The sequence below is a fragment of the Arenimonas sp. genome (assembly GCF_036275555.1).
In the GTDB taxonomy this organism is placed as follows: domain Bacteria; phylum Pseudomonadota; class Gammaproteobacteria; order Xanthomonadales; family Xanthomonadaceae; genus Arenimonas.
In genome coordinates, this window is record NZ_DASUDO010000013.1 from 1 (window position 1) to 56,183 (window position 56,183).

A 56,183-nucleotide genomic window follows, 5' to 3' on the forward strand; every position below is an offset into this window, starting at 1 on the left:
GCGACGTAGCCGGCGTCCTCGTACAGCGCGAGGGTCAATTCAAGATCGCCGCGGCCGGTCTCCCAGATGGTGGTCAGGGAGTAGCGGTAGACGGCGATGCTTCGTCCGCTCGCCTCGGTGGCCTGCAGGGGACCGTCGAAACGGCCGGCGCCCGGCGTCGCGGCCTCGGGCGGGGGCAGGATGCGGCCCAGCGAGGACGCCGACTCCCAGCGCAGGCCCTCGCCCACCACGCCGGCGTACAGGCCGCTGCCCGGGCGGTCGAAGCGCGGATCCGGCGGCACCTGCGGCATCACGATGGCGCCGGAGCGCAGCACCTCGGCGCCGTTGAGGTAGGCCTTGGCGAAGTTCTCGAGGCGTTCGCGCTGGCTGGTCAGCGCGGCCTCCGAGAAGGCGCGGTCGAGCGCGTAGCCGGTCAGCCCGAGGAAGGCCACGAGCGCGAGGCCCGCGGCCAAGAGCTGGCGCGCCTGCAGCGAGAGGCGGCGGCGCACCATCGCCACGGGCGCTTACTCGTTGCGCGGGATCGCGAAGCGGTAGCCGCGGCCGCGCACGGTCTCGATCGGCTTCAGCTCGCCGTCCGGATCGAGCTTCTTGCGCAGGCGGCCGATGAAGACCTCGAGCACGTTGGAATCGCGGTCGAAGTCCTGCTGGTAGATGTGCTCGGTGAGGTCGGCCTTCGAGACCAGCTCGCCCGCATGCAACATCAGGTACTCGAGCACCTTGTACTCGTAGCTGGTCAAGTCGACCGACGCACCGCCGACCGTGACCGTCTGCGCCGACAGGTCGAGCTTGACCGGGCCGCACTCGAGCGAGGGCTTGCTCCACCCGGCGGCGCGGCGCAGCAGCGCGTTGATGCGTGCCAGCAGCTCCTCGACGTGGAAGGGCTTGACCAGGTAGTCGTCCGCGCCGGACTTCAGGCCCTCGACCTTGTCCTGCCACGAGGAGCGCGCGGTCAGGATCAGGATCGGGAACTTCTTGCCCTCGGAGCGCAGGGCCCGGACCAGGTCCATGCCCGACATCTTCGGCAGGCCGAGGTCGATGATGGCCATGTCGAAGGGCACTTCGCGGCCGTGGTACAGGCCTTCCTCGCCGTCGCCGGCGGTATCCACGGCGAAACCCTCGCGCTTGAGGCGCGCAGCCAGGGTCTCGCGCAGCGGGGCTTCATCCTCGACCAGCAGTACGCGCATGTCGTCTCCTTTCGACAGGGGCCGACCCTTGCGGGCAGGCAAAACAGGAACGGGATCGAATCAGTCGCGCTCGCGCGGCATCTCGTCGCCGGGCGGGGGCGGGGCAACGGGTTCGCTTCGGACCGGGGCACGCGGGCGGATCAGGCTGTCCCGGCGGCTTTCGCGCTCGCGGAGCTGGAACCGCGCCTCGCGCGGCGGCGCGCGCGGGGACATGTCCTGGTCCTGCAGCACGCGCACGCGGCCTTCCGGGGTGAGCACCTTGAGGCGATAGACCTGGCGGCCGCCGCGCTGCATCGGTTCGGCCTGGAGCACCCGGCCGCCGTCGCGCTCGACCTGGCGGACGCGGGCCCCGGCGTCGTCGCGCTGGCTCGGGCGCGGCGCCTGGTCCTGCGCCTGCACGGGCGCCATCGCCACGAAGGCGATCAGCAGCAGCACGGGGCGAAGGACGGTCGGCATCGTCGGGATACTAGCTCCAAGGGGGTCCGCTAGCCAGCCGGACCATGCGGCGAAGTCTGGGCGGGATGCGGTGAATCCATTCTGAACCCTAAGCCCTTCAAGTACTTGGCCGCGGGCGGGGTTCAGCACTCAGTAGATTTCCGCCACGCAGCAGCGCAGCGAGCCGCCGGCCTTCTCGATTTCATCCAGCGGCACGGCGCCGACCTCGAAGCCGGCGGCGGCCAGCACGGCGCGCTGGTCGTCGCGCAGCGCCGCGGCGCCGGCCGCGCTGAACCAGGCGCGCCCGGGCGCGAGGGCGATGCAGTTGCCGGCGAAGGCGGCCTTCTGCCCCGGATCCAGCACCACCACCGCCGGGGCGTACAGGCCCGCGATGGCGGCGGCCACGCCGGGGTCGGCGAAGCCTGCCGGGCAGACCACCAGGGCGCGGCCGGCCAGCACGCTCATCACCACGTTGGCGTGGTACTCGCCGGGCGCGAGGTCGAACAGCAAGGTCGCGCGCAGGCCGAGTGCGTCGTGCAGGGCCGCGGCGCCCGCTTCGTCGCAGCGCTCGCCGAGGCCGGCGAAGGCGATGCCGCGGGCGCGGTCGACCACCACCGAGCCGGTGAGTTCACAGACCCCGGGCCGGTCGCGCAGGTCGTGTTCCTCGCGCCCCATGGCGCGGAAGAAGCCACGGATGTCCATGCGCTCGGCCTCCCGCTGGCGCACCGGGTGGCGCATGCGCCCGACCATCAGCCGGCCCGGCGCGGTGGCGAAGACATTGTTCGGGAACAGGCCGTCGGGCGCCTCGGGATCGCCCGGGAAGGCGATGACCGGCAGGTCCTGCGCCAGCGCGCGCTGCAGGCCGCGGTGCTGGGCCAGCGCGCGCGCCGGGTCGACCGCCGCCGACAGATCCATGTAGGCGTTGTCGCTCGCCGACTGCTCGGCCAGCGCGAAGCCCTCGGGCGTCACCAGGAAGGCCGCCGACGCGCACCCCGGGCCAAAGTCCGGCGCCAGCGCGCGTGCGTGGGCCACGAAGGCGTCGGCGTCGCGCGTGATCATGCGGCGCGCCCCGCGCGCACGGTCATCGCCAGCGCCTGTTCGATCAGCTCCCAGCCCGCGCCCGGGCGCGGCGCGCCCTCGCTGATGACCTGCCGGAACGCGCGCCCGCCGGGCTGCCCGTGGAAGAGGCCGAGCAGGTGCCGGCTGACGTGCTTGAGCGCGACGCCGCGCGCGCGCTGCGATTCGATGTAGGGCCGCAGGGAGCGCAGCAGTTCGGCGCGGTCGCGCGGCGGCGCGCCCGGCGCGAACATCGCCTGGTCCATCAGGTGCAGGCGATAGGGCTCGTGGTAGGCGGCGCGGCCGATCATCACGCCGTCCACGTGGTCCAGCGCGGCCACCGCGTCCTCCACGGTGGCCAGGCCGCCATTGAGCAGGATGCGCAGCTTCGGCCGCTCGCGCTTGAGGCGGTGCACCCAGTCGTAGCGCAGCGGCGGGATCTCGCGGTTCTCCTTCGGGCTCAGGCCCTGCAGCCAGGCCTTGCGCGCATGCACCACGAACAGGCCGCATCCGGCCGCGGCGACGGTATCGACGAAGGCCAGGAAGACCTCGTAGTCCTCCATCTCGTCCACGCCCAGCCGGCACTTCACCGTCACCGGCACCGGCGAGGCGGCCGCCATCGCGGCGACGCACTTGGCCACCAGCCGCGGCTCGCGCATCAGGCAGGCGCCGAAGCGGCCGGCCTGCACGCGGTCGGAGGGGCAGCCCACGTTGAGGTTGATCTCGTCGTAGCCCCAGTCGGCGCCGATGCGGCTCGCCTCGGCCAGGTGCGCCGGGTCGCTGCCGCCCAGCTGCAGCGCCACCGGGTGCTCGATCGGGTCGAAGCCCAGCAGCCGGTCGCGGTCGCCGTGGATCACCGCCTGCGCGTGCACCATCTCGGTGTAAAGCCGGGCGTTGGGCGCCAGCAGGCGGTGGAAGACGCGGCAATGCCGGTCGGTCCAGTCCATCATCGGCGCCACCGTCAGGCGGGTGGCTTCGGGGGCGGGCAGCGGGATCATCGCGGCAGTTTACCGGCTCGCGGCGCCCCGCCGGTGCCGGGGATGACCTGCGTCAAAACGGACCGCGGTCCACGGCGGCACACTGGCGCCATCCCCCCTCAGGAGAAGCGCGATGAACCGGGTCCAGGGCAAGGTCTGCATCATCACGGGCGCCGCGCTCGGCATCGGCAAGGCCTGCGCCGAGCGGCTGGCCGGGGAAGGCGGCGCGGTCGCGCTGTTCGACCTGCACGACGCCGAGGGCGAGGCCATTGCGGCCGCCCTGCGCGCCAAGGGGGCCCGCGCCCGCTACTGGCACGTCGATGTCAGCGACGAAGCCGCGGTGAAGAAAGCGATCGACGCGGCTGCGGCGGAATTCGGCGGCGTGCACGTGCTGGTCAACAACGCCGGCATCTCGGGCTCGACCAAGCTCACGCACGAGATCACCGAGGCCGAGTGGGACAAGGTGCAGGCGGTGAACGTCAAGGGCGTGCTGTTCTGCTGCAAGCACGCGATCCCGCACATGAAGGCGGCCGGCGGCGGCAGCATCATCAACCTCTCCTCGATCTACGGCCTGGTCGGCGCGCCCGACGTGCCCGCCTACCACGCCTCCAAGGGCGCGGTGCGCCTGATGAGCAAGACCGACGCGCTCTGCTACGCCGCCGACAAGATCCGGGTGAACTCGGTGCACCCCGGCTACATCTGGACGCCAATGGTCGAGAACCACCTCAAGGCCAGCGGCGCCACCGACATCGCCGCCGCGCGCAAGGCGGTCGGCGAGCTGCATCCGCTCGGCCACATGGGCGACGTCGACGACATCGCCTGGGGCATCGTCTACCTGGCCTCCGACGAATCCAAGTTCGTCACCGGCGCGGAGCTGGCCATCGACGGCGGCTACACCGCGCGCTGATTCGTGATGCTGGCGCCGGCGCCACCGCGGAAGCGAAGGTCGTCTCGGTGCCGGCGCCACCGCGGAAGCGAAGGTCGCTTCCTGCTCAGTGAAGACTTTTATTTCGCAGGAAGCGACCTTCGCTTCCGCGGCGTCGCCGGTGCGTGACATCTGGTTTGGTGAACGAAGGGCCCGCAGCCGCGCGCTCCGATGCTTGCGCGTGCGGGATCTGGACCAGGGCGCGGCATCTTTCTCGCGGACCTTGCCTGATTAACCCGTTCGCGCCCTGAACTCCGCTGCGGCCCATCGCGCGCGTCCCTTCGGACGCGAGGTGTTGCGCCGGCGCGAGCCCGGAAGGTGGCCAGATTGGGAGACCTATCCGCCCGGCGGCGGGTGTGGGGCCTTGGCGGCTCTTGTCGGTCCACGCTTTTCCGACCGCTCCGTCGCCACGGCATGGGCACTCGATGGTTCTTGAGGAAAGCTGAGGGCTCAAGCGCTTCGTTGCTCGGGCCCAGCGAGAGCGCAATAAATTGCCGGGGCGCCATCGGAAAAGCATGGGCCGAGGCGCTACGCCTCGCACCCACCCCCGCCGCCGGGCGGATAGGTGCTTCGAACTGGCCACCTTCCAAGCTGGCCAGAAGGTGACATTCCGCGTCCGGAGGGACGCGCGCGATAGGCCGTCTGCAGCCACTTGAATTGCGCTGGTTAGCCAAGCCAGGTACGCGAGAAAGATGCCGCGCCTTGGTCGGTGATCTGCACGCGCAAGCATCGGAGCGCGTGGCCCCGGGCCTTCCGTTGGGCACCCACGCCGCCATGCACCGGTGGCGCCGGGAAAGCGAGGGTCGCTTTCTCCGACATAAAGGCTTCACGGAGGAGAAAGCGACCCTCGCTTTCCCGGTGACGCCGGCGCCATACCCTCGGTCCGAAAAAAAAGGGCAGCCAACGGGCTGCCCTTTTCGTCCGGATGCAGGGGGCGACTCAGCGGCCGCCCTTGTCCTTGCCTTTGCCCTTGCCCTGGCCGCCGCCGGGACCGCCGGCCGGGGCCGGGCGGCCACCGCCGTTGCCGGGGCCGGGCGCCGCCGACATGCGCGCGCTGCCGCCACCCTGCGCCTGCGGACGGCCACCGCCGTTGCCGCGCATCTTGCCGTGGCCCTGGCCCACGCGGCCCTTCAGCGAATGGAAGGCCGGCGAGCCCGGCTTGATGCCCAGGCGCTGCGCGATCGCACCCCAGCCCTGGCCGTGGTCGCGCTCGTAGATGTTGAGGATCTCGAGGCACGGGCGGCCGAGCTGGTAGGCCAGCGCGCAGGCGTAGTAGATGTCGCCGGGCGCCCAGCGGCGGTCGACGTAGTACTCGCGCACCAGGTAACGCGGCGCGCCGTAGCTGACCACCACGTCGTCGATGAACCCGTCCGTGTTGCCGCGCGCGAACACGTTGATGTCGCCCAGCTGGGCATCCACGGCCACGTCGCCCGTGCGCGGGCTGAAGCCGATGGCGAAGCTGTCCACGATGGCGTGGGCACCCGCCGAGAACACGAGGGAGAGCGTGAGCAGGCTGCCGGCGATCAGGGTCTTCATGGCGGGTTCCTTGGTGAGGGATGCTACGGGGCGCAGTGTGCCGCCAGGCGCTGAATGCCGCGTGAGCCTGGCGGCAATCCGGTCGCCCGGGGCGCCAGGTCAGCCGGGGCGGTCGAAGTGGCCGGCGAATAGTAGCGCACGCTCGCCCCGGGGCGTGGCGGCGCTGACCGCGACGCGCACCGGGCCGGGGCCCGGCGCCGGGCGGTGCCGGAACTCCCAGCCGGAACGCGCCAGGCGGGCATCGCCCAGCACCCGGGCGACGTCTTCACGCAGCCCCCCGGTGGCGCAGGCGAAGCGCTCGCCTTCCACGGTGATCTCGACGGCATCGAGCGCACCGTCGTCCAGCGATGCGGCCCAGCCGCGCAGGTGCAGTTCCCCGTCGGGCAGCCGGCGGCGCTCGTCGGCCCAGCCCCAGGGGCCGCGCCGGAACGCGCGCAGCGCGGCGTAGTCGCGGCCGGGCGCCTCCGCCACCAGGTACAGGTCCTGCTCGTGCGCCAGCCCGCGCGGGATGCGGTGGTGGCCGTGGCCTTCGCCGCACGTCCGCGCGATCACGTCGGCGACGTAGCCTTCGGAGACGTACATCGTGCCGTACAGCGCACTGTCGAGGTCGGCGTTCTCGCTTTCCGGATGGAACAGGAAACCGGACGCCGGCAAGGGCTGGCCACCCGGCACCATCCAGGCGTCATGCACGCTGAAGCAAAGCACGCCGCCGGGCGCCAGGCAGGCGTGCAGCCGGCGCAGCCAGGCCTCGAACAGCGACGGCGGCAGGTGCGAGAACAGCGACGCTACCCAGATGAAGTCGAAGCGGCGCCCCGGCTCGAACAGCGCCGGATCCGCCGGCGACGCGACGGTGGCGACGCCGAAGGCATCGCGCACGAACACCAGCGCCTCGGGCTGGATCTCGGCCGCCAGCAGCCGGTCCGCCGGGTGCGCCAGCGAGAGGAAGCGCAGCAGCCGGCCGTAGCCGCAGGCGAAATCGAGCACGTCAGCCTGCGCCGCGCGCTCGCCGAACAGCGCCGCCATCACCTGCCTTGCCGCGTGGTACTGCTGCAGGGCCACGTTGAAGTACTGGGCGAACGAGGCATTCGCCTCGCCGTGGTGGCGCAGCGAGTGCGCCAGCATCTGGTCGCCCGGATGGATGCGCAGGTTCACGCGGTCGGCCCCGACGCCCGGCGGCAGGAAGCCGCAGTGGCGCCAGACCGCTTCGCGCAGGGCCGGGTCGTCGCACAGGCGGTCGGCCTGCGCCCACAGGCCCGCCAGGTCGCTCACAGCCGCTGCAGCCGGTACAGCACGCCATCCACGGCCGGCCGGCCCTCGGCCTCGAGCATTTCCAGGGCCCCGTCGGGCTGCAGCCAGAACCAGCGGGCCGGGCCGTCCGGGTCCAGGCGATAAACCACCGCCGGCGCGCCGTTGATCTGCACGGTCTCCTCGCGCCATTCCCCTTCCTGCAGGAATTGCTGGTTGCCCTCGCCGCCCAGGTAGGTTTCCTCCAGCAGGTACCGCGCGCCGTCGGCGTCGGCCCGCAGCTGCAGGCGGGTCTGGATCCCGTCGCAGTCGGCGCAGGGCAGCACGCCCAACCAGCTGCGGTCGAAGGCCTCGGCCTCGTGCGCCGGCGCACTCTCGGCCTGGGCCGGCGCCGGCGGCGCGGGCGCCGCGTCCCCACCCTCGCGCCCGCACCCGGCCAGGGCCACCAGGCCCAGCAGGACGAACGCAGGCAAACCTCGGAATTTCGCAACCATCGGGGCCTCCGGACTACGGCCTCATCTTAGGTTCTTATCCGGACCGCGTGGTAGCCGCGCGCCGGATCGCGTCCGGCAACCCCGTTTGCCGACCCCGCGCGTTGAAGGCAGTGCCAACCCGCACCGGAGGTGTCCCATGATCCAGCGCAGCCTGCCCCAGCCCTCGCCTTTCGCCGACGTGGATGCCAAGCGCATCGCCGGCAACACGCTGGCCATCGCCCTCCACGCCGCGGTGTTCGCGGTGCTGCTGGTGCCGAGCACCTGGACGCCGCCGGCCAAGCCGACCCGGGTGGAGCGCATGACCGTGCTGCCGGAGTTCGTGCCGCCCGAGGAAATCAAGGTGATGCCGGCCCCGCCCGAGCAGCCGGTGATCGAACGCCCGCGCCCGACGCCGGTGACCAATCCGGTCCAGACCACGGTGCCCGTGATCGACTCCCCGCCGGTCATGGACGAGGGCAGCGAGCAAGCCGTCGCCGTGGACCCGGGCCCGCCGGTCGAGGACAGCTTCGAGCCCGGCCCGCCCCAGCTCGCCACGCTGGCTTACGACGTCTACCCGCCGCCGCGTTACCCGCGCCAGGCGCTGCGCAACGGCGACACCGGCACGGTGCTGCTGCGGGTACTGGTGGATGAGCAGGGCTGGCCGAAGGAAGTCGCGGTCGAGACCAGCAGCGGCCACCGCGAGCTCGACCGCGCGGCCCGCGAACAGGTGCTGTCGAAGTGGCGCTTCCATCCGGCCACCCGCCAGGGCCGCCCGATCGCGGCGTATGCGCTGGTGCCGATCGGCTTCAACCTGCCCTGAACCGCCGGCGGGAACGGGCGGGCCCTGAACGGCCCGCTCACACCGGTTCGACGGTTCGCCTTCACAATGGGTGAACCCCGAACCGGTGACCGCCATGAACAAGCCCCTGCTCGCCTGCGCCCTCCTCCTCGCCGCCGCGCCCGCCTTCGCCCAGCCGGCCGAGGGCCAGCGCCAGCCGCCGCCGCGCTGGACCTTCGGCGTGCTGGCCGCCGATCGCGACGCGCCCTACGTCGGCCTCGACGAAGGCCTGCTGGTGGTGCCGCTGGTCCGCTTCGAGGGCGAGCGCGGCTACCTGCGCGGCCTGCGCGGCGGCTGGCGACTGCGCGACACCGACACGCACGAGCTGGCGGTCTTCGCCCAGGCGCGCACCGACGGCTACGACCCGAAGGACTCGGCTTTTCTCGCCGGCATGGCCGAGCGCAAGTTCTCGCTCGACCTCGGCGTCGCCTCCGCCTGGACCATCAAGAAGGTCGGCGTGGTCGAGGCCGCGCTGTCGGCCGATGCGCTCGACCGCAGCGGCGGCTACGAGGCGGCGTTGTCCTGGAGCGGCCTGTTCCGCGCCGGCGGCTTCACCTTCGTGCCGGGTGCATCGGTGCGCTGGCAGTCGGACGACATGATCGACTACTACTACGGCGTGCGCGCCGGCGAAGCCCTGCCCGGCCGGCCGGCCTACCAGGGCGAGGCGGCGGTGATCCCGGACGTCTCGCTGCTGGTGCAGCGCAAGCTGGGCCCGCGCTGGACCCTGTTCGCGCGCGCCAGCCACCCGTGGCTGCCGTCGGAAGTGAGCAACAGCCCGATCGTCGGCGACGACAACCCGACCTCGGTGTTCATCGGCCTGGGCTGGTCGCCCGGGGAGTAAGCGCTCAGGCGTCGAGCACGACGCGGTTGCGGCCTTCGCGCTTGGCGCGGTAAAGCGCGGCATCGGCGCGCGCCACCAGGTGTGCCGGCTCCTCGTCGTGCGTGGCCTGGGCCGCGCCGATGCTCACCGTCACCGGCTCGTAAGGCCACGCGGTGCGCTCGAGGTCGCGGCGGATGCGCTCGGCCACCTTCACCGCCAGCGCGCCGCCGATGCCCGGCAGCAGCACCGCGAACTCCTCGCCGCCGAAACGCGCGGCCACGTCGCCCGGCCGCAGCGCGGCCTGCAGCGCCACGCCCACCAGCCGCAGCACGTCGTCGCCCGCCGGATGGCCGTGGCTGTCGTTGTAGCGCTTGAAGTGGTCGATATCGATCATCAGCAGCGCGAAGTCGCTGTCGCGCTCCCGGCGCTGCAGCAGCATGCCTTCGATCGCCTGCTGGAACGCGCGGCGGTTGCCGAGCCCGGTCAGGGCGTCGGTGTGGGCATCCTCGCGCAGGCCGCGCACCAGCTGCCGTTCGCCCTCGATGCGATCGAGCAGCGCGCCCACCGACCAGACCAGCCACGCGACCAGGCCACCCGAGGCCACGGCCAGCAGGGTCAGCGTCGCCTGCGGCGTCAGCACCTCGTTCGACTGCAGCCATTGCGCCCCGAACGCCAGCACGCTGGGGATCAGCAGCGAAGGCAGCAGCGCGCGCCGCGTGAGCACGCCGCCGAAACTCCCGGACGACAGCACGCGCATCATCCCCTCCTCCGGGCGCGCGGCCAGCCAGCCCAGCGCCAGCACCAGCAGCACCAGGGCCGTGTGGATGGCCACCGGGAAGAAGGGCGTGACCGAGGTGGGCGAGGCCATCTGGTAGCCGTACGTGGACATGGCGTACAGCGCGATCAGCACGACGCCCAGGGCGCAGGCCTGCGCCAGCCCCAGCCGCCGGGGCGAACAGTGGGCCAGGCCCGCGAGGCCCAGCAGCGCGAACGCGAGCGTGGTCAGTTCGGACATCCGGCCCGGGATGCGGCCGCGCTCGAGCGCCTCCGGGTCCTCGTGGAAAAGCGTGTCGATGCCGAGGTCGATGCCCCAGGCAAACTGCGCCATCGTCGCCAGGCCCAGCGCCAGCACCGACAGCGACAGCAGGCCCGAGGCCGGCCCGCCGCGCGTGCGCGGCCACTGGCAGGCCAGCAGCGCGAGGCCGCAGGTGCCCACGCCGATCGCGGTGTTGATCTTCATCGTGGCCTGGCCGGGCAAGACCGACTTCATGGCCTCGCTGTCCAGCCACCAGCCGAGCAGCACCATGGCCGAGACCGCCATCGAGAACAGCGCGGCGCCGATGGCCACGCGACGGAAGCCGGCCACCACCCGCGGGTTCGACGTGCGCCTCGCTGCCTGCTCCACGCCACCTCCCTCCGGGAACGCCCCGGAACCAGCCTAGCCCAGCGGCACCGCGCCGCCTAGCGGGCTCACAGCACGTCCGGCGGGGTGTCCAGCGCGCAGCGGTCGAGCGCGGCCAGCAGGGCCGCGTCGTGTTCGATGGTCGGCAGTTCGTGCACGAAGAACCAGCGGCAGGCCGCCAGCTTGCCGGCGTAGAAATCGCGGTCGGCGGCCGAGGCCGGCGCCGCCGCGCTGGCCACGCGCGCCTGCCGCAGCCAGATCCAGGCGATCGCCACGTGGCCCACCAGGCGCAGGTAGCGCGACGCGTTGGCCAGCGCCAGCCGGACCTCGCCACGCGCCATCGCCTGGCCCAGCACGCCCGTGGTGCGCGCCACCAGGCCGGCGGCGCGCACCAGCGCCAGCGCGTGCTCGGCCAGCGCCGGCACCTTGCCGGCCTCGGCGGCGGTGGCGGCGATTTCGCGCAGCAGCGCCTTGAGCGCCGCGCCGCCGTCCATCATCGCCTTGCGGCCCAGCAGGTCCAGCGCCTGGATGCCGTTGGCGCCCTCGTGGATGGGATTGAGGCGGTTGTCGCGCCAGCACTGCTCGACCGGATACTCGCGCGTGTAGCCGTAGCCGCCGAGCACCTGGATGGCGAGGTCGTTGGCCTCCAGGCAGGCGTCGGCGGACCAGGCCTTCACCACCGGCGTCAGCAGCTCCAGCAACCGGTGCGCCTCGGCGCGGCGCGCCGGGTCGGGATCCTGGTCGTGCGCATCGACGAGGGTCGCCGCGTGCATCGCCAGGCCGAGCGCGCCCTCCACGCGGGCCTTCTGCTGCAGCAGCATGCGCCGCACGTCGGCGTGTTCGATGAGCGCGACCGGCGGCGAGGCCGGGTCCTTCTGGTCGGGATGGCGGCCCTGCCGGCGTTCGCGCGCGTACTGCAGCGCGTAGCGGTAGCCGGCGCTGCCGAGCATGATCGCGCCGACGCCGACGCCGATGCGCGCCTCGTTCATCATGTGGAACATCTGCGCCAGGCCCTGGTGCGGCGCGCCGACGAGTTCGCCGAAGCAGTCGCCGCGCTCGCCGAACTTCAGGAAGGTGTTGACGATGCCACGCTGGCCGAGCTTGTGGTTCACGCCGGCCAGCTGCACGTCGTTGCGCGCGCCCAGCGTGCCGTCGTCGTTGACGCGGAACTTGGGCACGATGAACAGGCTGATGCCCTTCACCCCCGGCGGCGCATCCGGCAGGCGCGCCAGCACGAGGTGGATGATGTTGTCCGACAGGTCGTGCTCGCCGCCGCTGATCCACATCTTGGCGCCGCTGAGGCGATAGTGGCCGTCGCCCGCGGGCTCGGCGCGGGTGCGGATGTCGCCCAGCGAGGAGCCGGCCTGCGGCTCGCTCAGGCACATCGTGCCCAGGAAGCGGCCCTGCAGGATCGGCGTGCGGTAGCGCGCGCACTGCGCCGGCGTCGCGTGCGCCCGGAGCAGGTTGGCAACGCCGCGCGCCAGCAGCGCGTAGCCGGCGGTGGACACGTTGGCCGCCGCGAACATCGCATCGCAGGCCAGCGCCACCGTGTAGGGCAGCTGCATGCCGCCCTCCTCCGCGTCCGCCAGCAGCGCGCTGAAGCCGGCCTCGGCATAGGCGTCGAGCGCGTCCTTCACCGCCGGAAGTATTTTGACGCGGCCGTCGACGAAGTGGGGCTCGCTGAGGTCGGACGCGCGGTTGTGACTGGCGAACTTCGCCATCGCCAGTTCCGCGGCGGCATCCAGCGTGGCGTCGAAGGTTTCCCGCGAGTGATCAGCGAAGCGCGGGTGGCGGCACAGCGCGGAAACGCCCTCGACCTCGTGCAGCAGGAAGTCGAGGTCGCGGCGGTCGAAGGGAACGTGTGCGCTCATGCCATGGCCGCCTTCGCCCGCAGCCCAGCCACGGCCCGCGGGATGCCCGCCGGCGCGTCCGCGGTGGCGATGCGCTCGCGGTGCGCGGGCTCGAGCCCGTTCTCCAGTTCGTGCGCCCAGGTCACTTCGTAGGGCATGTGCACGCCCCAGCCGCCCAGCCGCACCACCGGCTCGATGTCCGAGCGCAGCGAGTTGCCGACCATCGCGAAGCGGTCGGGCGCGACGCCGAATTCGGCCAGCACGCGCGAGTAGGACCGCGCGTCTTTCTCGGAGACGATCTCGATGCGCCTGAACAGATCGGCCAGCCCCGAGGCCGCGACCTTGGCCTCCTGGTGGAACAGGTCGCCCTTGGTCACCAGCACCACCGGCAGCTCGCGCGCCACCGCCTCCACCGCCTCGCGGATGCCGGGCAGCAGCTCCACCGGATGCGTCATCACCTCCTTGCCGATGCCGACGATGCGGTGCAGGTCGGCGGCGCCGATGCGGCCGCCGGTGACTTCGAACGCCGCCTCGAGCATGGACAGCGTCATGCCCTTGGCGCCGTAACCGAACAGCTTGAGGTTGGCGCGCTCGGTGGCCAGCAGGCGGTCGTGCAGGCGGGCGTCGGCGAGGTCGACGTAGCGGCCGACGATGGCCTCGAAGGCTTCGTTGGCCGCGCGGTAGTAGAGCTCGCTGTGCCAGAGCGTGTCGTCGCCGTCGAAGCCGATCAGTTCGATCATGGGTGTGGACCATCGCAGGGAAGGGGGCAGTCTACCCGCCCGGCAGCGCGCCCCGCGATGCGTCATGATGGCGGCCGCCGCCCGCCGAGGAGCACGCCATGACCCCCGTCCTGAAACCCGTCTCGATCGCCCTGGCCTTGCTGGTGCTGGCCACCGGCGCCGTCCACACCGCGCAGGCCGAGGACTGGAAGGACCGGCTCAAGCGCAGCCTCAACCGCGGCGGCGCCGTCACCGAGCAGGAAGCCGCCGGCGGCATCCGCGAAGCCATGGCCCAGGGCGTGCAGCGCGCCGTGCTGCAGCTCGGGCAACAGGACGGTTTCTACGGCGACGAGGGCCTGCGCATCCGCGCCCCGGGGCAACTGCGCAAGCTCACCGACACCGCCCGCCAGCTCGGCGCCGGCAGGAAGGTGGACGAGTTCGAGCTCGCCATGAACCGCGCCGCCGAGAGGGCCGTGCCGCTCGCCGCCGACGTCTTCGCCGACGCGGTGCGCCAGATGACCGTGCGCGATGCGCTCGACATCGTCCGCGGCGAGCCCGATGCCGGCACCCGCTTCTTCCGCCGCGTCACCGAGGACCGGCTGCGGGCCGAGTTCCTGCCGATCGTCAGCAACGCCACCGCGCAGGCCGGCGTCACCCAGCGCTACAAGGCGCTGGTGGGCCGCAACAGCGGGCTGCTCGCCGCACTGGGCGGCAGCGAGGCAGTGGACCTGGACCGCTACGTCACCGACGAGGCGCTCGACGGCCTGTTCGCGGTGGTGGCCGAACAGGAGCGCGGGATCCGCGAGGACCCCGCGCAGCGTTCGACCGCGCTGCTGAAGAAGGTGTTCGGCGGCCGCTGAGCGCGGCTCAGCGCTCGGGCTCGGGCTGGAATTCGCTGCCGCCGATGATCACCTGGCCCGCGACCAGGGTGTAGCGTGCGTCATGCGGGCGGCCGAACACCGCCTGCGTCGCTTCCGCCAGCGTCGCGCCGGGTTCGGCGGCGAACCAGTAGCGCCCGCAGGCATCGCCCATCGCCGCCGAACGCTCCAGCCGCGAGGGGCCCAGGCCCTGGCCGGTGATGCGCTGCGGCAGGTCGCCGCTGGCGAAGATCGCGGTGACCCTGGTTTCCGGCGACACGCGCACGGCCCAGGCGCTGGCGTCGGGCGCGGTGAGCAGCAGGGCGACCTCGCCCGGCACCACCACCTCGACCCGGCGGATGGTTTCGCGACCGGGCTCGGCCAGCTCGCCCGGCTCGCCGCCGTCCACCACGAACAGCTTGCCCGGTACCGGCAGCGCCACGCCGGGCAGGCGGCAGCGGCTCCAGTCGAGGCCCGTGGTTTGGGCGGGCGTGACCACGATGTTCTCGTCGGCCGAGGGCGCCGGTGCCTCGTCGCTGCAGGCGGCGAGGCCGATCAGCAGGGCGAGTCCGGGGGCGGCGCGGAAAACAGGGGTCATGGCGTGGATCCAGGGGGCGGTGTCCGAAGCATAGCGGCCCCGCGCGGCGCTGCCACCTGTCAGGGATGCTCGGCCTCGGCGTGCACCCGCTCGCGCCGGATCAGGTAGATGCCGCTGGCGACGATGATGCCGGCGCCGGCGAAGGTCCAGCCGTCCGGCAGCGCCTGCCAGATCAGCCAGTCCAGGCCGAGCCCCCAGGCCAGCGCGCTGTATTCAAACGGCGCCACCACCGAGGCCTCGCCGCTGCGGAAGGCCTCGGTGATCGCGACCTGGCCCAGGAAGCCGCTCAGCCCGACGCCGGCGATCACCCAGGCGTCGCTGGCCTGCAGCGGCCGCCAGTCCGGCCAGGCCAGGGCGGCGGCGCCCGCGCCGGTCATCAGCAGCATCCAGAACACCATGCTCTGGCCGCTGTCGGTGCGATGCAGGACGCGCACCAGGATCGACGACAGCGAATACGCGCTGGCCGACACCAGCACCGCCAGCCCCGCCAGCGTCATCACGCCCTCGCCGGTCGGCCGCAGCACCACCAGCACGCCGAGCAGCCCGACGAAGATCGCGGTCCAGCGCCGCGGCCCGACCTTCTCGCCCAGCAGCGGCACCGACAGCGCGGTGATCATCAGCGGCGCGACGAAGAACAGCGTGTAGGCGCCGGTCAGCGGCATGCGCTTGAGCGCGTAGGCGAACGCCGCCAGCATCACGATCGACAGCACGCCGCGCAGCAGGTGCAGCGGCCAGCGGATCCGCAGCAGGGCCAGCGCGCCGCCGGTGGCGATCACCCACGCCATCACCAGCGGCAGCGAGGACAGGCCGCGGATCGCCGCCACCTGCATCGGCGGATAGTGCGCCGCGAGGTGCTTGAGGCCGCCGTCCATCAGCGAGAACAGGCCGACGGCCAGCAGCATCGCGAGGATGCCGCGCAGGTTGGTCTTGGATTCCATGCCGCCATTGTGCGGCATGGCGGGCGCGGATCAGGTGCCGGTGGCGTCCGACACCGGGCCGTCCGGATCGCGGCAGGTGCGGATCACCCAGCTGCGGATGCGCTCGCGCTGCGACTGCGTCAGCTCCAGCCAGGGCATGCCTTGCGTGGCCTCCTGGAACTCGTGGGCCAGGGTGCATTCGCTCTTGGTGGGGGGGCGCTCGGCCGGCTCGGCGGTGGCCTCGCGGCGTGCCTGTTCCTCGCGCTCCAGCCGTTCGGCCAGGCGCTCGAGGTTGGCCAGGCGGGCGGCTTCGGCCGCACGGGCGGCCTCGGCTTCGGTCGCGGCGGCCTGTGCCGCTTGCTGCTCGGGCGTAGGTTCGGGATCGGGCGCGGTGTCGCGCTTCCACACCTGGGTCATGCCCTTCGGGCAGGGTTCGGACTGGATGCTGACCGCGCCCTTCTCGCCGGTGCACTTGTACAGCGACTCCGCCTGGGCCGCGGGCGCCAGCAGCAGGGCGAGCAGGACGAATCGGGAAAGCGGCATGGCGGACTCCTTGGCGTCGGCCCGCACAGGGTAGCGCGACCCGACCCGACGCGAGCCTGAACGGGGGCGCGGCCGCGGCCGGCGCCCCCGCGGCCGGCCTCAGGGCGCCGGGGGCGGCGTGGCCGCGCCGTTGCGCAGGTGCTTGTCGAGGAAGGCCAGGATGCGGCCGTAGCCCTCGATCTGGTTCTTCTTCTTGCTGAAGCCGTGGCCCTCGTCGTCGAACACGACGTACTCGACCGGCACGCCGTTCTTCTCGACCGCGGCGACGATGTCGTCGGACTCGGGCTTGATCACGCGCGGGTCGTTCGCGCCCTGCAGCACCATCAGCGGCACGTTGATCTTGTCGGCATGGAACAGCGGCGAGGTTTCCATCAGGAACTCGCGCTGGGTCTCGGGGTTGCCCACTTCCTGGTACAGCGCCTCGCGGAAGGACTCCCAGTAAGGCGGGATCGACTCCAGCGTGCGGATCCAGTTCGAGACGCCGAAGATGTTCACGCCCACCTTGAACTCGCCCGGCTGGAAGGCCAGCGCCGACAGCACCATGTAGCCGCCGTAGCTGCCGCCGATGATGCCGATCTTCTCGTCGTCCACGTAGTCGAGCGACTGCAGGTACTTCTTGGCCTCGACCGTGTCCCACAGCGGCTCGCGGCCGTGCTTGCCGTCGTCGGCGGCGAAGAAGGTCTTGCCGTAGCCCGAGCTGCCGCGGTTGTTGATGCCCAGCACCACGTAGCCGTGGTTGGCCAGGTACTGGATCACCGCCGAATGCGCGCGCGTGGTCTGGCCGCCCGGGCCGCCGTGCACCCACACCAGGGCCGGCGCCGGGGCGTCGGGCGTGGCCTGGTGCGGCTTCCAGAGGATATTGGGGATCTCCATGCCGTCGAAGCTCTTGAAGCGCACGACGGTGGAATCGACCAGGTCGGCCGGGTCGATCGCCGGGTTCAGCGAGGTGGTGAGCTGCCTCGGCTCGCCGCCGAACTCAAGCACGTAGAGGTCGTTGGGCTGGCGGTCGCCGTTGAGGTAGAAGGCCATCTTCGTTTCGGAATCGGCGATGCGCAGGCCGCGGATCTCGCCGGCCGGCAGCGCCGGCAGCGGCTGCTCGGCGCCGGTGGCGGCGTCGTGCAGCTTCACCCGGGTGCTGCCGTCGACATTGGTGGCCACGGCCAGGTATTTGCCGTTCTTCGAGAAGTAGGCGGCGACGATGTCCCAGTCGGCCGACTGCACCGGCTCGTGCGCCCAGGTGGCGAGGTTCACGCGCCGCAGCTGCGCGAACTCGCCCTGGTCGTTAGCGGTGTAGTACAGCCACTGGCCGTCGGGGCTGAAGTCCTGGGCGCTGAACGCGGCCTGGCCCTCGTGCTCGGAGACCTTGGTGGACTGGCCGGTGGCCAGCTCGACCACGAACAGGTCGCTGTCGTTGGTGGTGTTGGACTGCGACAGGGCCAGCCACTTTCCGTCGACGGAGACGATCGCCGGCTCGAGGCCGGTGGTGTTCTCGTAGACGCGGGTGCGCTCGTAGCTGGCGCTGTCGTAGCGGTAGACGTCGAAGTAGCGCGGGTCGCGTTCGTTGCTGATGACGTGGAAGGCGCTGCCGTCGGCGGTGAAGCCGAGGAAGTCGGCCTTGAGGTCCTCGCCCGGGGTCAGGTCGCGTTCGCTGCCGTCGGCTTCGATCACGTACAGGTGGTTGAGCTCGTTGCCGCCCTGGTCGCGGGTGACGAGCACGCGGTCGTCGGCCGGGAAGTAGGACACGGCGTAGCTGTTGTCGGTGTCGGAGCGCGTCACGTCGGTCCACTCGCCGCCGGCCACCGGCATCGAGTAGGCGTTCCAGACGCCGCGGCGGTTGGACGAGAACAGGATGCGGGATTCATCGGCGTTGAAGGAGGCGCCGGCGACGCCCGTGGAGGCCACGAAGTCCTCGATCGCGTACTGCTTGGCCGGGCGCGCGATCGTTTCGGCAGCGGCGGCGGGCGTAGCGGCCTCGCCTTCGGCCGGGGCCGGCGCCGGCTGGCAGGCCCCCAGCGACAGGGCCAGGGCGATGGCGAGCGGAAGCGCGGTGCGGCGGGCAAGCGACATGGCGGGACTCCAGGGGACGGTGGGCCGACTCTACGCCCGCCGCCGCCGACTTCCCAATCAGCCGAAGGTCATGCCCCGCCCGGCCCCCGGAACACCAGCGCCGGCCGCGCCGCGCGACGGGCCGCCGCACGGGCGAGGATGTCCTCGCGCTCGCCGGCCTCGGCGGCGCCCCAGCGCAGGATCTCGTCCACGTGCCGCCCGCAGCCGATGCACACGTCGGCATCGTCCAGGCAGCAGTTGCGGACGCAGGGCGATTCGGGCAGCGGTGAGTTCTTGTCCACGCAACCAGCTTACGCCCAACGGAAAAACGGATCCAAAAAAGGGGTCAGAGTAAATATTTGTTTGAAACAAATATTTACTCTGACCCCTTTTTTTGGTCGCGTCAGTGGTAGTCGTGCGACGAGACCTGCAGCGCGCCCATCAGGTGGCTGAAATCGTGCAGGCGGCCGGCGATCAGGTGGCTGACGCCGTCCACCTTTTCCCAGCGGCCATCCACCGCCAGCAGCCGCGCATTGGCCAGCTCGCGGCGCTGGCGTTCGCCGAGGTCCTGCCAGATGACCACGCTGACGCTGCCGTCCTCATCCTCGAGCGTGACGAAGGTGACGCCCTTGGCCGTGCCCGGCCGCTGGCGCAGCGTCACCAGGCCGGCGTGCCGGATGTGCGCGCCGTGCGGCAGCGTGGCCAGTTCGCGCGAGGGCCGGCAGCGCTGCGCGCGCAGCTGTTTCCTCAGCAGCCGCAGCGGGTGCGGGCCGAGCGTGGTGCCGGTGCTGGCGTAGTCGGCCAGCACGCGCTCGCCGGGCGTGGGCGGCGGCAGCGCCACGCGCGCTTCCGGCGAGGCGGCCATGCCTTCGAACAGCGGCAGGCTGGCCTCGACGCCGCTGGCGGCCCAGCGCGCGCGGTTGCGGTGGCCGGCCAGGCCGCGCAGCGCGTCGGCCTCGGCCAGCCGGTCGAGCGCGCGGCGGTCGAGGCCGGCGCGGTGTGCGAGGTCGTCGAGGTGGCGGAAGGGGGCGCGGGCGCGGGCGATCATCAACCGCTCGGCGGCGGCTTGCGGGAAGCCGAGGATCTGGTTGAAGCCGAGGCGTATGGCGGGCTGGGGAGAGATCGGGACTGAAGTCCCTCCCACAGGAGCGGCCTTTGTGGGAGGGACTTCAGTCCCGATGCTTTCCAGCGTGCACTCCCAATCGCTGTAGCGCACGTCCACCGGCAGCACCCGCACCCCCTGCCGCCGCACGTCCTGCAGCAGCTGGTTCGGCGTGTAGAAGCCCATGTGCGTCGGCGTGTTGATGAGCGCGCAGGTGAAGGCCGCCGGCTCGTGGCACTTCAGCCAGCAGCTCACGTAGGCCACCAGCGCGTAGCTGGCCGCGTGCGATTCGGGGAAGCCGTAGCTGCCGAAGCCCTTGACCTGCTCGAAGATGCGCTCGGCGAAATCGTCGTCGTAGCCGCGCTCGCGCATGCCGGCCAGCAGGCGCTCGCGGTGCGGCTCCAGGCCGCCGTGGCGTTTCCAGGCGGCCATCGAGCGGCGCAGCTGGTCGGCCTCGCCCGGCGTGTAGCCGGCGGCGACGATGGCGATCTGCATCACCTGTTCCTGGAACAGCGGGATGCCGAGCGTGCGGCGCAGCACTTTCTCCAGCGCGGGCGACGGATACACCACCGGCTCGCGGCCCTGCCGGCGCTGCAGGTAGGGATGCACCATCTTTCCCTCGATCGGGCCGGGGCGGACGATGGCCACCTGCACGACCAGGTCGTAGTAACAGGCGGGCTTCAGGCGCGGCAGCATCGCCATCTGCGCGCGGCTTTCGATCTGGAACACGCCGACGGTGTCGGCGCGCTGGATCATGGCGTACACCGCCGGGTCTTCGGCCGGGATGCCTTGCACGGTGAGGTCGCGCCGGCCGCTGGCGCGCAGCAGCTGCAGGCAGCGGGCGATGGCGCCGAGCATGCCGATGCCGAGCACGTCCACCTTCATCAGGCCCAGCGTGTCGAGGTCGTCCTTGTCCCACTGGATGACGGTGCGGTCGGGCATCGCGGCGTTTTCTACCGGCACCAGGGTGTGCAGCGGCGCGTCGCTGATGACGAAGCCGCCGGGATGCTGCGAGAGATGCCGCGGGAAGTTGAGCAGCTGGCCGGTGAGCGCCAGCACGCGCTTGACGGTCGGGTTGTCCGGGTCGAAGCCGGCCTCGCGCAGGCGGTCTTCGGCCGGCAGCGCGCTGTCCCAGCGGCCCAGCGTGCGCGCCAGCCGGTCGACCTGGTCGGGCGAGAGGCCGAGCGCCTTGGCGACGTCGCGGATCGTGCTGCGGCCCGAGTACGTGGTGGCCACGGCGGTGAGCGCGGCGCGTTCGCGGCCGTAGCGTTCGTAGACGTACTGGATGACTTCCTCGCGCCGGGTCGAGTCGAAGTCCACGTCGATGTCGGGCGGCTCCTTGCGCTCGCGCGAGATGAAGCGCTCCATCAGCATGCCGATGCGCGCGGGGTCGACCTCGGTGATGCCCAGCACGTAGCAGACCACCGAGTTCGCGGCCGAGCCGCGGCCCTGGCAGAGGATGCCGCGGCTGCGGGCGAAGCGGACGATGTCGTGCACGGTGAGGAAATACGATTCGTACTGCAGGTCGGCGATCAGCGTGAGCTCGTCGTCGATCTTGCGCTGCACGTCGTCCGGCACGCCGGCGGGCCAGCGCCAGCGCGCGCCTTCGTCGCTGAGCTGGCGCAGCCAGGTGGCGGGGGTGTGGCCTTCGGGCACCACTTCGCGCGGGTACTCGTAGCGCAGCTGGTCGAGGGTGAAGGTGCAGCGGTCGGCGATGCGCAGCGTTTCCGCCAGCAGGTCGGGCGGATAGGCCTGGGCCAGCACGTCCAGGCGGCGCAGGTGGCGCTCGCCGTTCGGGAACAGGCGCGCGCCGGCCTCGCGCACGGTGGTGCGGTGGCGGATGGCGGTGACGGTGTCCTGCAGCGCGCGGCGGCCGCGGGCGTGCATGTGCACGTCGCCGGCGGCCACCAGCGGCAGGCCCAGCGTGGCGCCGAGTGCGCGCAGCTGCTGCAGGCGCGCGGCGTCGTCGGGGCCGCGGTGCAGCTCGACCGCCAGCCAGGCGCGGCCCGGGAACGTCGCTTCGACCCAGGCGCCATGCGCGGCCTCGGGCGCGGCATCGGGAATCCACAGCGCCAGCATGCCCGCGGTGTCGCCCGCGAGGTCGGCCATCGTGAGCCGGTACCCGCCCTTGCGCATGCGGCGGCGGCCGAGCGTGATCCAGCCGCACAGGCGCTGGTAGCCGGCCAGGGTTTCCGCCAGCAGCACCAGCTTCGGCCCGCGCTCAAGCTGCAGCTCGGTGCCCGTGATCATCGCGATGCCGGCGTCGCGCGCCGCTTCGAACGCCCGCACCACCCCCGCCATCGACGCCTCGTCGGTGATCGCCAGCGCCCGGTACCCCAAGGCCTTCGCCCGCCCGAACAACTCCTTCGCCGAACTCGCCCCCCGCAAGAAACTGAAGTTCGAAAGACAATGCAGCTCCGCGTAAGCATCAAATGAACCAGGTTCATTTGCCTTGCCGGGAAAGGCGTTCGCACGACCATGCGCCGCGGGCAAATGAACCTGGTTCATTTGATGCTCAGGCGAACCAGCCGTGGAGCATGTAGGGGCCGGATTCGCCGGGGGCGCAGAAGGCCCAGGCGCGCTGGCCGCGGGAGGTCTCGAGGACGTAGTAGTCGCGCTGCACGTCGCCGCCGTCCCACCAGCCGGTTTCGATGCGCTCGGGGCCGGCCAGCAGGCGCGGGGCCGGGTCGCGCAGGGGGATGGGACGGTGCAGCAGCCAGGTGGGGCGCGGCCCCGCGGGGCCTGCTGCCGGCGGCGGCTCGGCCACGCCCTCGCGGCGCTTGAAGCTGCGCTCGGGGCGATGGTCGGCGACCGGATCGAGGCCATACACCGACTCGTTGCCCAGCCGCGCGCGCAGGCGCTCGCGCAGCGCCGGCCACTCCACCGCCTGCTGCGGCCGCGCCTCGAACAGCTCGCGCGCCGCCGGCACGAACGGCGGCAATTCGCGCGCCACCAGCCGCAGCGTGCGCACCGGCGCCGGCACCGCCACCCGCTCGAGCCGCCCGCGCGCGAGTTCGAACAGCATGCCCGGCTGCCGCTCCGGCGCCAGCAGCCCGACCACCACTTCGGTGTCGTCGCGATCCTCGTGCCCCAGCCGCAGCACGAAGCGCGCCACGCCGCCGTCGCGCCCCGCGAGGTAAGCCGCGAGGTCGGCCGTGAGCCGGCGCAGCGGGAACAGCAGCGCCTGCGAACTCTCGACGTCGTAGTTGAGCTCGATCTTGGCGTCGAAGACGTCCGGCGGCTGGTACAGCGGCAGCACCTCCGGCGCCTGACCCAGCAAGCGATCGAGATGGTCGAGCAGTTCGACCCCATGGCGCTTGCCCAACGAAGCACGGGGCAGCGCGAACACCTGCCCCAGCGTGCGCACCGCCATCCGCGACAGGGCCGGCGCCACGCCGCCCGGCAGCCGCGCCCGCGCCACCGGCACCGCCGCCAGCGCACGCCGCAGCGCATCGTGCGAGGTGACCGCCAGCCCGTCCTGGTGCGCGGCCAGCACCGCCGCGCCCACCGCGCTGGGCGCCAGCGCGATGCGGTGCCGGAAGCCCAGCGCCTGCAGGTCCTCGCGCAGCGCCGCCTCGAACCGCGGCCACGGCCCGAACAGCCCCAGGCTGCCCTGCACTTCCAGCAGCACCGCGCCCGGCAGCGCCGTGCTGACCTGCGAGCTGTAGCGATAGGCCCAGGCCGCGAGGAAATCGCGGGCCCGCGCCAGCCGCGCCGGGTCGTCGTCCACCAGCCGCACGCCCTCGCACAGCGCCTCGGCCGCGGCCACCGGCTGGCCGCGATGCAGGCCGCGCGCGGCCGCCGCCTCATTCACCGCCGACAGCACCCGCCGCGGCCGCGGCCCCGCGACCAGCGCCAGCGGCGCCTCAGGCGAAGGGTGGCGGCGAAGGACGGTGTCCAGCGCCAGGTGCGGCAGCAGCAGGCAAGCCCAGAGCATGGCGCGCCCGCATCAGTGCAGCGGGAAGGGAACGGGATGCGCCGGCGCCAGGCCGCCGCGGCACTTGAGCACCTGCAGCTGGCCCGGCCCGAGCTGCAGCCGCAGCGCCGCCGGCGAAGGCTGCGCGGCGGCGCGCGCATCGCGGAAGGCGAACACCAGCGCCTGCCCGCTCTCGGCCGCCACCTGCAGCCGGCGCAGCGCGCGGTCGTCGACCTTCTGCGGCCAGCACAGCACCGCCGACAGGCAGCCCGCCCGCAGGCACTGCTCGGTGGCCCACAGCGCGTCGCGCGCGTCGGCCGACACCAGGTGCAGGCGCGCGGTGTCGACGCCCGCCGCGCGCCAGGCCAGCGGATTGGGCACGTAGGGCGGCGCCACCAGCGCGATGTCGCGCCCGGCGCCGGTGTGGCGCGCCAGCGTGGGCAGCACCAGGCGCAGTTCGCCGAGGCCGTCGGCGGGCAGCAGCACTTCCACCAGCGCCGACTCGGGCCAGCCGCCGGCGGGCAGCACCGCGTCGAGCGCGGCGTGGCCGGTGGGCTCGGCGCTGGCGGGCCGCGCGGTCGGCTGGCCGCGCCAGAGCCGGCGATCGGCCAGCAGCGTGTCGAGGGAAACGAGCGCGCCCACGGCTAGCCCCGGCGCACCAGGCCGCAGTACAGGCCTTCGATGGCGAAGTCGGCGTCGGCCGGCACTTCGATGGGGGCGTAATCGGGGTTGCGCGGCAGCAGCAGCAAACGATCGCGCTTGCGCTGCAGGCGCTTGACGGTGATCTCGCCGTCGATGCGCGCGACCACGATCTGGCCGTTCTCGGCCACGGCGCTGCGGTGCACCGCGATCAGGTCGCCGTCGAGGATGCCGTCGTCGCGCATCGAATCGCCCTTCACCCGCAGCAGGTAGTCGGGCTGCGGGAAAAACGCCGCGCGGTCGAACAGCATCTGGCCCTCGTGCCCGGCCGCGGCGCCGATGGGCGCGCCGGCCGCGACCCGGCCCAGGATGGGCAGCGACAGCAGCTCGTCGCGCCGCGCCGCCTTGCGCGACGGCGCCGCCGCCGGCAGCCGGATGCCGCGCGCGCGCCCGGGCAGCAGCACCAGCGCGCCCTTGGCCTCGAGCGTGCGCAGGTGCTTGTGGGCGGCGCTGTCGTGGATGCCGAAGGCGCGCGCGATCTCGGCCACCGAGGGCGCGCCTTCGGTGCGCAGCCGCTCGGCGATGAAGTCGTACAGGGCCTGCTGGCGGGGGGTGAGGTCGGGGCTCATGGGTGAATATTTATACACCTTGGCGGGCGGCTGTCACCCCCCTTCGGAAGCGCCAAGGGATTCAAGCACTTGCCTGTCTCACCGGATGAGGCGGCCCGCGCGGACCGGCGACGTCGCCCCGCCGCGGGGCCGGGCGACGTCGCCACGGATCAGCGCCCCGGCACCCGGCAGCACTGGGCCGTACCCTCGACCGAGATGGTGCCGTTGGTGGTGTTGGTGCCCGAACAGAACGCCGCCAAGACCCCCGGCGAGGCCCGGAAGAGGCCGTTGATGGCCCAATTGGCCTGGTTGAACCCCGGCGTGCGGCAGCCCGCGCCGGTCACGCGATAGCCCGTCGGGCAGGACGGCAACTGGATGTCGAAGCTGCCGTTGGCCGGCACGCTCTGGATCGCGAAGGTTTCGCTGCACTGCAGGCCCGTGGCCTGTGGCGGCAGGAAGTAACCGACCACGTCCGCCACCAGGTGGGTCTGCGCGAACGTGTAGACGCTGACGTCGCTGCCCGCGGGATCCGCGTCCAGCGGCACGATCGTCTGGTTGCCGCGGACGTCGCCGGCCGTGTAATTCACCGTCGCCGCCAGCGGCTGGCTGCCGCCGGCCGGGAAGGCCGTGACGTAGCCGGCGGCGTTCGGGGTGACCACGGTGAAATTGACCACCGCGGCGCTGATGCCGGCCACGTTGCCGACGCCGCAGTTCGAGGCCGATCCGCCCTGGGCGCTGTAGTTGGCCACCGACGCGACGTCGAAGCCGCGAGTCGTATTGGCCGCGATGACGCCGCCCGCCACGCGGGTATCGAGCAGGCGGCAGGGCGTCACCGGCACGTAGACCAGGTCGGCATTGGCGTCACCGAGCGCCAGCGTGCCGTCGCCGGCCTTGCCCAGCAGCACGTCGTTCATGTCTTCGAAGCTTCGGGCCGTGGCGGCCGACTGCAGGCGATCAAGCGGTACCGACGCCAGCAGCGGCATCATCTCCTCGGTCCAGGCGTCAGCCGGGCGGGCATAGGCGGCCTCGACATGCCCGGCCCATTTGCCGACGATGGCCGCCGCGAGGTCGGCACGGATCGCCGACTCCGCGCCCGCGGCTGGCCCGGCCGAAGCCGGCTGGGCACCGCTGCTGGCATGGACGCTGGCGACGCCGCCGGCGAACGCGACGCCGAGGGCGAGGAAAAGAACGGAAGGCTTCATGGCGGCTCCTGGTGGGGACGGGGAGATCCCGTCCGGGCAACCGAGGAAACGCCGGTGCATGCCGCCTCCGGCCAGCCGCGCCGCGGCGCTTACTTCGCGGTATTGGCCTGCAGGAAGGCGCCGATGCGGTCGAGCATCGCCGCGCGCGCCACCGAGTCCACGAGGCTGTGCTCGAGGCCTTCGTACACGACCAGCTCGCTGGGCTTGCCGGCGGCGCGCAGCTTCTTGTCCATCTCGCGCGAATGGCCGATGCGGACGTTGAGGTCCAGGTCGCCATGGAACATCAGCACCGGCGCCTGGACGCTGGCCACGTTCTGCAGCGGCGAGCCTTCGCGGGTGTGGTTGCCGGTGCCCACCATCTCCACCACCAGGTTGCGGCCAACGTAGACGCGCGCGTCCGACTTGAGCATGTCCAGGTCGGTCACCGGCGCGATCGCCACCAGCGCCTTGAACAGCCCCGGCTCGGTCGCGCCGGCCTGCAGTGCCGCATAGCCGCCGTAGGACCAGCCGACGATCGCCAGCCGGTCGGCGTCGGCGATGCCCTGCGCCACCAGCCAGCGGGCGCCATCGGTGACGTCGCCGATCGAGGTGCGCCAGCCCTGGAACCCATTCTCCTGCAGCCACGCATCGCCGAAGCCGGCCGAACCGCGGTAGTTCGGCTGCAGCACCGCATAGCCCTGGTTCGCCAGGTACTGCGCCAGCCAGTCGAAGCCCCACTCGTCGCGGGCGCTGGGGCCGCCGTGCGGCAGCAGCACCGCCGGCAGGCCGCGGGCGTCGGCCTTGCCCGGCGGCAGCGTCAGGTAGCCCGGGATCGGCGTGCCGTCGCGCGCCGGGTAGCTCACCGGCTTCACGCTGGCCAGCGCCACGCCTTCCAGCGACGGGCGCGCCGACAGGATTTCGTTGAGCGAACGCGAGGTCTTGTCGAACACGAAGTAGCGGCCCGGGTCCGAATCACTGCCGGCATGGATGAGCAGCTTGCTGTTGTCGGCCGAGGAGCCCATGAAATCCACCATCGGCAGGTTCGGCAGCGCCTTGCCGAGGCCGCGCGCCAGCGCGCCGTATTCCTTGTCGAAGTAAATGGCGTGGCGCTTTTCCTCGGCATAGGTGACGCCGATCACCCGGGCGCCGCGGCCGATGCGCAGCACGCCGTCGACGTCCACGCGGTCGTTCTTGTAGACCAGCTCGGTGGCCATCGAACCGTCGAGCTTGACGCGGTACAGCGCCTGGCGCCCGTCCAGCGGCTGCAGGGCGTAGGCGCAGCCGCAGTTCGCGTCCACTTCGATCGGCGTCAGGCCAGCGCCGCCGTCCTCGACGGTGGAGAACGGCTGCCACGCGTCGGAGCCGTCGGCGCGGTACTGGTAGACCACCTTGGTGGCCAGCTGGGTGGTGGCGCCGATGCCAGGGCGATAGCCCTTGATGCGGACCTTGCCGCGGCCGTCGGTGAGGTAGAAGTCGGCGTCCTTGGCCGGACCCTCGACGCGGCTCACCTCCATCGTGGCCAGGTCGATGCGGTCCACGCCGAGGCCGTCCTCGCTGCGCACCACGCGCGTGTTCATCTTGCCGGCCTCGGGGATGTACTCGCGGGTCATCAGCACCGCGCCGGGCTCGCCGGGCAGCCAGTCCAGGATGGCGCCGTCGAACTGGCGCAGGCGCGCGTCGTAGCGGCTGCTGCGCTGGCCCAGCATGGCGCCGTTCTTGCCGTCGGCATCGATGGCGACCAGGCGCGAATACGGCACCAGGATGCCGGCCTCGTCCACCACGCCGGTGATCTGGCAGACCAGGCGCGTATCGGTGGCGAAGTTGCACCAGCGCAGGCGGTCCGGATCGCCGCCGGACTCCACCACGAGCTGCGGCGGCGCGCTGCCGTCGATGCGGGCCACGTAGACCGAGGTGGCGCGGCCGTAGCCCGGCGTCAGGTACACCACATGCTGGCCGCCGGGCGAGATGTCGGCGTATTCGATGTTCTCGCGGGTGCCGAAAAGCGCGCCCGCGGTTTCCTTCGCGGCGGCCGGGGCCTCCTGCGCAGCAAGGAAGGCGGGGGCCGCGGCGAGGGTGATGGCCGCAGCCAGCAGGAGTCGACTCATCGGGCGCATTTCCGGGGGACAGGGAAGCGGCAGGGTAGCCACACCCTGCCGCTGCCCACAACCCGAAGCTTTCGCGCGACCCGCGCCCGCCGTCTTCACATGGCGGCGGTCTTCACGGCGCCGCGGCGGCCTCGACGTGGTCGCGCACGTAGCGGTCGAGCAGGCGCACGCCGTAGCCGGTGGCGCCCAGCGGCACGGTCGGCAGCACCGGCGCTTCGCGCCAGGCCATGGAGGCGATGTCCAGGTGCGCCCAGGCCACGCCGTCCTGGATCCACGAACCGATGAAGAACGCACCGACGCTGGCGCCGGCGCCGGGCGTGCTGCCGCCGTTGCGCAGGTCGGCGATGGGCGACTCCAGGTCCTTGGCGTAGCTCGGGTGCAGCGGCAGGCGCCACACGTCCTCGCCCGAGGCCGCGCCCGCGGCCTGCAGCTGGCCGGCCAGCGCATCGTCCCAGCTGAACAGGCCCGCGTACTCGTCGCCCAGCGCCGTCACCTGCGAACCGGTGAGCGTGGCCACGTCCACCACCACGCGCGGGCGGTCGCGCTCCTGCACGAACCAGATCGCGTCCACCAGCACCATGCGGCCCTCGGCGTCGGTGCTCATGATCTCGTAGGTCTTGCCGCTCATCGTACGCACCACGTCGCCGGGGCGGCCAGCGGTGCCCGAGGGCATGTTCTCGGCGAGCGCGGCGACGGCAATCGCGTTCACCTTCGCGCCGCGCTTGGCCAGCGCCAGCACGGTGCCGGTGACCGAGGCCGCGCCGGTCATGTCGTACTTCATGCGCCACATGTTGGCGGCGTCCTTGAGCGAGATGCCGCCGGAGTCGAAGGTGATGCCCTTGCCGACGAAGGCCAGAGGCGCCTCGTCGCGGGCGCCGCCGCGGTAGCGCACCACCAGCAGGCGCGGCGGGCGCTGGCTGCCCTGGCCGACGTGCAGGATCGAGTTCATGCCGAGCTTCTGCATCGCCGGCACGTCCAGCACCTCGATGCTCACGTTCGGCACGCCGGCGAAGGCGGCGCGGGTGCGCTCGACGAAGGACTCGGGGTAGATCGCGTTGGCCGGCTCGGTGACCAGGTCGCGCGAGAAGCGCACGCCTTCGGCCACCGCGCTCCAGTCGGCATCCCAGGCGCGGCGCGAGGCGTCGGCATCGGCGACGCGCAGCACGAGTTCGCCCTTGCCCAGCACCGGCGCGCCGGGCTTGGCGTTGCGGTAGGTGCGGAAGGTGTACTGGCCCAGCGACGCGCCCAGCGCGAGGTGGGCACCGGCGGCCGGCAGGCTGGCGTCGGGCCAGAGCAGCTCGATGCGCGGCACCGCGCTGAGCACGCCCCACTGGCCGACCAGGCCACCGACGTCCTCCAGCAGGCGCGCGCTGGGCGCATCGCTGCCCACGCCCACCAGCAGCACCTGGCGATATGGCCCGACGCCGGGCAGGTTCAGCACCACGCCGCGGTCGCCGAGGAACCCGGCCGCGGCCACCGCGCGCTGCAGCGCACCGTTGCTGGCGCGGTCGACTTCGGCGAACGCGCCCTCCAGCGGTGCGCCCTGGCGCACGGTCACCGCGACGGCGCCTTCGGTCGGCACGGCGTAGGGCGCGAAGTCGAGCGTGCGCTGCGCCGCGGCGGGCGCGGCCAGGCACAGGGCCGCGAGCACGGCGAAGAGGGAAGCAAGTCGGTTCACGGGACCTCCGGGGCGAAAGACCGGCGCGGCGAACCCCGTGGGGACGCCGGACGATTCAGGGGAAAGGCGGAAGATGCCGCCGCGAATGTAAACGCCGCGTCACGCCCCACCCCCTGCCGAAGGTCACGGCCCGAGGTCGGCCCGCTAGCGCAGCGTGCGCTGGCGCGGCCGCAGTGCGTCCAGGCGCGATTCGTACAGGGCCTGGTCGGCGGGCGTGGTGCTGTTCTCCAGCGCGACCTGCAGGTGCCGGCGGGCCGCGTCCACCTCGCCCAGCTCGAACAGCGCGGCCGCCAGCCAGGCGTGGAATTCATGGTGGGTGGCGGCGCGCTCGACTTCCTTCTCGAAGTTCTGGCGCGCCAGCTCGTACTTCTTCTCGGCCATGGCCTGCAGGCCGATGTCGAAGTAGTGGAACGGCGGCACCGCCTCGATGCGGCGCAGCCGCTCGTCCAGGCGCGCGGCCTCGTCGGTGCGGCCGCTGGCCTTGAGCAGGCGCGAGAGGTTGGACATCGGCACCGCGTTGCCCGGCTCGAGTTCGACCGCGTTGCGCAGCAGCTGCTCGGCCTCGGCCAGGTGGCCGCGCCGGCGGTAGATCACGCTCAGCGTGTTCTGCGCGGTGAGGAAACCCGGGTCCTGCTCGATCGCGGCGCGCGCCCACCAGTAGGCGTCGTCCAGGCGGCGCGCGCGCAGCGCTTCGGCGGCCTTGTTGTTGAGGTACATCGCGACGATGGTGGCTTCGCGCACCACCCGCGCCCGCTGCCGGCCCTGGCCTTCGGCCGGGATGAAGTCCACGGTCAGCGGCTCGTTGGCGAGGTTCACCAGGCGGCCTTCCGGCGCGGTCGGGCGCAGGGTCAGGTTGATGTGGTTGCTGAGGTACACGATGCCGTCGCTGCGCGAGGCCGCCTGCTCGGAGAACACCACCTGGTACTGCACCTGCAGGCCGAGCTCCTTGGCGAAGGCCGCGGTCATCAGCACCAGCGACAGGCAGTTGCCCGAACGCGCGTCGAAGGCCTCGGCGGCGTTGCGGGTGAGGGTGGAGTCGTACTCGAGCTTGAGCTGGGCGCTGGAGTAGAGCGCGTCCACCAGCGCGTGCTGGCGGGCGCGGGTGCGCTGGCGGCTGGCGATCTCGGTGGCGAGGTAGGCCTCCATCGCCGGACTGAGGGCGAACAGGTCGTCGGCGCCGATCGGTTCGGACGGCGCCGCGAAGCGGTCGTCGAGGAACATCGGGTTGCCGCCGGTCCGCGCGGGCGTACCCGCGCAGGCGGACAGCAGCACGGCAATGCCGAATACGAGGATGCGCCACGTCTTCACGCCCGATGCCTTCACGTCCACGTCGTCCTGGCTGCCCCTGCCCAGCCTATGCCTTGGCGCGCCGAGTGCAAGCGGCCGATGGTCACGGCTGGCAACGGGGCACCAATCTCACCGCATGAGACGCGGCTGCGGTGTGCTGTGCCTCCCTCCCCGCGGCCCACCGACATGCCTCCCGCCACCCAGCTCGCGCCGCACCGCCACGCCACCGGCCTGCTGCCGGTGCCCGAGAAGACGTCGCAGGCCCTGGCCTCGCGGCTGGGCCACAAGTACGGCGACCGCATCACCGGCTGCTTCCACCTGCCCGGGCGTGAAGGCGAGTACGCGCCCTTCCCCGACGACCTGCCGCCGGCGCTGGCGGCGGCGCTGCGCGCCCGCGGCATCCAGCAGCTCTACAGCCACCAGGCCGAGGCCTGGGCGGCGGCGCAGCGCGGCGAGCACACGGTGGTGGTCACGCCCACGGCCTCGGGCAAGACGCTGTGCTACACGCTGCCGGTGGTGGCCGCGGCGATGCGCAAGCAGGCCAAGGCGCTGTACCTGTTCCCGACCAAGGCGCTGGCGCAGGACCAGGTGGCGGAGCTGCTCGAACTCAACGCCGCCGGCAACCTCGGCGTGCGCGCCTACACCTTCGACGGCGACACGCCCGGCGATGCCCGCCAGGCCGTGCGCCTGCACGGCGACATCGTGGTGTCCAACCCCGACATGCTGCACCAGGGCATCCTGCCCCACCACACCAAGTGGGCGCAGTTCTTCGAGAACCTGCAGTACGTCGTCATCGACGAGATCCACAGCTACCGCGGCGTGTTCGGCTCGCACCTGGCGAACGTGCTGCGCCGGCTCAAGCGCGTATGCGCGTTCTACGGTTCGAAACCGCAGTTCATCCTGTGCTCGGCCACCATCGGCAACCCGAAGGCGCACGCCGAGGCGGTGATCGAGGACACGGTGACCGCCATCACCCGCTCCGGCGCACCCACCGGCGACAAGACCGTGATGCTGTGGAACCCGCCGGTGGTGAACCCCGACCTCGGGCTGCGCGCGTCGGCGCGCTCGCAGTCCAACCGCATCGCGCGGCTGGCGATCAAGGCCGGGCTCAAGACCCTGGTGTTCGCGCAGTCGCGCACGATGGTCGAAGTACTGACCAAGTACCTCAAGGACGTCTTCGACCACGACCCGCGCAAGCCACCGCGCATCCGCGCCTACCGCGGCGGCTACCTGCCGAACGAACGCCGCGCCGCAGAGCGCGACATGCGCGCCGGCCGCATCGACGGCATCGTCAGCACCTCGGCGCTGGAGCTGGGCGTGGACATCGGCTCGCTCGACGTGGTGGTGCTCAACGGTTACCCCGGTTCGATCGCCGGCACCTGGCAGCGGCTGGGCCGCGCGGGCCGGCGGCAGCAGGCGGCGCTGGGCGTGCTGGTGGCCAGCTCGGATCCGCTCGACCAATACCTGGTGCGGCATCCGGAATTCTTCGAGGGCGCGCCGCCCGAAAACGCGCGCCTGCACGCCGACCAGCCGCTGATCCTGCTCGACCACATCCGCTGCGCCGCGTTCGAACTGCCCTTCCTGCGCGGCGAGACCTTCGGCCCGGTCGATGCCCAGCCCTACCTGGAGCTGCTGGCCGAAACCGGCGTGCTGCACGGCGAGGGCGGGCGCTGGGAATGGATCGCCGACAGCTACCCGGCCAATGCCGTGAGCCTGCGCGCCGTCGCCGACGGCAATTTCGTGGTGGTGGACCGCACCGAGGGCCGCCAGGCCATCATCGCCGAAGTGGACTACAGCGCCGCGGCGCTTACCCTGTACGAGGGCGCCATCCACATGGTGCAGTCGGTGCCCTACCAGGTCGAGAAGCTCGACTGGGACGGCCGCAAGGCCTACGTCACCCGCACCCACGTGGACTACTACACCGATGCGATCGACTACACGAAGCTGAAGGTGCTCGAACGCTTCGACGGCGCGATCGCCGGCGCCGGCAGCTGCCACCACGGCGAGGTGCACGTGGTGCGGCGCGTATCGGGCTACAAGAAGATCCGCTACTACACGCACGAGAACATCGGCTACGGGCCGGTCACCCTGCCCGACCAGGAGCTGCACACCACGGCGGTGTGGTGGCAGCTGCCGCAGGACGTGCTCGAGGCCGCGTTCGCGTCGCGGCAGGCGGCGCTCGACGGCTTCCTCGGCGCGGCTTATGCACTGCACCTCGTGGCCAGCGTGTCGGTGATGGCCGAGGCGCGCGACCTGCAGAAGGCGGTGGGCAGCGGCGACGGCGCCTGGTTCGCCTCCTCCGACGGCCGCGGCCGCGGCCAGCTGCGCGGCGGCGATGGCCGGCCGATGGATCCCGCGGCCACCGACCAGTTCGTGCCCACCGTGTACCTTTACGACGCCTACCCCGGCGGCATCGGCCTCAGCGAACCCCTGCACCAGCGCCGCGACGACCTGGTGCGCAAGGCGCGCGGGCTGCTGGCGGCCTGCGACTGCCGCGCCGGCTGCCCGGCCTGCGTCGGCCCTGTCCTCGCCGCCGACGAAACCTCGGCCGCGCCGCCAAAGTCCCTCGCCGACCAGGTCCTGGCCCTGTTGGAAACCGCAGGAACCGGAGACACGGCGCCGTGAGCGCCACGCTCGAGCGCCTGCGTGAGTTGCGTCAGCAGGCGGGCACCGTGGCGCCCCCGGCTCCGAATGCCGTGAGGGTGCGGCCGTGCGACGCCGTCGCGGTCGATGCCGTCCGCGCGCCGCGCAGCGAAGTGCCCGAGCACATCCGCCGCCTGCTGGGCCTGCGCGAACGCCTCCGCCTGCCCCGCCCCGCACCGACGCCACCGTCGCTGGCCAGCGACCGCCACGTGCCCGGCGAGGAAATCGAGGCCGGCCTGCATTACGTCGAACAGCTCACGCCCTGGCGCGACGTGCCGGCCACGATCGACGCCAGCTTCGGCAAGCTCGGCACCTTCGCCCGCGGCCAGCTGCTGCACTTCGACACCGAAACCACCGGCCTGGCCGGCGGCACCGGCACCCGCGCCTTCATGATCGGCGCCGCCGACTGGCAGCCCGAAGGATTGCGGCTGCGCCAGCTCACGATCACCACGCTGACGGCCGAGGCGGCGATGCTGCGCCACTTCGCCGGCTGGCTCGCGCCCGACACGGTGCTGGTGAGCTACAACGGCAAGTGCTACGACGCGCCCTTGCTCAACACCCGCTACCGCCTGGCACGCCTGCCCAGCCCGCTGCCCGGCCGCCCGCACCTCGACCTGCTGCACCCCAGCCGCCGCCGCTGGAAGGGCCGCTGGGAGAACTGCCGCCTCGGCACCGTGGAGCGGCAGGTGCTCGGCGTGGTGCGCGAAGACGACCTGCCCGGCTCGGAAGCCCCGCGCGCCTGGCTCGACTACCTGCGCGGCGGCAGCGCCCGCGACCTGCGCCGCGTCGCCGACCACAACGCCCAGGACCTGCGCAGCCTCGCCGCCCTCTGCCTCCACCTCGCCACCTGACCGATGCCCCTGTGGGAGGGACTTCAGTCCCGATGCTTTTCACCGACAAGCATCGGGACTGAAGTCCCTCCCACAGGGATCGGGCGTAATCTTCCGGCATGACGTCGCCCCTGATCCGCGTCGGCACGGCCAGCTGGACCGACCCCAGCCTGATCCAGTGCAAGCGCTTCTACCCGCCCGGCTGCACCAGCGCCGAGGGGCGGCTGCGCTACTACGCCGACAAGTTTCCGCTGGTGGAAGTGGACAGCAGCTACTACGCCCTGCCCTCGGCACGGAACGCGCACGCCTGGGTCGAGCGCACGCCCGACGACTTCGCCTTCAACCTCAAGGCCTTCCGTCTGTTCACCGGCCACCAGACGCCGGCGAAGGCGCTGCCCAAGGACGTGCAGCAGGCGCTGGCCGGCCACTTCGCCGCGAAGAAGAACCTCTACTACAAGGACACGCCCGCCGAGATCCGCGACCTGCTCTGGCACCGCTTCGAGAGCGCGGTGCGTCCGCTGCGCGACGCCGGCAAGCTGCGCGCGCTGCATTTCCAGTTCGCGCCCTGGGTGACGCGCAGCGCGCGCGCCAAGGACCACATCCTCGAATGCCAGCAGCGGCTGGCCGGCTACCACCTCGCGGTCGAATTCCGGCACCGCTCGTGGTTCGAGGGTGAGGCCGCCGGCGACACCCTGGGCTTCGAGCGCACGCACGACCTGACCCACGTGGTGGTGGACGAGCCTCAGGGCTTCGAGAACAGCATCCCCACCGTGTGGGCCGTGACCTCACCGAAGCTGGCCATCCTGCGCCTGCACGGCCGCAACGCCGCCACCTGGAACATCGGCGGCGAGGCGGCGTCGGACCGCTTCAACTACGACTACAGCGACGCCGAACTGGGCGAGCTCGTCGCCCCGCTGCGCGAAACCGCCAGCCTGGCCGGCGAAACCCACGCCATCTTCAACAACAACTACGGCGACCAGGGGCAGCGCAACGCGTCCACGCTGCAGGCGTTGTTGGATGAGGCGTGATTTATTGACGCGGATTGACGCGGATGAACGCGGATAAAGCCAAAGCATTCGGAATGGGTCCTCGCACACTGATTGCGCTGGCGAGGAGCTAACCCTCTGTTGCTCCATCCGCGTTTATCCGCGTTTATCCGCGTTTATCCGCGTCAAGATCCGCTTCCTTGCCCCGCCCCAGCGCCAAGTACCTCCCGCGGACCAGGGCCGGGCCGTAGGCGCGCTCGAGGCGGCGGATGATGAAGTGGCCGCGGGCGGCTTTCTGGAAGTGGCTGATGAAGACGTAGTTGAGCGCGGCGCCACTGGCCGCGCCAACGAAGGGCGCGGCCTGGGCCAGCGCCTTCTGCGACACCGGGATCGAGAAGCGGCTGGCTACGGCGTGGATCACGCGCAGCACGGCCGGCGCGCCGCCGGCGGCGACCTGCTGCGCGAGGTGGCCCGACACCGCGCTGACTTGCTGCGCCAGCGCCGCGCGGGTGGCGAAGTAGCCGGTCTCGGCGCCGTCGTCGTCGCGGCGGCGGCCGCCCAGCGCCAGCACCTCGATGCAGGCGAGCCGGGTGGCCATGTCCGTCGGCGACTCCCCCTCGCTGCGGGCGATGTCGGCGATCGAACGCAGCATGGTCGCGGTGGTCACCGGCAGCTCCACCAGCAGCCCGGGCAGGCCGAAGAAGCCGCCGACCGCGCCGCTGCCGACCACCGCGACCTTGTGCATCCGCTCGCTGGCCCGGGTGCCGGTGCGATCGCCACCCAAGGTCCAGGTCGCCGCTTTGTAACCGGCCTCGACGGCGCGCCGCGCGGCGCGATCCACCAGGCCGCTGGCCACACGCGGCAGCTTCGTCGTGAGCAGATATTCCACCGGCGAACCCACGGCGTTGGCCAGCTGGATCGCCAGCGACGGCGATTCCAGCAGCGCCTTCGCCCGCGCCAGATCAGCGAGGTCGGCGGGCGCGAGGCTGCGCACGAGTGCGCCCATCAGGCCCACAGCTCGCCGTTGCCACTCTCGGCCTCGTAGACCGGCGTCACGGCCGCGACTGGCGCCACTGCGCGAGTTCGGCCTCGGCCTGGCCGGCCTGGGCCGGCGACATCGCGGCCTTGATCGCCGCTTCGAGCTTGGGCTCCGGGGCCAGGCCCAGCGCGATCGCCTTCTGGTAGTTCACCCAGGCCTGCGCGGCATCAGCCGGGGCGCCCTGCCCGGCAAGGTGCAGCAGGGCCAGGTCGCGGTGCGCCTGCGGCTGGCCGGCGCGCGCGGCGCGCTGGTAGAGCGCGCGCGCCATGCCGAAGTCCTGGGCCACGCCGTCACCGGCGGCGAGCAGCGCCGCGAGGCTGGCCATGGCGTCGGGGCTGCCGGCCGCCACGGCGCGCTTGAGGTAGTCCACGCCCAGCACGATGTCGAGCGGCCGGCCCTGGCCGCGCACGTGCGCCATGCCCAGGCGCCACAGCGAGAACGCATCGCCCTTGTTGGCGGCGCGCGCGTACCAGACGAGGGCCGCGTCGAGATTGCGCGCGATGCCGTCTCCGGTTTCCAGCGCGCGACCCATGTCGCGCTCGGCCTCGGTGACGCCAGCGTCGGCCGCGCGCCGGATCAGCGCCAGCGCCTTGGCCATGTCCGGGCCCAGCCCGCACTCACCCCGGGCGGTGGCCAGCCCGAGGTAGTAGCTCGCGACCATGCCCACTTCTTCCTTCACCAGCACCTCGGCGAACAGCGCGCAGGCGGTGGCGACGTCGCGCGGCAGGCCCAGGCGGCCCTGGTAGAGCATCACCGCGTAATCGGCGCGCGCCACCACGTCGCCGGCCTTGGCGGCGCGCTCGAGGAAGCCGCGCGACTTCGCCGCATCCACCGGCACGCCCCAGCCGTTGCCGTGGATCAGCGACAGCAGGTAGAGCGAGGGACCGTGGTCTTTCCCGGCCGCGCGGTTGGCCAGGCGCAGCGCCTGCGCGTAGTCCTCGGTCGCCGTGGCGGTGGCCGCACCCTGCAGCTGGCGATTGAGATGCGCATAGGCCAGCGCGTAGTCCACTTCGGGGCGCGCGGCCTCGCGGTGCGGCGCCAGCACGTCGATGACTTGGGCGTACTTCGACTCCGCCTCCAGGGCCCGCGCCCGCTCGAGCGCCTGGTCGACGGATTGCGCGAACGCCGCGGGCGACAGCGCGAGGCCGAGGGCGAGGACGAAGGAGGCGCGGCGGTGGATCGTGGGCATGCGGAAAGTCCAAGAGGCAGTGGCGGCCGGCTGAAATTGGCCGGAAGGCAGGCCCCGATGATATCGGCTGCCCCGCGGTGCCGCGAACGCGGGGCGCGCCGCCTGCGCGTGGCGTTCAGGCAGCGTGTGCCTGCGGCGATCCGCGCGGGGCCCATCTTCCTCGATCACCGCGATCACCGCGATCACCGCGATCACCGCGATCACCGCGATCACCGCGATCACCGCGGCCAGCGCGGACAGCGCGGACCGCTCAGGCCGCGTGGGCGGCCAGCAACACCGCCGCGATCTCCGCCGGCGGTCGCCGCAGCAGCGTCGGGTTCACCTGCAGCGTGAACTCCGTGGCCTCCGGCGCCGCGAGCGGCAGCCGCACGCCGTGCTCGCGGGCGTGCATCGCCAGCGCGTCGCGGGCGCCGCCTTCGGGCGCCAGGAAGAAGCGACTGGTGCCGTCGGGGAGCTTGCGTGCGCGGTAGCGGCCATCGGCGTGCAGGCGCTCGATCAGTTCATCGGCCACGCGCCAGGCCGCGGCGTAATCGTCGAGGTAGGTCGCCGCATGACCCGGCACCAGCGCCACCTGCGGCCAGGCCGCGGGCAGTGCGCCGCCGAACATGCGGCGCACGTGGAAGAGCCCGTCGATGAAGTCCGCTTCACCCGCGAGGATCGCGCCCGAGGCGCCGTTGAAGTGCTTCCACAGGGAGACGTACACGGTGTCGAAGGGCGCGGTGAGTTCGGCCAGCGAGCGGCCCGTGGCGTGCGGCAGGTTGAACAGGCGCGCGCCGTCGAGGTGCAGGCGGATGCCCTGCGCACGCGCCCAGGTGCTGATGCGTTCGATCTCCGCGGGATCGACGAGGGCGTGGTCGCGACGGCGCACCGGGCTCTCGATCGAGATCACGCCGACGGGGTTACGCACGCGGCCGCCTTCGGAGCGCGCCACCCAGCGCTGCACCGCCTCGAGCGTGAGGCCGGTGTCACCCTCGGCCAGCGGCACCAGGTTCAGGCCGGCGAGGCCTTGGGCGCCGTCGCCGCTGTCGTTGTAGAGGTGGCTCTCCGCCTGCACCAGCACGCGGCGGTCCGGCCCGGCCAGCGTGCGCACGGCGACCAGGTTGGCCAGCGTGCCAGTGGGCAGGAACATCGCCGCGGGCTTGCCGAGCAAGGCCGCGAATTGTTTCTCCAGCGCCTCGATCGCGCCGCCGAGCGAATAGTTGTCCGGCACCAGCGGTCCATCGGCGGCCACGGCCTGCAGGCCTTCGGCGTATTCGACCGGCGTCAGGCCCAGGCCTTCCGTGCTGAAGTTGACCACGCGCGTGGCGAACCCTGGATCGGCCGCGCCGGCGCCCGTGCCGGCGATGGCCGGCGGCACCAGCGTGGAGGCGGCGGCGAGCCCGCTGCTGGCGAGGAAATGGCGGCGGTCCATGCAATCTTCCGGGTCAACGGGGGGAGGTCCGAGCATAGCGGGCCGCGCCGGGGCGCGCGCGACCGGGTGGGCCGATCAGGCGCGCAGAATCTGCCGCGCAGCTCCAGGCGTGTTCGCCCGCGTAAGATCGATGTCGCTTACGGACTCCGACGCGGAAACGTCAGAGGCTCTGGCTGTCGAGCAGGAAGCCCGCGTCTTCGTCGTCCGCCGCCGGGCTGGATTCGAGGTGCTGGATCAGCGCCCGGGCCAGGTCGGCCTCGCTGTCCTCCACCACCACCCGGATCAGGCCGGTGGCCGGCACTTCGGGAATGGCCCCGGCCACGTTCGGGCCGAAGACGTGGGCGGTGATGCCCGAGCCCAGTAGCAGGTCCTGGACGAGCTGGGCATCCAGCTCGCTCTCCGCGATGTACACCGGTGTCATGGCCGTTCCCCGTTTTCCCCGCGCCATTAACCGGGCTTCTTCACGCGTAAAACGTGAACTGGTTCACACTTTGGCGTGGAATTGGAGCGCGTGGTGGGCTGGGGCTGACGAGCGGCCGGCCGGGCGGCGGTTTCAGGCGTCGGGAGCCGCGGGCGACGGCGGCAGCTGCGCGAGCCGGACCTTGGGATCCGCGGCGCGGCGCTGCTCCTTGGCCACGTGGCGGTCCAGCCCGGGGCAATCGCCAGGCGTCTCGCCCCTTTCCGCGCAGAACAGCACCGGGGTCTCGATGCGGGTCGGCTGTGCCACGCCGGCCACTTCCTCCACCTGCACGACCCAACCCGCCACGGCCTCGAGGACCGACGCCGACAACTGCTGGGCATAAACGCGCCCGCGGCGGGACTCGGCGCCAAACCGGGACAGCTGCACTTCGCTGACGCGACTGTTGGCCATGTCGACGCGGCCGTCCGGCAGCACGGCGAGGTCCACCAGTACGCGGCCGCTGATGCGGTCGACCAGCGCCTCGCGCGGGTAACGCGGCGGGGACATGCGCACCTTCGCGCGCTCGACGTCGACCACGCTCGCGGTCAGGGACCCGGCCTCGCCCGGGGTCAGCTGGAGCGTCACGACCACGGCGGTGCGGCTGGCCGCGGGCACGCCATCCACCGTCGCCGGCTGGAAGCCCAGCGATTGCACCGCCTGCCGCACGATGTCCACGAGCGGGGCGGGTACGTCGGGAGCAACGTCCACGGAAGCCACGGTGCCGTCCTCGGAAACGTGCGCATGGGCCGCGAAGCTGCGCACGACCGGCGCCGTGGGAGCCGCGGCCGGTGGCGTGGCCTCGATCGCGGGGGCGCACAGCATCGCGGCGAACAGCAGCAGGTGGCGCATCGTCATTCCCGGCAGTCGTTTGTCATCCGGACGCTATCGGCTATGCCGGCCCGCCACAACCGGGTGAGCAATTTTCTTACCCGGTTGCCTGCGTGGCGCCGATCATGGCAGCCACGCGCGGGCGGCTCGGCAGCGCGTGCCGCAGGATGCGCCACGCCACCTGGCCGAACTGCCGCGGCAGCGAGCCGGTGTTGTAGTGCTGGCCGTAGCGGGCGCAGATCTCGCGCACCTCGACCGCCATGGCCGCGTAGCGGTTGGCCGGCACGTCGGGGAAGAAGTGGTGCTCGATCTGGTGGCTGAGGTTGCCCGACATCAGGTTCAGCAGTTTTCCGCCGGCGATATTGGAGGAACCCCGGAGCTGGCGCAGGTACCAGCCGCCGCGGCCCTCGGTGCGCACCGACTCCCGGCTGAAGGTCTCGGCGTCGGCGGTGAAGTGGCCGCAGAAGATGATCACCCAGGTCCAGAGGTTGCGCAGGACGTTGGCGATGAGGTTGCCCGCCAGCACAGTCAGGAAGAACGAGCCGGCCAGCAGCGGGAAGAACACGTAGTCCTTCAGCATCTGGCGCGCCATCTTGCGACCCACCGGGCGGAATTCCTGCAGCAGTTCCCGCGTTTTCTTCTTGCCGGCGAACCAGCGGCCCAGGCGCAGGTCCTGGACGGCGATGCCCCACTCGAAGAGGATCGCGAACACCACGGCGACCAGCGGCTGCGCGAGGTAGAACGGGCGCCAGCGCTGTTCGGGGAAGATGCGCAGCAGGCCGTAGCCGATGTCGTCGTCGAGGCCGCGCACGTTGGTCCAGGTGTGGTGGCGGAAATTGTGGGTCTTGCGCCAGTTCTCGCTGGTGCCGGCGATGTCCCACTCGTAGGTGCGGCCGTCCAGCGCCGGGTCGTTCATCCAGTCGAACTGGCCGTGGATGACGTTGTGGCCCAGCTCCATGTTCTCGAGGATCTTCGAGAGCGCCAGCGCGAGCACGCCCAGCGTGCCCGCGATCCACAGCACGGGCGCGGCGAAGGCGCCGGCGATGGCCGCCACCATCAGCAAGGCGCGGCCGGCGAAACCGAAGTAGCGCACCGCCTTGTACACGGCGCGGATGTAGTCGGCGTCGGCCTGGCCCACGGTCGCGAGGGTGCGGGCGCGCAGGGCGTCGAGCTCGGCGGCGAAGGCGTCGAGTTCGTCGGGCGTGAGGGCGCGGTTCTGGGTCTTGGCGGTCATCGGGTCACAGGTCCAGGACGAGATCGCTGCGCGCGCTGCTGACGCACAACCGCAGGGCGGAGACGGGTTCGTGCTCCACCTCGCCGGTCAGCAGGTGGCGAGTGAGGCCCGAGGACTTGCCGCAGGCGCAGGTGTTGCACAGGCCACGGCGGCAGCCGTGCGCGGGCGAGAGGCCGGCGGCTTCGAGCGCGTCGAGCAGCGGCTGGCCGCGCGGCACCTCCAGCGTCCGGCCGCTGCGCGCGAGGGTGAGTTCGACGGTGCCGGCGTCGGTGTTTTCGAACACCGGCGGCGAGAAGGATTCGGCGGCGAAGTGGGCGGCGCGGTTGGCCAGCAGCGTGCGCGCGGCATCGACGAAACCGGTGGGGCCGCAGGCCAGCACGTGTGCCCTCGCATCGAGCCACGGCGCGAGCTGGTCGGCGTCGAGGCGGCCTTCGGCTTCGTCACCGGCCCCGGCGCGGTCGCGGGTCAGCAGGAACCGCACCTGCAGCGCGGGATGCGCCGCCGTGATGGCGCGCAGCTCGTCCACGAAGCAGCGCTGGTCGCGGGTGCGGGTGGAGTACAGCAGCGTGGTCGGCGCCGGATTCGCTTGCGCGGCCAGCGACGCGAAGATCGCCATCATCGGCGTGATGCCGCTGCCCGCGGCCAGCAGCAGGCGCGGGTTGCCGTCGTCGGCCGGCAGCGCCAGGTCGCCGAAGGCTTCGCCCAGCGTGAATACGTCGCCGACCTTGGCGTGGTCGTGCAGGAACCGGCTGGCCTTGCCGCCCGCGATCACCTTGACCGTGATGCGGAAGCGGCCGTCCGGCGCGGCCGGGGCGCTGGGGCTGTAGCTGCGGACCACGCGCCGGCCGTCGATCTCGACGCCGAGGTTCAGGTGCTGGCCCGGCCGGAAGCCGCGGAAATGCCGGTTCGGCTTCAGGACCAGGCTCACGGCGTCGGCGGCGGCCTGTTCGCGGGCCACGACCCGGGCCAGCGGACGGTTCCAGCTCCAGGCCGGCGCCCACCTCTGGGCCCAGAAGTCCAGCAGGGCCGGGGAAACCAGGGCCGAGCGGGCGCCGCGCCCGGAGGAGCGGGTCGGGGCCGGGCCGGGGACAGGGTCGGGTCGCATGGGCGGCAGTATACATCGCTGCATACGCATGTCTATACAACTGTATATGCATGCCGTCGCTATGATGGCCGCCTACCCCGAGCCGGCCCGCCCGTGACGCCCACCTCCTCCGCCGTCGATGCCGACCTGCACCCGGTCCGGCGCACACCGATCACCCGCGCCGACCTGCTCGACGCCGCCCTGCGCCTGATCGGCCCGCACCGCAGCGTCTCCAGCCTGAGCCTGCGCGAGGTGGCGCGCGAAGCGGGCATCGCGCCCAACAGTTTCTATCGCCAGTTCCGCGACGTGGATGAACTGGCCGTGGCCCTGATCGACGTGGCCGGCCAAAGCCTGCGCAAGATCGTCGGCGCCGCCCGCCACCGCGCCGAGGCCGAGCACGGCGTGGTCCGCGGCTCGGTCGAGGCCTTCATCGAGCAGGTGCGCGCCGACGACAAGCTGCTGCACGTGCTGCTGCGCGAAGGCACCGTCGGCTCCGACGCCTTCAAGCGCGCCGTGGACCGCGAGCTCGGCTTCTTCGAGGACGAGCTGCACCACGACCTGGTCCGTTTCGCCAAGCTGCGCAACCGCCCGATGGCCGAACCCGCGCTGGCCGCCAAGGCCATCACCCGCCTGGCCTTCGCGATGGGCGCCACCGCCCTCGACCTGCCGCCCGAGCGCGACGCGGAACTCGTGGACCAGCTGACCACGATGGTGCGGATGATCCTGGTCGGCGCGCACGCGATGCCGAAGTAAGTGGCGGGCGCCCCGCGCATCCCGGACCAGACCCTGCTGCAGGTCTTCCTGCGCTTCCTGCGCTTCGGCGCGCTGGCCTGGGGCGGGCCGGTGGTGCAGATCGCGATGATCCGCCACGCGCTGGTGGACGAGGAGCGCTGGGTCGACAGCGACCATTTCAATCGCGCGCTCGCGGTGTACCAGGTGTTGCCTGGCCCCGAGGCGCACGAGCTGTGCGTCTACTTCGGCATGCTGGCGCGCGGGCGCCTGGGCGGCCTGCTGGCGGGGCTGGGCTTTATGTTGCCGGGCTTCGTGCTGATGTTGGCGCTGTCGTGGGCGTACGTCAGCTACGGGCTGGGCATCGAAGGACTGCAGGGCGTGTTCGCCGCGGTGCAGGCGGCGGTGGCGGCGCTGGTGCTGCGCGCGGTGCTGCGCATCGGCGGGCACGTGGTCACCGATGGCTGGCTGTGGGCGATCGCGATCGTGGCGGGGTTTGCGCAGTTGGCCGGCCTGCACTTCGGCTGGATCCTGGCGGGCGGCGGCGGGGTGTATCTCATCGCGCGTCGCGGGTGGCAGGCGGCCGCGGTCGCCGGGATCGCGCTGGCCGCCGCGACCGTGGTGGCGCTGGCAGTTCGCCACGGCGGGTTGCCCGGACTCGAAGCGCTCAGCCTTGCCGAGGTCGCGGGCGTGGCGACGGACGCGAGCGCCGTGTCGGTGTGGCTGCTGTTCTGGGCAGGCCTCAAGGCCGGCCTGCTCACCTTCGGCGGTGCCTATACCGTCATCCCCTTCCTGCAGCGCGATGCCGTGACGCAGGGCGCGTGGATGAACAACGGCCAGTTCCTCGACGGCCTGGCGCTGTCGGGCCTGCTGCCGGCGCCGCTGGTGATCTTCGCCACCTTCGTCGGCTACGTGGGCGGCGGGCCCTGGGGCGCGGTGGCGATGACCGCCGGCGTGTTCCTGCCGGCCTTCGCCTTCACCCTGGTGGCGCACGAGCCGCTGGAGCGGCTGGTGCACCAGCCGCGCGCGCGCCAGTTCCTCGAAGGCGTCACCGCCGGCGTCGTTGGCCTGATCGCCGGCACCACGCTCGCGTTGATGCGCGCCAGCCTGACCAGCCTCGAGGCGTGGGCGCTGTTCGCCATCGTGTTGGCCCTGCTGTTTGCCTCGAAGGCGCGGCTGCTCATTCCCGCGGTGATCGCCGGCGCGGCGCTGTGGGGCTGGATCTTCGGCGGCTAGGCTGACGCCGGGCGCAGACTGCGGCGCCTTCGACAGGGACATCACGGTGCTCACCGCGGACCGCAGGCCAGCCGGATCCGGTCGCCATGCCGACGCAGCCCATCATGCTTCACCCGCGACAGCGGCTGCGCCCGATAGGCCGCATCGGCGGCCTTCGCACTTTGGCAGGCTCGCGACGCCGACTTGCGCGGTGCGCTGGCACGCGGCGCGGCACGCACCGCGCGAGGCGGCCTCGCCACGGCTCGGGAAGCCTCCGCGCCCGGCGTCCTTGGAGCGATGTTCTCCCGACCGCTCCCGGCACCCGATGCAGACGCCACGTCGACATCGGGCGCCAGCGTGCGCTCCCACAGCTGAGTGTCGCCCGGCGCGCACGGCGCCGACTGGTAGCTGACGCGGCCTTCCCGGTCGCTGCATTTGAAGAGTGACGCGGCATCGGCACGCGCCGCCAGCGCCACCGCCAACCACATCGCGACCAACACGACGACCCTCCGGGCGCGGGTCCACGGCATACCAACCACTCCAGCCACATCGAAATCCGATGGCGGCCAGCATCCCGCGGCACCCCTCGCGAACCCATCCGTACCCACGCCGTCGCGGCGTAAGACTCCACCTCGATCCGATCGTAGAAATCCCGGACCGCGCCTCAATCCCCGGCGCGCGTCCCCACGCCAACCGCGGCCGCCTCGCCCAGCCCCAACACCCGCGCCAGGAACGCATACTGGATCGCCACGCTTTCCATCCAACCGCTCGGGCCGCCGCCGCCGTGGCCGCCCGACTGGCGCGACAGCATCAGGATCGGCGCGCCGCAGCCCTGGGCCGCCTGCAGCGCCGCCGCGAACTTGTAGGCATGCCAGGCCGGCAGCCGCTGGTCGTCGTGCGACGTGGTGACCAGCGTCGCGGGATAGCAGGTGCCCGGCGCGAGGTTGTGCAGCGGCGAGTACGCGCGCAACGCGGGGAAGACGTCGGCGTCGGCCGGCGTGCCCCACTGGTCCACCTGCTGGGCGCCGTTGCCGGCGATGTGCCGGCGCATCGCGTCGGTCACCGGCACGTCGGCCAGCACCGCGCCGAACAGGTCCGGTCGCTGCACCATCACCGCGGTCACCAGCATGCCGCCGTTGGAGGCCCCGGAGATCGCCAGCCGCTTCTTGTCCGTGCGGCCGCTGGCGACCAGGTGTTCTGCCGCGGCGATCATGTCGTCGTAGCTGGTTTGCTTGCGCTCGCGGATCGCCGCCTCGTACCAGGCGCGCCCGAACTCGCCGCCGCCACGCAGGTTGGCGATGGCATAAATGCCGCCCATCTGCACCCAGGCCAGCGCGTCCTCGCGGAAGTACGGCAGCTCCGACGTGCCTGAGGCGCCATAACCGTAGAGCAGCGTCGGATGGCTGCCGTCGCGGGCCAGTCCCTTCTTCGCCACGATGAACATCGGCACCCGCGTGCCGTCCTTCGATGCGAACCACTCCTGGCTCACTTCGTAGGCCGACAGATCCGGCGCCTGTTCGGCCTCCGATTCGACCCGCGTCTGGCCCGTCGCCAGGTCATGCTGCAGCAGCACCGGCGGCTGCACCAGGCCGGAGTAAAGGAGGCTCAACCGCGGCGATTCGGCACTGCCGTACAGGCCCTGCACGACGCCGGTGCCCGGCAGCGTGATCGAACCCGCCGGCTTCCCGGCGGCATCGAACACCCGCAGCACGCTATGCACGTTCTCGATCCAGTGCGCGACCAGGCGCCCGCCATACCACTGCGCGTTGGTCAGCACGCCCTCGCCTTCGGGGATGACAGGCTGCCAGCGCGCGGGCGCCGGGTCGCCAAGGTCCATCCAGACCACGCGCCGGCGCGGGGCATCCTTGTCGGTGAACACCAGCGCGCGGTCGGCCTCGACGTGCAGGACGCGATAGGCGGCATCGGGCTCGGTCAGCACGCGCGCGGGGGCGCCCTTGCGCGGATGGCCGCTGGCCTCGAGCTCGATCAGGTGCAGCTGCGCACGCGAGCCGCCGAGGTTGCCGTCATTCCAGGGGCCGCGCTCCACCGAGGCGAACAGCCGCCGGCGATCGCCCGGCAGGTCGAGGGACAGGCTCCAGTCGCGGCGATCCTCCGGCAGCGAAAACACCCGCGGGTCGTCGGCCACGGGCGTGCCCAGGCGGTGCAGGTAAAGCGCGGGATCCTCGGCGGGCGCCTCGGGGCGGCCGTCGCGGGGCGGCGCGAAGCGGCGATAGACCAGGCCTTCGCCGTCCGCCGACCACTGCATCGGGCCTTCGAAGCGGATGTTCGCCAGCACCGTGGGCGCAACGTCCGGCGCATCCACGTCCAGGATGCGGATCTCGCCCCAGTCGGCGCCGTTGCGGTTGAGGATGTAGGCGACGCGGCGGCCGTCCGGTGAAGGCACGAAGGCGCGCACCATGCCGCCCTCGCCCAGCGCGGCGGCATCCACCAGCGTGCGCGGCGCGGCGTCGCCGGGTCCGCTCACCATCAGGTGGATGCGGTCGTCGACCATCGCGCGATAGAACGTCCGGCCACCGGCTTCGCGGCCTGGCTCCCGGGTCGGATAGAGGTTCTCGAGCGCCTTCATGCGCGCCAGTGCCTGCGCGTAGGCAGGGTCGCCGCGAAGCCCGGGTTCGGAGCGCTGGTTTTGCGCCTCGATCCAGGTGGCCAGCTCGGGGCTGCGCAGATCCTCCATCCAGCGGTAGGGATCGAGCACTTCGACGCCGTGGAAGGTATCGGTGACGTCCGTGCGCCGCGCCGGCGGATAGTGAGCCGGCGCCTGCGACGTCGCTTCCTCCGGCGAACCCTTCGCGACCTCGGGAGCAACCGCGGCAACCTGGCCGGCGGCCAGGATCCATCCTGCTATCAGTACGCGCATGTCCGGCTCCTGGCGTGGTCTCCGGGAGAACGGCGGGCGCTACCGGCTCCGGCCAGCGCGGCGCGGGGTGTTCTCACCGCGCGCCGCGGGCCCGCGAGGCCGGGGCCCCGCGGGCTGGCCAAGCGCGACCTCAGCGACGCCGCGCGGGCTTGCAGCCGTCCAGCCAGACCTGGTGCAGGATGCCGTCGTACTCGGCGAAGCGGCCTTCGAAGCGCGCGGTCTCGCCGCGGCGGAAGGTCAGCGCCAGCGCGCGCTGCTCGGGCTTGAACACGCAGGCCACGCCGGTGCGCGGCGCGTTGTCGCCGGGCAGCTGGATGAAGGCCTCGCTGGTTTCCGGGATGTCGAAGCCGACGATGGTGTCGCCGTCCTGCTCCTGGATCGAGCTGACCTTGCCCTTGAGCGCGTAGCGGCGGCCGTCGTGGCGCGCCGACACGGCCGCGGCGTTGGCCTGGCCCTCGCGGGCGATGCGGCGCGAGAACACGTACACGTCCTGCTCGGTCACGTCGTCGACGTTCTGGGTGGCCGCGCCCGCCGCGGCCGCCTGCCGGCCGGCGTCGCCGCCCTGCAGCTTGCCCAGCAGCGTGCACATGTAGCCCTGGATCGAATCGGCCTTGGCGAACTGGCCCTTCTCGGTCTTGACCGTCATCTCGACCGCGGCCTTGCCGCCCTCGTCGTACACGCTGATGAGCGTCGGGATCGGGCGCGTGGTGTTGGTGGAGCGCTGCTCGACCAGCAGCGTGCCGTTCTCCACGTCCTCGGCGATCACGTCCATCTTCTCGCCGATCATGATGCCGCGCATCTGGCCGATGGCATCGGCCACCGACTGGTCGGGCACCACCACCACGCTGGAGAAGTCAGTGCCGGTGAACGGGCTGCCGGACTTCTTGAAGTTGTCTTCGCACTCGCCGGCATGGGCGGTGGTGGCAGCGGCGGCGAGCGCCAGGGTGAGCAGGGCGGGACGGAGCATTCGGGCCTCGTGGGGGATGGGGGACGCCACGCGAGTGTGTTGGAGCCGCTTGGCGAACTCAATACGGGCCGGCCGCGTTGCCGACCCGCATGCGAGCGCTTGTAGCGTGATACTTACCTGCTCAACCGCACTTGCTGTAGCCGCAATTCAGGCAAGTCGCGCAGCCATCCATGATCACGGTGGCCTTGGTGTTGCACTTGAAGCACATCGTCGCGCTGGGCGGGAAAGAGGCGCCCTCGCCGGTCACCTGCACCGCCTCGTCGGCGCGCGATGCGCCGTCGGTGCCGGAGGTCCCCGCGGGGGCGCCGCTCAGGCCGGATTCACTGGACTTTTTTTTTGCGCGGGCCTCGTAGGCGGCGCGCTTGTCGGCGATCAGCTGGCGCTGGGCCTCGCTGAGCTCGGGGTCGAGGATCATGCCGATCGACTTGAGGTGCTCTTCGACCACCGAGCCGATCTCGGCCACGATCGACGGCATGTACACGCCGCCGGCCTTGAAGTAGCCGCCGCGCGGGTCGAACACCGCCTTCATCTCGTCGACCAGGAAGGTGACGTCGCCGCCCTTGCGGAACACGGCGCTCATGATGCGGGTCAGGGCCACGATCCACTGGAAGTGGTCCATGTTCTTGGAGTTGATGAACACCTCGAACGGACGGCGCAGCTCATGCTCGGTGCCCGGGTTGAGCACGATGTCGTTGATGGTCACGTACATCGCGTGCTCGACCAGCGGCGACTTGATCTTGTAGGTGTTGCCGATCAGCACTTCGGGGCGCTCGACCTTCTCGTGCATCTGGATGATGTTCGAGGCGGGCTCGAGCTCGACCACGGGCGCGGCGACGGGCGCGGCGGCTTCCTTGGCCTTGTCCTCGGGCTTCTGCACGCTGTAGCCCTTGATTTTCTTGCTGATCTTGATGGCCATCTGTTTCTTTTCGCTTATGGAATTCGGTGGGTGGATCTCCCGGAGCCCCCCGCCGCCGGGCGGCGGGGGGACGGGGTACGACAATCGGGACAGCCTCAGGCTTTAGCGCTTCCTGGCAACCTTTCGGGCCGTCGTCTTGCGGGCCGCCGGCTTCTTGGCGACCTTCTTCGCCGCCTTGCGGGCCGGAGCCTTCTTGGCGGAAACCTTGCGCACGGCCTTCTTCGCCGCGCCCTTCTTGGCGGCGACCTTGCGGACCGCCTTCTTCGCCGCCGGCTTCTTGGCGGCGACCTTCTTCTTCGCCGGCGCCTTCTTGGCAGCCGCCTTCTTCTTCGCGGCCGGCTTGGCGCCGCCGACCTTGGCCTTGACGGCCTTCACCGCCGCCGCCGCCTTCTTCTTGGCGCCGGCCACGGCCTTCTTGACCGCCTTGCCGGTGTCGGAACGCTCGGCCCTCTTGATCTCGGCCTTGGCGCGCTTGATCGCCGGGGCCGCCTTCTTCTTGGCGGCCTTCACCACCTGGTTGGCCTTGTCGGCGATGGCGCCGCCGATTTCCGAGGCCTTGTCGCTGACGCTTCCAGCGGCATTGGAAATGGCCGCCGTGACACCGTTGCCGTTGCTCATACCGCTCTCCTCGTCGATGAAACCGCGGCGATCGCCGCGGGCCTTCCAAACTTAGCGCGATTCCAAGCCGAGTGCGCGCACGGCGTGCGCGTGGCAGGGCCCAGAACTTGCCGTGAGCCTTCCGAACTAGAACTTTCCGTAATAGCCCTCTTTCAACGCGTCGAACAGGTTGGCGGCGCTGTGCAGCTCGCCGTCGTATTCGATTTCCTCGTTGCCCTTGGCCTCCACCACGGTGCCGTCCTCGAGCTCGAAGCGGTAGGTGGTGTTCTCCAGGTCGGCTTCCTTCACCAGCACGCCCTGGAAGGCCGCCGGGTTGAAGCGGAAGGTCGTGCAACCCTTCAGGCCCTGCTTGTGGGCGTACATGTAGATGTCCTTGAAGTCCTCGTACGGGTAGTCCGTCGGGACGTTCGCGGTCTTGGAAATGGACGAGTCGATCCACTTCTGCGAGGCCGCCTGGATATCCACGTGCGCCTTGGGCGTGATGTCGTCGGCCGAGATGAAGTAGTCCGGCAGGCGCGACTTGTCGTCGGTGCCGAAGGGCATCGCGTCCGGGTTCACCAGGGTGCGGTAGGCCAGCAGCTCGTAGCTGAAGACCTCGACCTTTTCCTTCGACTTCTTGCCTTCGCGGATCACGTTGCGGCTGTAGTGGTGCGCGAACGAGGGCTCGATGCCGTTGGAGGCGTTGTTGGCCAGCGACAGCGAGATGGTGCCGGTGGGCGCGATCGAGCTGTGGTGGGTGAAGCGGGCGCCGGTCTCGGCGAGCTCCTTCACCAGCTCCGGCGCCACCTCCGCCACGCGCTGCATGTAGCGCGAGTAGCGGGCGTGCAGCTCGCGGCCCTTGATCTTCTGGCCGACCTTCCAGCCGTCCTTCTTCATCTCCGGGCGCTTGCGCAGCATCTCGGCGGTGACCTTGAACTCCTCCTCCATGATCGGGGCCGGGCCCTTCTCCTTGGCGAGGCTCAGCGCCACTTCCCAGCCGGCCACGGCCATCTCGCGGCTCACCTGCTCGGTGAACGCGACCGAATCCTTCTCGCCGTACTTCATGCGCAGCATGGTGACGGTGCTGCCCAGGCCCAGGAAGCCCATGCCGTGGCGGCGCTTGCGCATGATCTCGTTGCGCTGCTGCTCCAGCGGCAGGCCGTTGATCTCGACCACGTTGTCGAGCATGCGGGTGAACACCCGCACCACTTCCTTGTACTCCTCCCAGTCGAAGCTGGCCTTGTCGGTGAACGGGTCGCGGACGAAGGTGGTGAGGTTGATCGAGCCCAGCAGGCAGGCGCCGTAGGGCGGCAGCGGCTGCTCGCCGCAGGGGTTGGTGGCGCGGATGTTCTCGCACCACCAGTTGTTGTTCATCTCGTTGACGCGGTCGATCAGGATGAAGCCCGGCTCGGCGAAGTCGTAGGTGGACGCCATGATGCGGTTCCACAGCTGCTGGGCGCGGATGTGGCCGTAGATCTTGCAGGCCACCATGCCGTCTTCGCGGGTCACGTAGTTGGTGCTGTGCGGCCAGTCGCGCCAGACCACCTGCTTCGGGTCGTCGACGTTGATCTCGTTCTTTTCCTTGATGTTCACCGGGAACACCAGCGGCCAGTCCTTGTCCTGCTCGACTGCCTGCATGAACTCGTCGGTGACCAGCAGCGAGAGGTTGAACTGGCGCAGGCGCCCGTCCTCGCGCTTGGCGCCGATGAATTCCTTCACGTCCGGGTGGGACACGTCGAAGGTGCCCATCTGGGCGCCGCGGCGACCGCCGGCCGACGAGACGGTGAAGCACATCTTGTCGTAGATATCCATGAAGCTCAGCGGGCCCGAGGTGTAGGCGCCGGCGCCGGACACGTAGGCGCCGCGCGGGCGCAGCGTGCTGAACTCGTAGCCGATGCCGCAGCCGGCCTTCAGGGTCAGGCCCGCCTCGTGCACCTTGCCCAGGATGTCGTCCATCGAGTCGGTGATGATTCCCGACACGGTGCAGTTGATGGTGCTGGTGGCGGGCTTGTGCTCGAGCGCACCGGCGTTGGACGTGATGCGGCCGGCCGGGATGGCGCCGCGGCGCAGGGCCCAGAGGAAGCGCTCGTACCAGTACTTCTGCTTCTCGGCGGTCGGCTCGGCCTCGGCCAGGGCCTTGGCCACGCGCTGGTAGGTGTGGTCGATGCTGGCATCGACCGGGTCGCCCTGCTTGGTCTTCAGGCGGTACTTCTTGTCCCAGATGTCGTAGGACGCCGGCTGCATCTCGATGCCCTGCGCCAGCTTGTTCTTGACCGCCTCCAGGCGAACCGTGCTCATAAGTCCTGTCTTCCTCCCGGGTCGCCCCTCGGGTGGGGGCGCCGTGTTTATTGAATTCTTATCGGATCGTGCCGGCCGGGAATCCGGGGGAAGCGACGCCTGCCCGCGGGGCCAGGCCCCTGGGAAGCTGTGCTGTCCGGTCGGTATCCCGCATGCCGTCTCGCCGTACGCGTCGTGCAAGCCCTGACCCCAAGACTTGGGGCCTCCCCCGCTGCCCGACACAAGATGTAGTGGCAGCGGAAGGCAAAGCTACCCCTCGCTGGCGGGGGTGTCAACAGGCTCAAACGTGCCGAAATCACTGTCGGGTCAAGATGTTCCACGGGTCTTGGAGAGTTGGCCTGAACCCCTCCCGGACCGCGTTCGGGCGCTATCGGGGGCGGCCGCGGGCCCCCGTGGAACCAGGACCGCCGTCACGTTTCCGCGCCCCTTGTCCAGCCACCGTTGGGCTCCCATCTGCTATCACCCACCAAGACTTTTTCCCGCCGGAGCCCCGAATGCGCCTCTTGCCCGCCGCCGCCTGCCTCCTGATCGCCGCTGCCGCCGGGGCCGGCGCCAGCCGCTGGCTGGCCGAGCCGGTGGCGCCCGCGCCGAACGCGCCGCCGAGCCGGGCCGCCGCCGCCCTCGACGGCGCCGCCGCGCTGGCCCTGCCGCGCGCCGCCCAGGCCGCCTTGCCCGCGCAGATCGCCGGCACGCCGGTGCCCTCGCTGGCGCCGATGCTCAAGGACGTCACCCCGGCGGTGGTCAACATCTACACCCGCCAGGTGGTGCGGGTGCGAAATCCGCTGGCCGAGTTCTTCGGCATGCCGGGCGGCATGCCGCAGGAGCGCATGCAGCAGTCGCTGGGCTCGGGCGTGATCGTGGACGCCGAGCGCGGCCTGGTGCTGACCAACAACCACGTGATCGAGAACGCCGACGGCGTCTCGGTGACCCTGGCCGACGGCCGCACGCTCGAGGCCGAGATGGTGGGCGCCGACCCCGACACCGACGTGGCCGTGATCCGCATCCCGGCCGAGAACCTGACCGCACTGAACCTCGCCGATTCGGCCCAGCTGCAGGTCGGCGACTTCGTGGTCGCGGTCGGCAACCCCTTCGGCCTCGGCCAGACCGTCACCAGCGGCATCGTCTCGGCCGTGGGCCGCAGCGGCCTGCAGGGCCTGGGCTACCAGAACTTCATCCAGACCGACGCGTCGATCAACCCGGGCAACTCCGGCGGCGCGCTGGTGAACCTGCGCGGCGAACTGGTCGGCATCAACACCGCCAGCTTCAACCCGCGCGGCAGCGCCGCCGGCAACATCGGCCTGGGCTTCGCGATCCCCGCCAACCTGGCGCGCGAGGTGATGCGCCAGCTGATGGCCTACGGCGAAGTGCGTCGCGGCTCGCTGGGCCTGGACGGCGAGGACATCACGCCCTTCGTGGCCCGGCAGATGGACCTGGCCGAGACCCAGCGCGGCGCGCTCGTGGCCCGCGTCTACCGCGGCTCGCCGGCCGAAGTCGCCGGCGTGCGCCCGGGCGACGTGATCGTGGCCGCCAACGGCCAGCGCATCGACAGCGCCCAGGCCCTGCGCAACCTCGAGGGCCTGCTGCCGGTCGACCAGCAGGTGCGCCTGGACCTGCTGCGCGGCGACCAGCGGCTCAGCGTGCAGGCCGTGCTCAAGGCCCAGGCCAAGGAGATCGACGGCGGCGAGATCGACCCGCGCCTCGAGGGCGCCACCCTGGTCGAGCTGCCCGAGCGCTTCCGCCAGCAGGGCCTGTTCGGGGTGGTCGCCAGCAAGGTGGCGCCGGGCAGCCGCGCCGCCCGCAGCGGCCTGCGCGCCGGCGACCGCATTGGCCAGGTCAACCGCCGCAACGTGGCCGACCTGCCCGCGTTCCGCGCGGCCCTGGGCACCGAGCCGCGCGAGCTGGTGCTGAGCGTCGCCCGCGGCGGCCGCTTCGGTTACCTCGTCATGCAATGAGCCCGGCGCCGCGGTCGCGGCGACGGTGTAAGGTGAAGGCCTGATCCCCGCGGGAGCGAACCCATGAACCGTCCAAAGGTCGAACAACCGATCGAAGACACCAGCCATCTCGCCGCGGCGAAGGAAAACCTCGGCGAAGCCCGCGAGGCGCTGAAGTCAGGCGTCAACGAGGCGCTCGAGGCCGGCGGCGCCGCCGCCCGCGAGGCCAAGGCCGAGCTCGACGAGAAGCTGCAGGGCCTGCTTGACCAGGGCAAGGGCATGCTGGCCCAGGCCGAAGACCTGATCCGCAGCAAGCCGCTGGCCTCGTTCGGCGTGGCCTTCGCCGCCGGCTACCTGGTCGCCGCCCTCACCCGCCGCAAGTAAGCCGGCCGTGGACGAACAGGCCCCGGCCCGCGAAACCGCCGGCCCCCTGGCCGACGACGCCCGGGCGGTGCTGGACGCCGCGCGCGCCACCGCCCAAGCGCACATCGGTGGGCTCGACGCGCTGCGCCGGCTGTTCGCCGCCGAATTCGGCCTCGCCCGCGATGCCCTGGTGGCCGCGCTGGTGTGGCTGCTGGTCGCCACGGTGCTGCTGGGCACCGCCTACCTGCTGCTGACCGCGCTGCTGGTGAGCGGCCTGCGCGCGGCCGGCGCGCCCTGGCCGCTGGCCATCGCGATCCCGCTGGTGGTGAGCGTGGGCGTCGCCGTGTTCGGCGTGCTGCGCGCCAGGGCGATGCTGCGCCTCGCCGATTTCGAGGGTACGCGCCGGCAGCTCAGGCTGGGCTTTGGCGGCGGGTCCGCGGAAACCCCGGTCAATCCGACCCAACCCGGGGCCGCGCCGTGAGCCTGGCCGACAAGATCGCCGCGGTGCAGCGGGCCGAACAGGCCTGCATCGACCAGCGCGCGGCCGCCGCCGGGTCGCTCGATCGCCTGAAGTCCGAGCTGCGCCGGGGCGCCACGCCGGTGCGGATCGTGGTCTCGGGCTTCGCGCTCGGCGTCGCCAGCGGCTTCAGCGCGCCGACGGTGGGCGCCGCGGCCGGCCTCGGCGGACGCCTGGCCAGCGGCCCGATTTTCTCGATGCTGTTGGACACCGTGCTGCCGGGCCTGCTGGCCGGCATCACCGCCGCCGCCACCGCCACCGCGGCCGGCGACAACGAGGACGATGCCGATGCCGAAGCGACCGAAGACGAAGCCGCCGGCGACGACGCCGACGGCCCCGCCGAGGGACGCCGTGCCGTCGACGCCTGACGCCGGCGACCGCGGCGCCAGCGCCGAGGCCCTGGCCGCCGCCGCCCTGCACGAGCCGGCGCCGGGCGCGGCGCCTGAGAATGCGCGCCCGCCGGCACCCTCCGGCCATGCCGCGCGCCTGGCCGCGCTGCAGGTCAACGCGCGCCTGCTGTGGGTGCTGGTGCTGGCCCTGCTGCTCTACACCTGCTACTTCGCGGCCAGCCTGATCCTGCCGGTGGTGCTCGCGGCCTTCTTCGCGATGCTGCTCAGCCCGCTGGTGACGCGCGCGCCGCTGCGCTTCCTGCCGCGCGGCGTGGCGGCGGTGCTGCTGGTGGGCGCGCTGCTGGGCAGCCTGGGCGCGATCGCGGTGTTCGTGGCCAGGCCGGCGGGCGACTGGGCCAGCAAGGTGCCGTTCGCGCTGCGCGAGGCGGCGCCGCGGCTGCAGCAGATGGTGCAGCCGCTGCACGCGGCGCGCCGGGCCACCGCCACGCTCGATGAATTCACCGAAGGCGAACCCGCGCCCGGCGAGCGCATCGTGGTGCGGCCGCCCAGCGTCGACCTGGTCTCGGCGACACCGCGGGTGCTGGGCTACACGCTGGCGGTGATCCTGCTCACCTTCACCTTCCTGGTCTACGGCGACGACCTGCTGCGCAAGCTGCTGGAGATGCGCAGGACGCGCGCGCAGAAGCGGATCACCGCCGGCATCGTCCAGGAAATCCAGAGCGAGCTCTCGCGCTACATGCTCACCATCAGCTTCACCGCGGTGGTGCTGGGCGGCGCCACG

At 71.7% G+C, this 56,183-nt stretch carries 50 protein-coding genes and 1 pseudogene (1 of these 51 running past the window's edge); 14 read left to right on the forward strand and 37 right to left on the reverse strand.

All coding sequences use genetic code 11. The features are described 5' to 3' along the window. From VFV21_RS04185 to dusA, 5 genes and pseudogenes are all read right to left on the reverse strand, one after another. Positions 1 to 497, reverse strand: a pseudogene (locus VFV21_RS04185) (two-component sensor histidine kinase); the annotation flags it as partial. 6 nt (positions 498 to 503) lie between these two features. Continuing rightward, positions 504 to 1,184 carry a response regulator transcription factor gene (locus VFV21_RS04190; RefSeq protein WP_329668231.1) on the reverse strand — a complete coding sequence of 227 codons (681 nt, stop codon included), beginning with the start codon at positions 1,182 to 1,184 and terminating at the stop codon, positions 504 to 506. 60 nt (positions 1,185 to 1,244) lie between these two features. Further along, a complete protein-coding gene (locus tag VFV21_RS04195; RefSeq protein WP_329668232.1) occupies positions 1,245 to 1,640 on the reverse strand; it encodes a hypothetical protein in 396 nt (131 codons plus the stop codon). A 129-nt stretch (positions 1,641 to 1,769) separates the two neighbouring features. Next, complete coding sequence (locus VFV21_RS04200) at positions 1,770 to 2,678, reverse strand: arginine deiminase-related protein (protein ID WP_329668233.1); 909 nt, start codon at positions 2,676 to 2,678, stop codon at positions 1,770 to 1,772. Then, positions 2,675 to 3,673, reverse strand: a complete 999-nt coding sequence (gene dusA / locus VFV21_RS04205; RefSeq protein WP_329668234.1) for a tRNA dihydrouridine(20/20a) synthase DusA — start codon at positions 3,671 to 3,673, stop codon at positions 2,675 to 2,677. Before dusA ends, VFV21_RS04200 begins: the two co-directional genes overlap by 4 nt. Positions 3,674 to 3,785: 112 nt before the next feature. Here dusA and VFV21_RS04210 point away from each other — a divergent pair, with 112 nt between their 5' ends. Then, complete coding sequence (locus tag VFV21_RS04210; protein WP_329668235.1) at positions 3,786 to 4,559, forward strand: glucose 1-dehydrogenase; 774 nt, start codon at positions 3,786 to 3,788, stop codon at positions 4,557 to 4,559. Between the two features lie 957 nt (positions 4,560 to 5,516). On the opposite strand, the gene VFV21_RS04215 is transcribed toward VFV21_RS04210, so the two are convergent. The 3 genes from VFV21_RS04215 to VFV21_RS04225 all read right to left on the reverse strand — a co-directional run bounded on the left by VFV21_RS04215 (position 5,517) and on the right by VFV21_RS04225 (position 7,831). After that, positions 5,517 to 6,113 carry a hypothetical protein gene (locus tag VFV21_RS04215; protein WP_329668236.1) on the reverse strand — a complete coding sequence of 199 codons (597 nt, stop codon included), beginning with the start codon at positions 6,111 to 6,113 and terminating at the stop codon, positions 5,517 to 5,519. A 99-nt stretch (positions 6,114 to 6,212) separates the two neighbouring features. Further along, the gene (locus tag VFV21_RS04220; protein ID WP_329668237.1) at positions 6,213 to 7,382 is read right to left on the reverse strand and encodes a class I SAM-dependent methyltransferase; all 1,170 of its coding nucleotides are present in this window, start codon (positions 7,380 to 7,382) and stop codon (positions 6,213 to 6,215) included. Continuing rightward, on the reverse strand, positions 7,379 to 7,831 hold the full coding sequence (locus VFV21_RS04225) for a copper resistance protein NlpE N-terminal domain-containing protein (protein ID WP_329668238.1): 453 nt from the start codon (positions 7,829 to 7,831) through the stop codon (positions 7,379 to 7,381). The genes VFV21_RS04220 and VFV21_RS04225 overlap by 4 nt, the downstream gene beginning before the upstream one ends. A 157-nt stretch (positions 7,832 to 7,988) precedes the next feature. Between VFV21_RS04225 and VFV21_RS04230 the strand changes: the two genes are divergently transcribed. Together VFV21_RS04230 and VFV21_RS04235 are read left to right on the forward strand one after the other, a co-directional pair. Beyond that, positions 7,989 to 8,651, forward strand: coding sequence for a TonB family protein (locus VFV21_RS04230; RefSeq protein WP_329668239.1), 663 nt, complete (start codon positions 7,989 to 7,991; stop codon positions 8,649 to 8,651). A 94-nt stretch (positions 8,652 to 8,745) separates the two neighbouring features. Continuing rightward, positions 8,746 to 9,510, forward strand: coding sequence for a MipA/OmpV family protein (locus VFV21_RS04235; protein ID WP_329668240.1), 765 nt, complete (start codon positions 8,746 to 8,748; stop codon positions 9,508 to 9,510). Positions 9,511 to 9,514: 4 nt separating this feature from the next. On the opposite strand, the gene VFV21_RS04240 is transcribed toward VFV21_RS04235, so the two are convergent. The 3 genes from VFV21_RS04240 to VFV21_RS04250 form a co-directional block, all read right to left on the reverse strand. Beyond that, the gene (locus VFV21_RS04240) at positions 9,515 to 10,894 is read right to left on the reverse strand and encodes a GGDEF domain-containing protein (RefSeq protein ID WP_329668241.1); all 1,380 of its coding nucleotides are present in this window, start codon (positions 10,892 to 10,894) and stop codon (positions 9,515 to 9,517) included. Positions 10,895 to 10,959: 65 nt separating this feature from the next. Beyond that, positions 10,960 to 12,762 (reverse strand): acyl-CoA dehydrogenase, encoded by a 1,803-nt coding sequence (locus VFV21_RS04245; protein WP_329668242.1) that lies wholly within the window; start codon positions 12,760 to 12,762, stop codon positions 10,960 to 10,962. Continuing rightward, positions 12,759 to 13,481 (reverse strand): HAD family hydrolase, encoded by a 723-nt coding sequence (locus VFV21_RS04250; protein WP_329668243.1) that lies wholly within the window; start codon positions 13,479 to 13,481, stop codon positions 12,759 to 12,761. The genes VFV21_RS04245 and VFV21_RS04250 overlap by 4 nt, the downstream gene beginning before the upstream one ends. 98 nt (positions 13,482 to 13,579) lie before the next feature. Between VFV21_RS04250 and VFV21_RS04255 the strand changes: the two genes are divergently transcribed. After that, positions 13,580 to 14,320 carry a DUF4197 domain-containing protein gene (locus VFV21_RS04255; RefSeq protein ID WP_329668244.1) on the forward strand — a complete coding sequence of 247 codons (741 nt, stop codon included), beginning with the start codon at positions 13,580 to 13,582 and terminating at the stop codon, positions 14,318 to 14,320. Positions 14,321 to 14,327: 7 nt separating this feature from the next. On the opposite strand, the gene VFV21_RS04260 is transcribed toward VFV21_RS04255, so the two are convergent. The 13 genes from VFV21_RS04260 to VFV21_RS04320 form a co-directional block, all read right to left on the reverse strand. After that, entirely contained in the window at positions 14,328 to 14,915 is a 588-nt protein-coding gene (locus VFV21_RS04260) for a hypothetical protein (RefSeq protein WP_329668245.1), read from the reverse strand. Between the two features lie 59 nt (positions 14,916 to 14,974). After that, the gene (locus VFV21_RS04265) at positions 14,975 to 15,853 is read right to left on the reverse strand and encodes a DMT family transporter (protein WP_329668246.1); all 879 of its coding nucleotides are present in this window, start codon (positions 15,851 to 15,853) and stop codon (positions 14,975 to 14,977) included. A gap of 30 nt (positions 15,854 to 15,883) precedes the next feature. Next, a complete protein-coding gene (locus tag VFV21_RS04270; protein ID WP_329668247.1) occupies positions 15,884 to 16,375 on the reverse strand; it encodes a DUF4124 domain-containing protein in 492 nt (163 codons plus the stop codon). Positions 16,376 to 16,474: 99 nt separating this feature from the next. Beyond that, a complete protein-coding gene (locus VFV21_RS04275) occupies positions 16,475 to 18,442 on the reverse strand; it encodes a S9 family peptidase (RefSeq protein WP_329668248.1) in 1,968 nt (655 codons plus the stop codon). A 68-nt stretch (positions 18,443 to 18,510) separates the two neighbouring features. Next, positions 18,511 to 18,723: a DUF1289 domain-containing protein gene (locus tag VFV21_RS04280; protein ID WP_329668249.1), complete on the reverse strand. Its 213-nt coding sequence runs from the start codon at positions 18,721 to 18,723 to the stop codon at positions 18,511 to 18,513. 101 nt (positions 18,724 to 18,824) lie between these two features. Further along, the gene (locus VFV21_RS04285; protein WP_414638480.1) at positions 18,825 to 22,031 is read right to left on the reverse strand and encodes an error-prone DNA polymerase; all 3,207 of its coding nucleotides are present in this window, start codon (positions 22,029 to 22,031) and stop codon (positions 18,825 to 18,827) included. Between the two features lie 7 nt (positions 22,032 to 22,038). Continuing rightward, positions 22,039 to 23,460: a DNA polymerase Y family protein gene (locus VFV21_RS04290; RefSeq protein WP_329668250.1), complete on the reverse strand. Its 1,422-nt coding sequence runs from the start codon at positions 23,458 to 23,460 to the stop codon at positions 22,039 to 22,041. A gap of 12 nt (positions 23,461 to 23,472) precedes the next feature. After that, positions 23,473 to 24,081: a translesion DNA synthesis-associated protein ImuA gene (gene imuA / locus VFV21_RS04295; protein WP_329668251.1), complete on the reverse strand. Its 609-nt coding sequence runs from the start codon at positions 24,079 to 24,081 to the stop codon at positions 23,473 to 23,475. Positions 24,082 to 24,083: 2 nt separating this feature from the next. Beyond that, on the reverse strand, positions 24,084 to 24,707 hold the full coding sequence (gene lexA / locus VFV21_RS04300) for a transcriptional repressor LexA (RefSeq protein WP_329668252.1): 624 nt from the start codon (positions 24,705 to 24,707) through the stop codon (positions 24,084 to 24,086). A 149-nt stretch (positions 24,708 to 24,856) separates the two neighbouring features. Next, a complete protein-coding gene (locus tag VFV21_RS04305) occupies positions 24,857 to 25,888 on the reverse strand; it encodes a hypothetical protein (protein ID WP_329668253.1) in 1,032 nt (343 codons plus the stop codon). 89 nt (positions 25,889 to 25,977) lie between these two features. Then, on the reverse strand, positions 25,978 to 27,972 hold the full coding sequence (locus tag VFV21_RS04310) for a S9 family peptidase (protein ID WP_329668254.1): 1,995 nt from the start codon (positions 27,970 to 27,972) through the stop codon (positions 25,978 to 25,980). A gap of 112 nt (positions 27,973 to 28,084) precedes the next feature. Continuing rightward, complete coding sequence (locus VFV21_RS04315) at positions 28,085 to 29,650, reverse strand: leucyl aminopeptidase (protein ID WP_329668255.1); 1,566 nt, start codon at positions 29,648 to 29,650, stop codon at positions 28,085 to 28,087. A gap of 144 nt (positions 29,651 to 29,794) precedes the next feature. Then, positions 29,795 to 30,958: a tetratricopeptide repeat protein gene (locus VFV21_RS04320; protein WP_329668256.1), complete on the reverse strand. Its 1,164-nt coding sequence runs from the start codon at positions 30,956 to 30,958 to the stop codon at positions 29,795 to 29,797. Between the two features lie 165 nt (positions 30,959 to 31,123). On the opposite strand from VFV21_RS04320, the gene VFV21_RS04325 reads away from it, so the two are divergent. The 3 genes from VFV21_RS04325 (at position 31,124) to VFV21_RS04335 (ending at position 35,438) form a co-directional block, all read left to right on the forward strand. Continuing rightward, positions 31,124 to 33,562, forward strand: a complete 2,439-nt coding sequence (locus VFV21_RS04325; RefSeq protein ID WP_414638481.1) for a DEAD/DEAH box helicase — start codon at positions 31,124 to 31,126, stop codon at positions 33,560 to 33,562. Further along, complete coding sequence (locus tag VFV21_RS04330) at positions 33,559 to 34,431, forward strand: ribonuclease H-like domain-containing protein (RefSeq protein WP_329668257.1); 873 nt, start codon at positions 33,559 to 33,561, stop codon at positions 34,429 to 34,431. The genes VFV21_RS04325 and VFV21_RS04330 overlap by 4 nt, the downstream gene beginning before the upstream one ends. Positions 34,432 to 34,529: 98 nt before the next feature. Continuing rightward, positions 34,530 to 35,438 carry a DUF72 domain-containing protein gene (locus VFV21_RS04335; RefSeq protein WP_329668258.1) on the forward strand — a complete coding sequence of 303 codons (909 nt, stop codon included), beginning with the start codon at positions 34,530 to 34,532 and terminating at the stop codon, positions 35,436 to 35,438. Between the two features lie 124 nt (positions 35,439 to 35,562). Here VFV21_RS04335 and VFV21_RS04340 read toward each other — a convergent pair whose 3' ends face one another. From VFV21_RS04340 to VFV21_RS04370, 7 genes are all read right to left on the reverse strand, one after another. After that, positions 35,563 to 36,402, reverse strand: a complete 840-nt coding sequence (locus tag VFV21_RS04340) for an EcsC family protein (RefSeq protein WP_329668259.1) — start codon at positions 36,400 to 36,402, stop codon at positions 35,563 to 35,565. Between the two features lie 46 nt (positions 36,403 to 36,448). Then, entirely contained in the window at positions 36,449 to 37,624 is a 1,176-nt protein-coding gene (locus tag VFV21_RS04345; RefSeq protein ID WP_329668260.1) for a tetratricopeptide repeat protein, read from the reverse strand. Between the two features lie 250 nt (positions 37,625 to 37,874). Continuing rightward, positions 37,875 to 39,035: a threonine aldolase family protein gene (locus tag VFV21_RS04350; RefSeq protein WP_329668261.1), complete on the reverse strand. Its 1,161-nt coding sequence runs from the start codon at positions 39,033 to 39,035 to the stop codon at positions 37,875 to 37,877. Between the two features lie 160 nt (positions 39,036 to 39,195). Further along, the gene (locus VFV21_RS04355; protein WP_329668262.1) at positions 39,196 to 39,456 is read right to left on the reverse strand and encodes a putative signal transducing protein; all 261 of its coding nucleotides are present in this window, start codon (positions 39,454 to 39,456) and stop codon (positions 39,196 to 39,198) included. 132 nt (positions 39,457 to 39,588) lie between these two features. Further along, complete coding sequence (locus VFV21_RS04360) at positions 39,589 to 40,344, reverse strand: hypothetical protein (RefSeq protein ID WP_329668263.1); 756 nt, start codon at positions 40,342 to 40,344, stop codon at positions 39,589 to 39,591. 76 nt (positions 40,345 to 40,420) lie between these two features. Further along, the gene (locus VFV21_RS04365; protein ID WP_329668264.1) at positions 40,421 to 41,557 is read right to left on the reverse strand and encodes an acyl-CoA desaturase; all 1,137 of its coding nucleotides are present in this window, start codon (positions 41,555 to 41,557) and stop codon (positions 40,421 to 40,423) included. Between the two features lie 4 nt (positions 41,558 to 41,561). Beyond that, on the reverse strand, positions 41,562 to 42,662 hold the full coding sequence (locus tag VFV21_RS04370; protein WP_329668265.1) for a ferredoxin reductase: 1,101 nt from the start codon (positions 42,660 to 42,662) through the stop codon (positions 41,562 to 41,564). 93 nt (positions 42,663 to 42,755) lie between these two features. Here VFV21_RS04370 and fabR point away from each other — a divergent pair, with 93 nt between their 5' ends. Beyond that, positions 42,756 to 43,394 (forward strand): HTH-type transcriptional repressor FabR, encoded by a 639-nt coding sequence (gene fabR / locus VFV21_RS04375; protein ID WP_329668266.1) that lies wholly within the window; start codon positions 42,756 to 42,758, stop codon positions 43,392 to 43,394. Next, entirely contained in the window at positions 43,395 to 44,606 is a 1,212-nt protein-coding gene (chrA, locus tag VFV21_RS04380) for a chromate efflux transporter (protein ID WP_329668267.1), read from the forward strand. A gap of 50 nt (positions 44,607 to 44,656) precedes the next feature. Here chrA and VFV21_RS04385 read toward each other — a convergent pair whose 3' ends face one another. The 6 genes from VFV21_RS04385 to VFV21_RS04410 form a co-directional block, all read right to left on the reverse strand. Further along, on the reverse strand, positions 44,657 to 45,115 hold the full coding sequence (locus VFV21_RS04385; protein WP_329668268.1) for a hypothetical protein: 459 nt from the start codon (positions 45,113 to 45,115) through the stop codon (positions 44,657 to 44,659). Between the two features lie 134 nt (positions 45,116 to 45,249). Next, the gene (locus VFV21_RS04390) at positions 45,250 to 47,463 is read right to left on the reverse strand and encodes a prolyl oligopeptidase family serine peptidase (protein ID WP_329668269.1); all 2,214 of its coding nucleotides are present in this window, start codon (positions 47,461 to 47,463) and stop codon (positions 45,250 to 45,252) included. A gap of 130 nt (positions 47,464 to 47,593) precedes the next feature. Then, complete coding sequence (locus tag VFV21_RS04395; RefSeq protein ID WP_329668270.1) at positions 47,594 to 48,430, reverse strand: hypothetical protein; 837 nt, start codon at positions 48,428 to 48,430, stop codon at positions 47,594 to 47,596. 121 nt (positions 48,431 to 48,551) lie between these two features. Beyond that, positions 48,552 to 49,346, reverse strand: a complete 795-nt coding sequence (locus VFV21_RS04400; RefSeq protein WP_329668271.1) for an NrdJb — start codon at positions 49,344 to 49,346, stop codon at positions 48,552 to 48,554. A gap of 102 nt (positions 49,347 to 49,448) precedes the next feature. Further along, complete coding sequence (locus VFV21_RS04405; protein ID WP_329668272.1) at positions 49,449 to 49,964, reverse strand: hypothetical protein; 516 nt, start codon at positions 49,962 to 49,964, stop codon at positions 49,449 to 49,451. A gap of 126 nt (positions 49,965 to 50,090) precedes the next feature. Then, a complete protein-coding gene (locus VFV21_RS04410; protein WP_329668273.1) occupies positions 50,091 to 52,241 on the reverse strand; it encodes an adenosylcobalamin-dependent ribonucleoside-diphosphate reductase in 2,151 nt (716 codons plus the stop codon). A gap of 494 nt (positions 52,242 to 52,735) precedes the next feature. On the opposite strand from VFV21_RS04410, the gene VFV21_RS04415 reads away from it, so the two are divergent. The 5 genes from VFV21_RS04415 to VFV21_RS04435 all read left to right on the forward strand — a co-directional run. Then, complete coding sequence (locus tag VFV21_RS04415; RefSeq protein ID WP_329668274.1) at positions 52,736 to 54,193, forward strand: Do family serine endopeptidase; 1,458 nt, start codon at positions 52,736 to 52,738, stop codon at positions 54,191 to 54,193. A gap of 63 nt (positions 54,194 to 54,256) precedes the next feature. After that, complete coding sequence (locus tag VFV21_RS04420) at positions 54,257 to 54,556, forward strand: hypothetical protein (protein ID WP_329668275.1); 300 nt, start codon at positions 54,257 to 54,259, stop codon at positions 54,554 to 54,556. A 7-nt stretch (positions 54,557 to 54,563) separates the two neighbouring features. Beyond that, positions 54,564 to 55,016 (forward strand): hypothetical protein, encoded by a 453-nt coding sequence (locus tag VFV21_RS04425; protein WP_329668276.1) that lies wholly within the window; start codon positions 54,564 to 54,566, stop codon positions 55,014 to 55,016. Next, complete coding sequence (locus tag VFV21_RS04430) at positions 55,013 to 55,420, forward strand: hypothetical protein (RefSeq protein WP_329668277.1); 408 nt, start codon at positions 55,013 to 55,015, stop codon at positions 55,418 to 55,420. The genes VFV21_RS04425 and VFV21_RS04430 overlap by 4 nt, the downstream gene beginning before the upstream one ends. Next, a protein-coding gene (locus VFV21_RS04435) for an AI-2E family transporter (protein WP_329668278.1) crosses the window boundary here: on the forward strand, positions 55,404 to 56,183 show its 5' portion. Its footprint extends 390 nt past the window's final position; only the first 780 of its 1,170 coding nucleotides appear in the window; it begins with the start codon at positions 55,404 to 55,406; its stop codon lies beyond the right edge, outside the window. Before VFV21_RS04430 ends, VFV21_RS04435 begins: the two co-directional genes overlap by 17 nt.

What these genes read in the sequence shown, in the direction of transcription:
- VFV21_RS04275 (WP_329668248.1), bottom strand. Translation starts at nt 18,442, where the DNA reads ATGTCGCTTGCCCGCCGCACCGCGCTTCCGCTCGCCATCGCCCTGGCC.
- VFV21_RS04360 (WP_329668263.1), bottom strand. Translation starts at nt 40,344, where the DNA reads ATGCGCCACCTGCTGCTGTTCGCCGCGATGCTGTGCGCCCCCGCGATC.
- VFV21_RS04305 (WP_329668253.1), bottom strand. Translation starts at nt 25,888, where the DNA reads ATGAAGCCTTCCGTTCTTTTCCTCGCCCTCGGCGTCGCGTTCGCCGGC.
- VFV21_RS04195 (WP_329668232.1), bottom strand. Translation starts at nt 1,640, where the DNA reads ATGCCGACCGTCCTTCGCCCCGTGCTGCTGCTGATCGCCTTCGTGGCG.
- VFV21_RS04405 (WP_329668272.1), bottom strand. Translation starts at nt 49,964, where the DNA reads ATGAGCAACGGCAACGGTGTCACGGCGGCCATTTCCAATGCCGCTGGA.
- VFV21_RS04365 (WP_329668264.1), bottom strand. Translation starts at nt 41,557, where the DNA reads ATGACCGCCAAGACCCAGAACCGCGCCCTCACGCCCGACGAACTCGAC.
- VFV21_RS04285 (WP_414638480.1), bottom strand. Translation starts at nt 22,031, where the DNA reads ATGAACCAGGTTCATTTGCCCGCGGCGCATGGTCGTGCGAACGCCTTT.
- VFV21_RS04190 (WP_329668231.1), bottom strand. Translation starts at nt 1,184, where the DNA reads ATGCGCGTACTGCTGGTCGAGGATGAAGCCCCGCTGCGCGAGACCCTG.
- VFV21_RS04310 (WP_329668254.1), bottom strand. Translation starts at nt 27,972, where the DNA reads ATGAGTCGACTCCTGCTGGCTGCGGCCATCACCCTCGCCGCGGCCCCC.
- VFV21_RS04210 (WP_329668235.1), top strand. Translation starts at nt 3,786, where the DNA reads ATGAACCGGGTCCAGGGCAAGGTCTGCATCATCACGGGCGCCGCGCTC.
- VFV21_RS04370 (WP_329668265.1), bottom strand. Translation starts at nt 42,662, where the DNA reads ATGCGACCCGACCCTGTCCCCGGCCCGGCCCCGACCCGCTCCTCCGGG.
- VFV21_RS04340 (WP_329668259.1), bottom strand. Translation starts at nt 36,402, where the DNA reads ATGGGCGCACTCGTGCGCAGCCTCGCGCCCGCCGACCTCGCTGATCTG.
- VFV21_RS04410 (WP_329668273.1), bottom strand. Translation starts at nt 52,241, where the DNA reads ATGAGCACGGTTCGCCTGGAGGCGGTCAAGAACAAGCTGGCGCAGGGC.
- VFV21_RS04335 (WP_329668258.1), top strand. Translation starts at nt 34,530, where the DNA reads ATGACGTCGCCCCTGATCCGCGTCGGCACGGCCAGCTGGACCGACCCC.
- VFV21_RS04385 (WP_329668268.1), bottom strand. Translation starts at nt 45,115, where the DNA reads ATGCCGTGGACCCGCGCCCGGAGGGTCGTCGTGTTGGTCGCGATGTGG.
- VFV21_RS04230 (WP_329668239.1), top strand. Translation starts at nt 7,989, where the DNA reads ATGATCCAGCGCAGCCTGCCCCAGCCCTCGCCTTTCGCCGACGTGGAT.
- VFV21_RS04355 (WP_329668262.1), bottom strand. Translation starts at nt 39,456, where the DNA reads ATGACACCGGTGTACATCGCGGAGAGCGAGCTGGATGCCCAGCTCGTC.
- VFV21_RS04290 (WP_329668250.1), bottom strand. Translation starts at nt 23,460, where the DNA reads ATGCTCTGGGCTTGCCTGCTGCTGCCGCACCTGGCGCTGGACACCGTC.
- VFV21_RS04395 (WP_329668270.1), bottom strand. Translation starts at nt 48,430, where the DNA reads ATGCTCCGTCCCGCCCTGCTCACCCTGGCGCTCGCCGCCGCTGCCACC.
- VFV21_RS04200 (WP_329668233.1), bottom strand. Translation starts at nt 2,678, where the DNA reads ATGATCACGCGCGACGCCGACGCCTTCGTGGCCCACGCACGCGCGCTG.
- VFV21_RS04260 (WP_329668245.1), bottom strand. Translation starts at nt 14,915, where the DNA reads ATGACCCCTGTTTTCCGCGCCGCCCCCGGACTCGCCCTGCTGATCGGC.
- VFV21_RS04245 (WP_329668242.1), bottom strand. Translation starts at nt 12,762, where the DNA reads ATGAGCGCACACGTTCCCTTCGACCGCCGCGACCTCGACTTCCTGCTG.
- VFV21_RS04215 (WP_329668236.1), bottom strand. Translation starts at nt 6,113, where the DNA reads ATGAAGACCCTGATCGCCGGCAGCCTGCTCACGCTCTCCCTCGTGTTC.
- VFV21_RS04255 (WP_329668244.1), top strand. Translation starts at nt 13,580, where the DNA reads ATGACCCCCGTCCTGAAACCCGTCTCGATCGCCCTGGCCTTGCTGGTG.
- VFV21_RS04270 (WP_329668247.1), bottom strand. Translation starts at nt 16,375, where the DNA reads ATGCCGCTTTCCCGATTCGTCCTGCTCGCCCTGCTGCTGGCGCCCGCG.
- VFV21_RS04325 (WP_414638481.1), top strand. Translation starts at nt 31,124, where the DNA reads ATGCCTCCCGCCACCCAGCTCGCGCCGCACCGCCACGCCACCGGCCTG.
- lexA (WP_329668252.1), bottom strand. Translation starts at nt 24,707, where the DNA reads ATGAGCCCCGACCTCACCCCCCGCCAGCAGGCCCTGTACGACTTCATC.
- VFV21_RS04265 (WP_329668246.1), bottom strand. Translation starts at nt 15,853, where the DNA reads ATGGAATCCAAGACCAACCTGCGCGGCATCCTCGCGATGCTGCTGGCC.
- VFV21_RS04390 (WP_329668269.1), bottom strand. Translation starts at nt 47,463, where the DNA reads ATGCGCGTACTGATAGCAGGATGGATCCTGGCCGCCGGCCAGGTTGCC.
- dusA (WP_329668234.1), bottom strand. Translation starts at nt 3,673, where the DNA reads ATGATCCCGCTGCCCGCCCCCGAAGCCACCCGCCTGACGGTGGCGCCG.
- VFV21_RS04250 (WP_329668243.1), bottom strand. Translation starts at nt 13,481, where the DNA reads ATGATCGAACTGATCGGCTTCGACGGCGACGACACGCTCTGGCACAGC.
- VFV21_RS04420 (WP_329668275.1), top strand. Translation starts at nt 54,257, where the DNA reads ATGAACCGTCCAAAGGTCGAACAACCGATCGAAGACACCAGCCATCTC.
- VFV21_RS04400 (WP_329668271.1), bottom strand. Translation starts at nt 49,346, where the DNA reads ATGGCCATCAAGATCAGCAAGAAAATCAAGGGCTACAGCGTGCAGAAG.
- VFV21_RS04415 (WP_329668274.1), top strand. Translation starts at nt 52,736, where the DNA reads ATGCGCCTCTTGCCCGCCGCCGCCTGCCTCCTGATCGCCGCTGCCGCC.
- VFV21_RS04345 (WP_329668260.1), bottom strand. Translation starts at nt 37,624, where the DNA reads ATGCCCACGATCCACCGCCGCGCCTCCTTCGTCCTCGCCCTCGGCCTC.
- VFV21_RS04235 (WP_329668240.1), top strand. Translation starts at nt 8,746, where the DNA reads ATGAACAAGCCCCTGCTCGCCTGCGCCCTCCTCCTCGCCGCCGCGCCC.
- VFV21_RS04350 (WP_329668261.1), bottom strand. Translation starts at nt 39,035, where the DNA reads ATGGACCGCCGCCATTTCCTCGCCAGCAGCGGGCTCGCCGCCGCCTCC.